This is a genomic window from Streptococcus sp. 263_SSPC (assembly GCF_001071995.1).
Taxonomy (GTDB): Bacteria; Bacillota; Bacilli; order Lactobacillales; family Aerococcaceae; genus Granulicatella.
In genome coordinates this window covers 1-57,671 of record NZ_JVNU01000049.1, presented here as the reverse complement: position 1 = coordinate 57,671, position 57,671 = coordinate 1, and the positions used below count along the sequence as shown (strand labels likewise).

The 57,671-nt window shown below is 39.2% G+C and carries 54 protein-coding genes, 1 tRNA gene, 1 rRNA gene and 1 other annotated feature (1 of these 57 running past the window's edge); of the genes, 18 read left to right on the top strand and 38 right to left on the bottom strand.

The window, feature by feature from the left end; translation table 11 throughout:
* Positions 1-795, bottom strand: the 5' portion of a protein-coding gene (locus ADH02_RS07260) for a sensor histidine kinase (RefSeq protein WP_048783749.1). Its footprint begins 414 nt before the window's first position; only the first 795 of its 1,209 coding nucleotides appear in the window; it begins with the start codon at positions 793-795; the stop codon falls past the left edge of the window.
* The gene (locus ADH02_RS07255) at positions 782-1,474 is read right to left on the bottom strand and encodes a response regulator transcription factor (RefSeq protein ID WP_048710937.1); all 693 of its coding nucleotides are present in this window, start codon (positions 1,472-1,474) and stop codon (positions 782-784) included. The genes ADH02_RS07260 and ADH02_RS07255 overlap by 14 nt, the downstream gene beginning before the upstream one ends.
* A 189-nt stretch (positions 1,475-1,663) precedes the next feature.
* On the opposite strand from ADH02_RS07255, the gene ADH02_RS07250 reads away from it, so the two are divergent.
* The 5 genes from ADH02_RS07250 to purR all read left to right on the top strand — a co-directional run bounded on the left by ADH02_RS07250 (position 1,664) and on the right by purR (position 6,540).
* Positions 1,664-2,488, top strand: a complete 825-nt coding sequence (locus tag ADH02_RS07250; protein WP_048783748.1) for a lipoate--protein ligase family protein — start codon at positions 1,664-1,666, stop codon at positions 2,486-2,488.
* Between the two features lie 128 nt (positions 2,489-2,616).
* Positions 2,617-3,969 carry an HD domain-containing protein gene (locus ADH02_RS07245; protein ID WP_048783746.1) on the top strand — a complete coding sequence of 451 codons (1,353 nt, stop codon included), beginning with the start codon at positions 2,617-2,619 and terminating at the stop codon, positions 3,967-3,969.
* Between the two features lie 343 nt (positions 3,970-4,312).
* Positions 4,313-5,134: a sugar-phosphatase gene (gene yidA / locus ADH02_RS07240; protein WP_048783744.1), complete on the top strand. Its 822-nt coding sequence runs from the start codon at positions 4,313-4,315 to the stop codon at positions 5,132-5,134.
* A 2-nt stretch (positions 5,135-5,136) separates the two neighbouring features.
* On the top strand, positions 5,137-5,481 hold the full coding sequence (locus tag ADH02_RS07235; protein WP_048783743.1) for an ASCH domain-containing protein: 345 nt from the start codon (positions 5,137-5,139) through the stop codon (positions 5,479-5,481).
* A gap of 231 nt (positions 5,482-5,712) precedes the next feature.
* Positions 5,713-6,540, top strand: coding sequence for a pur operon repressor (gene purR / locus ADH02_RS07230; protein WP_048783741.1), 828 nt, complete (start codon positions 5,713-5,715; stop codon positions 6,538-6,540).
* 81 nt (positions 6,541-6,621) lie between these two features.
* On the opposite strand, the gene ADH02_RS07225 is transcribed toward purR, so the two are convergent.
* The 3 genes from ADH02_RS07225 to ADH02_RS07215 all read right to left on the bottom strand — a co-directional run bounded on the left by ADH02_RS07225 (position 6,622) and on the right by ADH02_RS07215 (position 9,132).
* Entirely contained in the window at positions 6,622-7,560 is a 939-nt protein-coding gene (locus ADH02_RS07225) for an AEC family transporter (protein WP_239681751.1), read from the bottom strand.
* Between the two features lie 109 nt (positions 7,561-7,669).
* On the bottom strand, positions 7,670-8,479 hold the full coding sequence (locus ADH02_RS07220) for a metal ABC transporter permease (protein ID WP_048783737.1): 810 nt from the start codon (positions 8,477-8,479) through the stop codon (positions 7,670-7,672).
* Positions 8,428-9,132 carry a metal ABC transporter ATP-binding protein gene (locus tag ADH02_RS07215; protein WP_048783735.1) on the bottom strand — a complete coding sequence of 235 codons (705 nt, stop codon included), beginning with the start codon at positions 9,130-9,132 and terminating at the stop codon, positions 8,428-8,430. The genes ADH02_RS07220 and ADH02_RS07215 overlap by 52 nt, the downstream gene beginning before the upstream one ends.
* Before the next feature lie 162 nt (positions 9,133-9,294).
* Here ADH02_RS07215 and ADH02_RS07210 point away from each other — a divergent pair, with 162 nt between their 5' ends.
* Positions 9,295-9,651, top strand: coding sequence for a DUF1304 domain-containing protein (locus ADH02_RS07210; RefSeq protein WP_048783733.1), 357 nt, complete (start codon positions 9,295-9,297; stop codon positions 9,649-9,651).
* A 141-nt stretch (positions 9,652-9,792) separates the two neighbouring features.
* On the opposite strand, the gene ADH02_RS07205 is transcribed toward ADH02_RS07210, so the two are convergent.
* Positions 9,793-11,118, bottom strand: coding sequence for an SHIRT domain-containing protein (locus ADH02_RS07205; RefSeq protein ID WP_048783732.1), 1,326 nt, complete (start codon positions 11,116-11,118; stop codon positions 9,793-9,795).
* A gap of 158 nt (positions 11,119-11,276) precedes the next feature.
* Here ADH02_RS07205 and ADH02_RS07200 point away from each other — a divergent pair, with 158 nt between their 5' ends.
* Positions 11,277-12,299 carry an SPFH domain-containing protein gene (locus tag ADH02_RS07200; protein WP_048783731.1) on the top strand — a complete coding sequence of 341 codons (1,023 nt, stop codon included), beginning with the start codon at positions 11,277-11,279 and terminating at the stop codon, positions 12,297-12,299.
* A 2-nt stretch (positions 12,300-12,301) separates the two neighbouring features.
* Positions 12,302-12,505 carry a hypothetical protein gene (locus tag ADH02_RS07195; protein ID WP_005608052.1) on the top strand — a complete coding sequence of 68 codons (204 nt, stop codon included), beginning with the start codon at positions 12,302-12,304 and terminating at the stop codon, positions 12,503-12,505.
* Between the two features lie 297 nt (positions 12,506-12,802).
* Here the strand turns inward: ADH02_RS07195 and ADH02_RS07190 are convergent, their stop codons facing one another.
* Genes ADH02_RS07190 through ADH02_RS07180 form a run of 3 tightly spaced genes read right to left on the bottom strand, consistent with a single transcriptional unit; the run spans position 12,803 to position 15,903 of the window.
* Positions 12,803-13,927: a PIN/TRAM domain-containing protein gene (locus tag ADH02_RS07190; RefSeq protein WP_048783730.1), complete on the bottom strand. Its 1,125-nt coding sequence runs from the start codon at positions 13,925-13,927 to the stop codon at positions 12,803-12,805.
* 14 nt (positions 13,928-13,941) lie between these two features.
* Positions 13,942-15,327: a DNA repair protein RadA gene (radA, locus tag ADH02_RS07185; RefSeq protein ID WP_048783729.1), complete on the bottom strand. Its 1,386-nt coding sequence runs from the start codon at positions 15,325-15,327 to the stop codon at positions 13,942-13,944.
* Positions 15,328-15,339: 12 nt separating this feature from the next.
* Positions 15,340-15,903 carry a dUTP diphosphatase gene (locus ADH02_RS07180; RefSeq protein ID WP_048783809.1) on the bottom strand — a complete coding sequence of 188 codons (564 nt, stop codon included), beginning with the start codon at positions 15,901-15,903 and terminating at the stop codon, positions 15,340-15,342.
* Positions 15,904-16,144: 241 nt separating this feature from the next.
* On the opposite strand from ADH02_RS07180, the gene ADH02_RS07175 reads away from it, so the two are divergent.
* Complete coding sequence (locus ADH02_RS07175; RefSeq protein ID WP_048783727.1) at positions 16,145-17,248, top strand: ABC transporter ATP-binding protein; 1,104 nt, start codon at positions 16,145-16,147, stop codon at positions 17,246-17,248.
* A 70-nt stretch (positions 17,249-17,318) separates the two neighbouring features.
* Here the strand turns inward: ADH02_RS07175 and ADH02_RS07170 are convergent, their stop codons facing one another.
* The 3 genes from ADH02_RS07170 to ADH02_RS07160 all read right to left on the bottom strand — a co-directional run bounded on the left by ADH02_RS07170 (position 17,319) and on the right by ADH02_RS07160 (position 18,365).
* Positions 17,319-17,657, bottom strand: coding sequence for a hypothetical protein (locus ADH02_RS07170; RefSeq protein ID WP_048783726.1), 339 nt, complete (start codon positions 17,655-17,657; stop codon positions 17,319-17,321).
* A 39-nt stretch (positions 17,658-17,696) separates the two neighbouring features.
* Positions 17,697-17,784, bottom strand: a tRNA-Ser gene (locus ADH02_RS07165).
* 374 nt (positions 17,785-18,158) lie between these two features.
* On the bottom strand, positions 18,159-18,365 hold the full coding sequence (locus ADH02_RS07160; protein ID WP_048783725.1) for a hypothetical protein: 207 nt from the start codon (positions 18,363-18,365) through the stop codon (positions 18,159-18,161).
* A 395-nt stretch (positions 18,366-18,760) separates the two neighbouring features.
* On the opposite strand from ADH02_RS07160, the gene ADH02_RS07155 reads away from it, so the two are divergent.
* On the top strand, positions 18,761-19,039 hold the full coding sequence (locus ADH02_RS07155) for a hypothetical protein (protein ID WP_048783724.1): 279 nt from the start codon (positions 18,761-18,763) through the stop codon (positions 19,037-19,039).
* A gap of 400 nt (positions 19,040-19,439) precedes the next feature.
* On the opposite strand, the gene rlmH is transcribed toward ADH02_RS07155, so the two are convergent.
* The 14 genes from rlmH to rpsF form a co-directional block, all read right to left on the bottom strand.
* A complete protein-coding gene (rlmH, locus tag ADH02_RS07150) occupies positions 19,440-19,919 on the bottom strand; it encodes a 23S rRNA (pseudouridine(1915)-N(3))-methyltransferase RlmH (protein ID WP_048783722.1) in 480 nt (159 codons plus the stop codon).
* A gap of 522 nt (positions 19,920-20,441) precedes the next feature.
* A complete protein-coding gene (locus ADH02_RS07145) occupies positions 20,442-21,653 on the bottom strand; it encodes a S1C family serine protease (protein WP_048783719.1) in 1,212 nt (403 codons plus the stop codon).
* A gap of 107 nt (positions 21,654-21,760) precedes the next feature.
* Positions 21,761-22,564 (bottom strand): MBL fold metallo-hydrolase, encoded by an 804-nt coding sequence (locus ADH02_RS07140; RefSeq protein WP_048783718.1) that lies wholly within the window; start codon positions 22,562-22,564, stop codon positions 21,761-21,763.
* 13 nt (positions 22,565-22,577) lie between these two features.
* Entirely contained in the window at positions 22,578-23,447 is an 870-nt protein-coding gene (locus ADH02_RS07135) for a two-component system regulatory protein YycI (protein ID WP_048783716.1), read from the bottom strand.
* Entirely contained in the window at positions 23,437-24,795 is a 1,359-nt protein-coding gene (locus ADH02_RS07130) for a YycH family regulatory protein (RefSeq protein WP_048783714.1), read from the bottom strand. Before ADH02_RS07130 ends, ADH02_RS07135 begins: the two co-directional genes overlap by 11 nt.
* A complete protein-coding gene (gene walK / locus ADH02_RS07125; protein WP_048783712.1) occupies positions 24,785-26,641 on the bottom strand; it encodes a cell wall metabolism sensor histidine kinase WalK in 1,857 nt (618 codons plus the stop codon). The genes ADH02_RS07130 and walK overlap by 11 nt, the downstream gene beginning before the upstream one ends.
* Before the next feature lie 82 nt (positions 26,642-26,723).
* Positions 26,724-27,440, bottom strand: coding sequence for a response regulator YycF (gene yycF, locus ADH02_RS07120; protein ID WP_048783710.1), 717 nt, complete (start codon positions 27,438-27,440; stop codon positions 26,724-26,726).
* Between the two features lie 29 nt (positions 27,441-27,469).
* Positions 27,470-28,759 carry an adenylosuccinate synthase gene (locus ADH02_RS07115; RefSeq protein WP_048783705.1) on the bottom strand — a complete coding sequence of 430 codons (1,290 nt, stop codon included), beginning with the start codon at positions 28,757-28,759 and terminating at the stop codon, positions 27,470-27,472.
* 43 nt (positions 28,760-28,802) lie between these two features.
* Positions 28,803-30,188 (bottom strand): replicative DNA helicase, encoded by a 1,386-nt coding sequence (dnaB, locus tag ADH02_RS07110; protein WP_048783703.1) that lies wholly within the window; start codon positions 30,186-30,188, stop codon positions 28,803-28,805.
* 197 nt (positions 30,189-30,385) lie between these two features.
* Complete coding sequence (gene rplI / locus ADH02_RS07105; RefSeq protein WP_048783702.1) at positions 30,386-30,838, bottom strand: 50S ribosomal protein L9; 453 nt, start codon at positions 30,836-30,838, stop codon at positions 30,386-30,388.
* 15 nt (positions 30,839-30,853) lie between these two features.
* Complete coding sequence (locus tag ADH02_RS07100) at positions 30,854-32,881, bottom strand: DHH family phosphoesterase (RefSeq protein WP_048783700.1); 2,028 nt, start codon at positions 32,879-32,881, stop codon at positions 30,854-30,856.
* Between the two features lie 345 nt (positions 32,882-33,226).
* Positions 33,227-33,469 (bottom strand): 30S ribosomal protein S18, encoded by a 243-nt coding sequence (gene rpsR, locus ADH02_RS07095; protein ID WP_048783699.1) that lies wholly within the window; start codon positions 33,467-33,469, stop codon positions 33,227-33,229.
* Positions 33,470-33,491: 22 nt separating this feature from the next.
* A complete protein-coding gene (ssb, locus tag ADH02_RS07090; protein ID WP_048713754.1) occupies positions 33,492-33,989 on the bottom strand; it encodes a single-stranded DNA-binding protein in 498 nt (165 codons plus the stop codon).
* 46 nt (positions 33,990-34,035) lie between these two features.
* On the bottom strand, positions 34,036-34,335 hold the full coding sequence (gene rpsF, locus ADH02_RS07085; RefSeq protein WP_048783697.1) for a 30S ribosomal protein S6: 300 nt from the start codon (positions 34,333-34,335) through the stop codon (positions 34,036-34,038).
* Positions 34,336-34,577: 242 nt separating this feature from the next.
* Between rpsF and ADH02_RS07080 the strand changes: the two genes are divergently transcribed.
* Positions 34,578-34,868, top strand: coding sequence for a helix-turn-helix domain-containing protein (locus tag ADH02_RS07080; RefSeq protein ID WP_048783695.1), 291 nt, complete (start codon positions 34,578-34,580; stop codon positions 34,866-34,868).
* Positions 34,869-34,934: 66 nt separating this feature from the next.
* Here the strand turns inward: ADH02_RS07080 and ADH02_RS07075 are convergent, their stop codons facing one another.
* From ADH02_RS07075 to dnaA, 12 genes are all read right to left on the bottom strand, one after another.
* Positions 34,935-36,074, bottom strand: coding sequence for a 5-methyltetrahydropteroyltriglutamate--homocysteine S-methyltransferase (locus tag ADH02_RS07075; RefSeq protein ID WP_048783693.1), 1,140 nt, complete (start codon positions 36,072-36,074; stop codon positions 34,935-34,937).
* Positions 36,075-36,092: 18 nt separating this feature from the next.
* Positions 36,093-36,845, bottom strand: coding sequence for a cyclase family protein (locus ADH02_RS07070; protein WP_048783691.1), 753 nt, complete (start codon positions 36,843-36,845; stop codon positions 36,093-36,095).
* Between the two features lie 87 nt (positions 36,846-36,932).
* Positions 36,933-38,063, bottom strand: a complete 1,131-nt coding sequence (locus ADH02_RS07065) for a 5-methyltetrahydropteroyltriglutamate--homocysteine S-methyltransferase (RefSeq protein ID WP_048783688.1) — start codon at positions 38,061-38,063, stop codon at positions 36,933-36,935.
* Between the two features lie 46 nt (positions 38,064-38,109).
* Entirely contained in the window at positions 38,110-39,246 is a 1,137-nt protein-coding gene (locus tag ADH02_RS07060) for a 5-methyltetrahydropteroyltriglutamate--homocysteine S-methyltransferase (protein ID WP_048783686.1), read from the bottom strand.
* A 44-nt stretch (positions 39,247-39,290) separates the two neighbouring features.
* Positions 39,291-39,529, bottom strand: a binding site (T-box leader).
* Between the two features lie 161 nt (positions 39,530-39,690).
* Positions 39,691-41,334, bottom strand: coding sequence for a hypothetical protein (locus ADH02_RS07055; RefSeq protein WP_048783684.1), 1,644 nt, complete (start codon positions 41,332-41,334; stop codon positions 39,691-39,693).
* Entirely contained in the window at positions 41,324-42,067 is a 744-nt protein-coding gene (locus ADH02_RS07050) for an ABC transporter ATP-binding protein (RefSeq protein WP_048783681.1), read from the bottom strand. The genes ADH02_RS07055 and ADH02_RS07050 overlap by 11 nt, the downstream gene beginning before the upstream one ends.
* Before the next feature lie 391 nt (positions 42,068-42,458).
* Positions 42,459-45,044 carry a DNA gyrase subunit A gene (gene gyrA / locus ADH02_RS07045; RefSeq protein ID WP_048783680.1) on the bottom strand — a complete coding sequence of 862 codons (2,586 nt, stop codon included), beginning with the start codon at positions 45,042-45,044 and terminating at the stop codon, positions 42,459-42,461.
* A gap of 45 nt (positions 45,045-45,089) precedes the next feature.
* A complete protein-coding gene (gene gyrB / locus ADH02_RS07040) occupies positions 45,090-47,027 on the bottom strand; it encodes a DNA topoisomerase (ATP-hydrolyzing) subunit B (RefSeq protein WP_048783678.1) in 1,938 nt (645 codons plus the stop codon).
* A gap of 3 nt (positions 47,028-47,030) precedes the next feature.
* Positions 47,031-48,158: a DNA replication/repair protein RecF gene (recF, locus tag ADH02_RS07035; RefSeq protein WP_048783676.1), complete on the bottom strand. Its 1,128-nt coding sequence runs from the start codon at positions 48,156-48,158 to the stop codon at positions 47,031-47,033.
* Positions 48,155-48,409 carry a S4 domain-containing protein YaaA gene (gene yaaA / locus ADH02_RS07030; RefSeq protein ID WP_048783674.1) on the bottom strand — a complete coding sequence of 85 codons (255 nt, stop codon included), beginning with the start codon at positions 48,407-48,409 and terminating at the stop codon, positions 48,155-48,157. The genes recF and yaaA overlap by 4 nt, the downstream gene beginning before the upstream one ends.
* Before the next feature lie 367 nt (positions 48,410-48,776).
* The gene (gene dnaN / locus ADH02_RS07025; RefSeq protein ID WP_048783672.1) at positions 48,777-49,934 is read right to left on the bottom strand and encodes a DNA polymerase III subunit beta; all 1,158 of its coding nucleotides are present in this window, start codon (positions 49,932-49,934) and stop codon (positions 48,777-48,779) included.
* Between the two features lie 174 nt (positions 49,935-50,108).
* Positions 50,109-51,467, bottom strand: a complete 1,359-nt coding sequence (gene dnaA / locus ADH02_RS07020) for a chromosomal replication initiator protein DnaA (RefSeq protein ID WP_048783670.1) — start codon at positions 51,465-51,467, stop codon at positions 50,109-50,111.
* Positions 51,468-51,999: 532 nt separating this feature from the next.
* On the opposite strand from dnaA, the gene rpmH reads away from it, so the two are divergent.
* The 7 genes from rpmH to ADH02_RS06985 all read left to right on the top strand — a co-directional run.
* Positions 52,000-52,134, top strand: coding sequence for a 50S ribosomal protein L34 (gene rpmH / locus ADH02_RS07015; protein ID WP_005608206.1), 135 nt, complete (start codon positions 52,000-52,002; stop codon positions 52,132-52,134).
* 66 nt (positions 52,135-52,200) lie between these two features.
* Complete coding sequence (gene rnpA / locus ADH02_RS07010; protein ID WP_048711119.1) at positions 52,201-52,545, top strand: ribonuclease P protein component; 345 nt, start codon at positions 52,201-52,203, stop codon at positions 52,543-52,545.
* Positions 52,546-52,605: 60 nt separating this feature from the next.
* Complete coding sequence (gene yidC / locus ADH02_RS07005) at positions 52,606-53,418, top strand: membrane protein insertase YidC (protein ID WP_048783667.1); 813 nt, start codon at positions 52,606-52,608, stop codon at positions 53,416-53,418.
* Between the two features lie 76 nt (positions 53,419-53,494).
* Positions 53,495-54,295: an RNA-binding cell elongation regulator Jag/EloR gene (gene jag / locus ADH02_RS07000; RefSeq protein ID WP_065427031.1), complete on the top strand. Its 801-nt coding sequence runs from the start codon at positions 53,495-53,497 to the stop codon at positions 54,293-54,295.
* Between the two features lie 312 nt (positions 54,296-54,607).
* Positions 54,608-55,468 carry a helix-turn-helix domain-containing protein gene (locus ADH02_RS06995; protein WP_048783665.1) on the top strand — a complete coding sequence of 287 codons (861 nt, stop codon included), beginning with the start codon at positions 54,608-54,610 and terminating at the stop codon, positions 55,466-55,468.
* A gap of 2 nt (positions 55,469-55,470) precedes the next feature.
* Positions 55,471-55,680, top strand: a complete 210-nt coding sequence (locus ADH02_RS06990; protein WP_048783664.1) for a hypothetical protein — start codon at positions 55,471-55,473, stop codon at positions 55,678-55,680.
* A gap of 453 nt (positions 55,681-56,133) precedes the next feature.
* Positions 56,134-57,671: ribosomal RNA gene (locus ADH02_RS06985) — 16S ribosomal RNA — on the top strand; the annotation flags it as partial.

The window sequence follows — 57,671 nt, the reverse complement described above, 5'->3', positions numbered from 1 at the left end:
CGCCATCTTGCGTTTTTGTGCTTCGAGTTCGAAGTCCGCTGCCACTTGCTCTAAGAAATTCACGATTGGAATATCATTAAGTCTAAGCGGTGCTCCATTTGGACGCGTCGTCGTATATTCGAATAAGTCGTCCACGAGTAATTTCATCTGTTCCGCCTTCGAATACGCGATTTCCGCATAGCGTTTCGCATCAGCGCTCTCGACATTTGGCTGATTTACAATCAATCCGAGATACCCGATAATCGACGTCAATGGTGTACGAATATCATGCGATACATTGGTAATCAATTCGTCCTTCGACTTCTCAATCGCACGTTCGTCCTCTAACGCGTTTACGGTCGAATCTACCAAGCGGTTAATCGAGTTCACAACTTGTCCCATGTCTCCTGAGAGTCTGAACGGAATTCGTCGGTCATACTGTCCGTCCGCAATCAAATGCAATTCTTCCAAAATATGGTTTAACTGCATTTGTTGGTATCTTCGCATCAAGCGCCAGTAAGTAAATGCCACTGCAAAAACGACCGATGTAATCGTAAAGATGTTTTTATAGAACGCAATTTGTTCGCGCTCGATATGCCATACTTCACGAGCAGAGAACTCAACTGAGATGAATCCTGGCTCGTTAATCAATTGGCTGACCATCACGAGAATTCCTAAGTACAAGAGGAACACGATACACAGCGTCACAATTCCTTCTAGTACGAGTTCGCTGATTTCCTTTGGCGTAAGTGTTAAGAGTGTCGGTTCGTTTTTGACTTTTCGAAGGTGAAGAACTTTTTTATTATTTGTCTTCAATCTTGTAGCCTACTCCCCATACTGTTTCAATGACTTTTTCTCCGCCAGTCGCTTCGGCAATCTTGTCGCGAAGGTGGCTTACGTGTACCATAACTGTTTTCGTTGAAACGATACTTTCTTGTTGCCATACCGTTTCAAAGATTTCATCTGCACTAAATACGCGGTTTGGATGGCTTGCAAGTAAGTATAGAATTCCGAATTCTAATACTGTTAATTGAATTTCAGTACCATCCGTTGTTGTCACTTGGTGAGACTCTTTCTTAATCGTTAAAGGTCCGATGGTAATTTCTTCGTTAGCTGGGCCTTCTTGAGTAATCGTTGAGCGGCGTAATAATGATTTCACACGCGCAATGACTTCAAGTGGGTTAAATGGTTTTGTAACGTAGTCGTCGGCACCATTTGTTAAGCCTTGGATTTTATCAATATCTGTTGATTTCGCACTTAATAATAGAATTGGCAATTGTGCATTTTCTTTGCGCACTTCATGCACCACTGAGATTCCGTCTAAGCGAGGCATCATAATGTCCAAAATAATCATATCGATATCTGGATACATTTTTAATTTTTCAAGGGCTTGTTTCCCGTCATAGGCTTTTACAATTTCATAATTTTCGTTCTTTAAGTAAATCGTCAATAATTCAACGATTTCGCGATCATCATCTACTACTAAAATTTTCATGAGCATTCCCTCTTTTCATTCTTTTTCTACCTTATCGTATTAAAAATATAAGTTTTTTGCTAGTAATTTTTACGATTCTTGATGTTTACTTAATAAATTCCTAAGAAATAGCTTAAAAACGGCCTCTAACACGACCGTCACGCGAACTTTTGTTATAATGAAACACGAAGAACTCTAAAGGAGAATCGTATGACTCAATCACCTATTCAGCAGCAAACCATCCAATTGGTTGCCTCGCAAATTCCAAAAACTGAAAAACTAGAAGAGATGCTAACGCCATTTGCGCTCGATGAGACGCTGATTCGTCATCTGACAAAGGAAGAAGATGGCCCGTTCGTTCACTTCTGGACGCTTGAAGATATCGTGATTCTTGGGATGACCGATACAAAAGTGCCTTATCTGGAACAAGGACTTGAAAGACTGCGTACTCATGGTTTTACGCCAGTTGTGCGCCAAGCAGGTGGACTGGCCGTTGTGAGTAACGAAGGCATCTTAAACATCAGCCTTCTCTTTAAAAATAAACAAATGCCTACGATTAACGAAGCCTACGAATGGATGCAACAACTCATCCAAGAGACTTTCCCAGAAGCAGCGGTCCTTGGTGGGATTCAAGCTTTTGAAGTGGCAGACTCCTACTGCCCAGGAGACTATGACTTAAGCATTCAAAAGCGTAAAATTGCCGGGATTGCACAACGCCGATTGAAAGATGTTGTCTGTGTTTCGATTTACCTCAGTGTCTACGGTGACCAAAACCGTCGTGGCCGTGTTGTTCGTGATTTCTATGACCACGCACTTCAAGGCGAAGAAACGAAATGGCATTTCCCAGAAGTCAACGCTGATAGCATGTGGAATATTAGCGACGCGCTTGGAATCGACCTCACGATTGAAGACGTTCAAGTCCGCGTCTTGCAGGCATTAACGAAGCTTGGATGCACGCTGGAAGAGAACGAAACAGACTTTCTTCACACTCCAGATTTCCAAAAAGCACTCGAGCGTTTTGTGAAACGACAATAATTCGTCAAAAAACGCGGTATAAAAGCATTCTAAACGGTTACCCCTCTTGCTTTTCTACCGAAAATAGCATAAACTGAAAGTGCTTATGAGTATAATTCACAATCTAATCGAAAGAAGGCGTCAAACGCATGACTGAAGCATTTAAACGTGAAAAAGTATTTCGTGACCCAGTACACGATTATATCCACGTGCAACATCCAATTATTCTTGAATTAATTAATAGTCGTGAAATGCAACGACTCCGCAGAATCAAACAAACCGGAGCTTCGATGTATACTTTCCATACAGCGGAACACTCACGATTCTCTCACTCTTTAGGAGTATATGAAATCGCCCGTCGTATTTGCGACAACTTTGCGCGTAATTACGCAACAGAAGAAGAAGGAGATGGCCTATGGGACGACAGCAATCGCCTTGTTGTGCTCTGCGCGGCCCTCTTGCATGATATTGGGCACGGACCATACTCTCACACTTTCGAGAAAATCTTTGATACGAACCACGAACAAATCACCATCGACATTATCTTGTCTGAAGAAACAGAAGTAAACCAGATTTTACGTAAAGTCTCTTCTACTTTCCCGCAAGAAGTGGCCAGCGTGATTCAAAAAACACATCCAAACCCTCAAGTGGTGCAATTGATTTCAAGCCAAATCGATGCAGACCGTATGGACTACTTGCTTCGTGACGCTTATTTCACAGGGGTAAACTACGGAACATTCGACCTTACGCGTATTCTTCGTGTGATTCGTCCATATAAAGGCGGCATTGCATTTACCTATTCAGGAATGCACGCGGTGGAAGATTACATCGTGAGTCGTTATCAAATGTACATGCAAGTGTATTTCCACCCAGTTTCTCGTGGGATGGAAGTCGTGTTAAATCACTTATTGAAACGCGCTGCGGCTTGCTACAACTCAGAATCGAATCCATTAAGACACTCTGCAACGTTCTTGAAACCTTTCTTCGAAGGAACTTGGACATTGGAAGACTACTTACGTCTCGATGATGGCGTGTTAAACACATACTTCTCTCACTGGTTACTAGAAGAAGATGCCATCTTAAGCGACTTATCCGATCGTTTCATTAACCGTCGTCCGTTTAAATCAGTGCCATTTAACCGTACAAACGATGGCGCTCAAATCGAACGTATGAAACAAATCGTAGAAGAAGTTGGATTCGACCCAGAGTACTACACTGCAATTAACAACAGTTTCGACTTACCATATGATTTCTATCGCCCAGATTCGATTAAACCAAGAACGCAAATCGAGCTTGTCGAACGCAATGGCAATATGGTCGAGTTGTCTCAAGTAAGTTCGATTGTAGATGCCATTTCCGGAAAAGTACGTGGTGACGAACGCCTCTACTTCCCTCGCGAAATGGTCAGCGGCGAAATGCAAAACGGCCTCTTCATGGACGACTATGCAGAGTTTCAAAATATCGCTGCACAATTAGACGTGTTTTCTAATCAGATGAAATAACAGGATACGAGGGCGAACGCTCAGGACTGAATCACTGGACCGAAACGACGGAAGGAACGTGTAACGTTCTGCGTACGTTTCGGGAAGTGGACGTCAGTCCTGTGAGCCCGAGTTCAACTACACAGGATGTGAGCATCATCTACCAATTACTTTTTATAAATAAAAAAACACAATATACCTTATAAGGTATATTGTGTTTTCCATATTTTACGGAGCTCTCCGAAAGATTTCCGTAATGGTTAATTAAGCATTGTATTTTTGCTCAGATTCTTATTTAAAAGACGTCCAATTATCCAGCTCAAAACACTACTTAACGCTATTCAACAATTTTCAAGGAGGAACTATGGCTATCAAATTAATCGCCATCGATATCGACGGCACACTTATCAATTCAAAACGCGAAATCACACCACGAGTAAAGGCTGCTTTAAACGCTGCAAGCGCACAAGGAGTCTATGTGGTTCTTTGTACAGGACGCCCATATCCTGGTGTAGAAGGATTGCTTCAAGAACTTGACTTAGTAAACGACCATGACTATGTCGTGACTTACAATGGAACTTTGGTACAACAAACGGGTTCGAAAAAAGCACTCGTGCGTTTCTCAATGACACATGATGATTTAGAGCGCGTGAACAACTACGCTACAAAATACAATGTGCACTATCACGCCATCGACGAAGAAGCGATTTACGTTCCAACAGAAACAGTCGGCAAATACTCGATTCATGAAAGTGAACTTGTAGGAATGCCAATCGTGCACCAATTATACAAAGACATTCCAACGGACAAAGAATTCGTCAAAATCATGTTTGTGGATGAACCTGAAGTGCTAGAAGAATTAATTCCAAATCTTTCTGACGACTTCAAGAGCCGTTACAACATCTTCCGTAGCGCAGGTTTCTACCTCGAAGTGATTCACCCTGAAGCGAGCAAAGGAAAAGCCGTGCATCATCTAGCCGATAAACTTGGCCTTACACGCGATGAAGTGATGTGTCTTGGCGACCACGAGAACGACCGTGACATGATTGAATACGCTGGTCTTGGCGTTGCGATGGGAAATGCGATTGATTCGATTAAAGAAATCGCCAACTTCGTGACCACAACGAACGATGAAGATGGCGTTGCTGTGGCAGTTGAAAAATTCGTACTAAACAAGGAGAACTAGTCATGCGTCATGAGATGACTCTTTTCCCAAAACCGTACGCTTCCATTGCTTCTGGTCAAAAAACGATTGAACTTCGTCTCTACGATGAAAAACGCCAATCGATTCACATTGGAGATCACATTCGATTTACCAATACCGAAGATGCTTCGCAAACAACACTGTGCGAAGTGATTCAGTTGCATGTCTTTAAAGACTTTAGAGAACTGTATGAAAAACTTCCGCTACTACAATGTGGGTATACTCCACATGACGTGGAGAACGCACATCCCGATGATATGTTGACTTACTATTCGAAGGAAAAACAAGCACAATATGGCGTTGTCGGTATCGAACTCAAACGTATATAACAAAACGAGCCTAATGAGGCTCGTTTTTCTTTATTATTTTTAGGAATAGTGACGTAGATTTCCTGAAAGAAGACTAATTTTTAGCTTTTCTTAATAAAATTAGGAACATTCTTTTGATTTTCAAGGTTTTATTTGCTGTTTTCCCGAATATTACAGGTTTAAAAAATTGTAATTTCCGTACTTTTGTGTATACTATAATAGTGTCTTAAACAAAAAAAGGAGGACGAGGCAATGAAATTAAAAAGAAGTGAACGTTTAATCGATATGACACAACGTCTATTAGATAACCCACATACGTTAATCTCATTAACAACATTTACAGCGTTGTATCAGTCCGCAAAATCTTCTATTAGTGAGGATATTGCTATCATCAAGAAGACTTTTGAAAAGCAAGGTGTAGGGATTATTCGCACAGTGCCAGGTGCTGCAGGGGGCGTGATTTTTGTTCCGAAAATCAAACGCGAACAAGCATTAGCTGCTGCGGAAAAACTAAGAGAGCAAATGAACGATGCAAGCCGTCTATTGCCAGGGGGATATATTTATCTTTCTGATTTACTTGCAAAACCAGATGTATTACATGATTTAGGGAAAATGATTGCGTCTGCTTACGAAGATAAGAAAATTGATGCTGTTATGACTGTTGCAACAAAAGGGGTGCCTATCGCACAAACAGTTGCTAACTACTTAAACGTACCATTCGTTATCGTACGTCGTGATTCAAAAATTACGGAAGGTTCTACTGTAAGTATTAACTACGTTTCAGGTTCTTCTTCTCGCGTTGAGAAAATGGAATTATCAAAACGTACATTAGCTAGTGGATCAAATGTATTAATCGTCGACGACTTCTTAAAAGCTGGCGGTACCATTAACGGTATGCGTAGCCTTATCCAAGAGTTTGATTCAACAACAGCGGGTGCGGTTGTATTCTGTGAATCAGGGGTTTCAAACCACAACGTAACAGACTACTCTTCAATCATCAAGATTACAGAGATTGATACTGAAGCACAAACAATCAAAGCAGAACTTGGTAACTTCTTTGATAAGCATGAATTTTTATAAGATAAAATGAAATAAAGCGAAGAGCCAAATTGGTTCTTCGCTTTTTTGTGTATGCTGCAATTACCATATATGGTAATTGCGTTAAATTAGAAATAGAAATAACGACCACAATGGCAATACTGCTAAGTAAGCAATAGTTGTCATCGTCACCACATTCGTCGCAAAATCGACATCTCCTTTAGCTTCTGATGCTAAAATTGGCATAATCACAAGCGTTGGAATGGTCGATTGAATGATAAAGGTTTCTTTTAATAAGGGATTATCCGCTCCTCCAACAAGTAACACCAATACCATTAACATTGGGAAAATAATAAAGCGCCCTGCTAATGCGAGGAATGTATCGCGGTCGATTCGCAACGTTCCAAGACCACTTTGTTGAAGGTTAATCCCGATATACATAAGCGACAATGGCGTTACTAAACTTCCTACTATACTAATGGAATTTTGTGCAAATGATGGAACTGGAATTCCAAGTGCCACAACTGCTAACGCCACCAAGAACGCAATAAGCGGGGGCGAACAAAGGCTCTTCCACTCGATTCCTTTGTTTTTGGTTCCATCAGGACGGTCAATCGCTACGACATAAGTTCCCACAGTAAAAATCGACAATGTATTAATGACGTAGTAAACCAGGAAGTACGGCATCGCTTCTTCTCCAAAAAGAGAAAGATTGAGCGGCAGCCCCATAAAAACTGTGTTCGCATTCACGAATGTATTGAGCATGACTCCGCGTCTTCCAACTGGAACTTTGAATACGATAACTGCACCCCATGCCACGATGTAGCCTAAAATCACCGCAATCAATGGATAAAGGCTCGCTCCAAAGAAACTCACGAGTTGTTCTTTTGTAATAAATTTTAATACTGAAACAAAGATGGACGCTGGCAAAGCAATCTTCAAAATCAAATCCGCAATGCTCTTGCTGAATCCTTCCTTAAACCATCCCTTGGCCTGCAAGAGATAGCCGAGCGCGATGACCGCAAGTATCGTCACCATACTCGATAACGCCTGTATAATCACATGCTTGTCCTCCAAATAATCTTATGAAAGTTACTATACGCCCTCTCATCATTTTCGTCAAACTGATTCCACAAAAAAAGCCTACCAAATAAATGGTAAGCTTTGTTCATTATGCTTTTTTACGGAAGGCACTCACGATAAATGAGATAAATAAGATTACAAGGAACACACATGTAATCGCAGCTCCCGGAGGTGCTTCGTAAATATAGGAAGCTGAAAGTCCTGCAAAGAATCCAATCAGACTGATGATAATTCCGCCGATAATCACGCCATTAAACTTACTGCTCACTCGAAGCGCAATCGATGCTGGCAATACAATAACGGCTGACACTAGAAGTGACCCTGCGATTGGCATCATCACTGCAATCACAACCCCTGTGATAATCGTAAAGAGATTTGTCATCAAGCGAACGGGTAATCCCGCTGTCATCGCTGTATCTTCATCAAATGATAATACATATAGTGGTTTACGGAAAATCACGTATAACCCCACTACAACAACTGCTAGTAGAATCATAATCCACATTTGCTCATTTGTAATCGTCACGATTGACCCGAATAAGAACTGGTCCACACTTAGCGTTGAACGTCCTTTTTGCATATTCATCAGGATGAGGGCAATCGCCATTCCTCCCGACATGAGAATCGCAACGGTAATTTCAGAATATCCTCTAAAGTATTTTCCAATCGCTTCGATGAAAACTGCTGCGATAATTACCACAATCAGCGTTGTGAGTGTTGGATTCATCCCCAAAAGAAATCCTAGCGCTACCCCAACAAGGGATACGTGCGACAAGGTGTCGGCCATCAGTGACTGTCTTCTAAGAATTAAGAACAATCCAAGAATTGGCGTGATAAAAGCCATCGCTATTCCTGAGATGAATGCTCTTTGCATGAAACCATAGAAAAACATCTCCATGGAGAATCCTCCTTTCGTTGCAGATGGATATGTTTATCCACGTATTGCTCAAGCGCTTCTTCCTCATGAGTTACCATTAAAATGGCTTTCCCGTGATGAGCGCATGCATGGTGTAATAAATGATAGAATCTCTCGCGCGACGCTTTATCCATACCGGCAGTCGGTTCATCGAGGACGAATAAATCTGGGTCTGTCGCAAAAATTCTTGCTAAACAGATGCGTTGTTTTTGCCCTCCTGATAAATCTCCGATACGTTTATTACGTTGATCCCACATCCCTACGGATTTGAGAGAGCGTTCGATATGTTCATGATCTTCTGCATTTAATTTTTTGAACCAGCGACCTTGTTGGTAACGACCTGACGCCACAAGTTCATACACGTTTGATGGGAACCCTACATTAAAAGAAGAAATCTGTTGCGGAGCGTATCCAATCGATAACTTCTCGCCATTGCTATTTTTCTTTGCAATCGTGGCTTTCCCACTCTTTGGTGTTAAGAGTCCTAATATATTTTTTACTAAAGTAGACTTCGCTGCTCCGTTTTCCCCAGTCAAAATCACAAACTGACCTGGTTCCACTGTAAAGCTAATATCTTCAAGTACTGTCTCTTGTTCATATGAGAAAGAAAGATGTTCTACTGAAATATAACTCATGCCTTTCTCCTTTCTAAATCGTAGTGATTCTTTTTTATACAATGGATAGAATAGCATATTGAGTGCACTCCGTCAATGTTTCGCCCTTTCAAGACATATCATTCGCTTCTATTAAAGTAGCAGAGTATACTCTTTTCTGTTCAATAAAAAGGAGGAAGACAAATGTCTATCATTATTACTATTTTAACGGCCCTCGTTGCACTGGAATTCGTGTATATTTTCTACTTGGAAACACTCCAAACGACTTCAGAAGCCACAAGCCGCGTCTTCAATATGAGTGTTGAAACATTGAAGAATGCCAATATTACGACGCTCTTTAAAAATCAAGGTGTCTACAACTTGATGATTGCCGTAGGATTAGTCTTTGGATTAATCGTTGGTTCTAAAGAATTGGTCGGATTCTTACTTTTCAATATCATCGTCGTAGCAGTATACGGCGGACTTACTAGCCAAATTAGCATTATCTGGAAACAAGGTGGACTAGCAATTGTAACGTTCATCTTATTACTTGTTTTATAGTAACTTGAAAAGGATTCGAGATAATCTTAATGTGGTGTATAGCGAAGTTACTGATAGCATCACTAAAAAGTAAAACCCCTTCTAAGATTATTACTTAGAAGGGGTTTTTATTTCTATTGTAATTCGCACTAAGAGAATCCATTAGCCCTCTTTACGACGACCTTGAGCAAATAATCCGAACCCACTCAACGCTATACAAACTCCCACTATAACTGTTGTTAGGACTCCTGTTGTCCCTGTATTTGGTAGTTCTGCTTCTGTTACTTTCTCCGAAGTCTGCACTTCTGTTGATTCTGGTTGTTCTACATTTGCTTCCTTTTGAGTCGTTGGAACTTCTGTTGTTTCTAATTTTTCATCAGTTGATTCCGTTTGATTGCTTTGTTCTTCTGTTGATTCTTCTGGCGCTGGTTCTTCGTCAGCAACAAACGTCCATGTACCAGTGAATTTTAAATTCCATCCATTAAGATCCCACTCACTAAGAAGTTTTTCTGTTACATCATATGAAACGAATGTCCACGTTCCTTTTTTGGTAGAATCGTAAAAAGTAGTTTGCTTTGGTTGCTCAGCAACAATCTTCGTTTCACTATACTCTTTTAGATTTCTATAATAATAGTAGTAAGTTCCTTTGTGAAACGGTTTTAAGTGATCTAATACTCCTTCAATCTCTTTGCCTTTGGTTCCACTAACAAATTCATATTCCACGTTACGAGGTATTGGTTGCCAATAAAGATTAAGAAATTCTTGAACTTTTGGGAAGTCATAGCGGAATTTCGAATTCTTATTGTAATCTAACTCTACCCGCAACCCGTCTCCTGCCGGGTCAGGTTTCGGATGGTATTCCCATTGCGCATCGTCATCTTTCACAATGATTGGTTCGTACTTACCAGTAGCTTCATTCCAGTTCATTAGTTTCTGAATAATTTTTAAGTTTTCAGGAATGTCAACATGATTTTCAAAATCCGCATAAGAAATACGCGTTGTTTTAAGTTTGGCTGCTTCATTTATCATTGATTCTGGCAAAGGAACAAATACTGGTCCACCAACTACATATGAATAATCAATATAATCAAACCACTTCCATTTACCTGTAAATACTACATCCCCGTTTTTGATTGTTCTAGCGTCTGAATCGAATCCTTGGAAAACCCAATACCCTTCTCCTTCAACAACTTGGCGTGGTATTCCCTCACCAACTACTTTTTTAAATTCAGTTGTTGGTTGAACTAAACTACCTACAGGATACTCTTCGTCTCCAGGTAATACATCCAATACTCTTTGAGGTAATTCTTTTCCAGGCGTACTACTTATAAATTTATATTTTACTTTATAAGTTACTGCAGGCGCCTCTTCAGCAAATACAACTTGTGTAATTGATGGCGTTGATGGTGCAAATATACTCGCGATAGCCATCGAAGCTGTAAGTCCCACAAGTTTACGAATTAAATTTCTCTTTTTATTTGAATTCATTGTTCTTCCTCCCGCTTTTGTTAAATGATACCATAAATAATTACTCTTTACAACATTTTGTGAATCTAATAACTTATTTTCTATCAGCCTTATTATATTGCTTTTCGGATTTCAGAGTGATATCATTTAGATATCAAATAGACAAAGGAGTCTTTTTTATGAACGAAAAAATTTTAAAAACAAAGTCTAACGGTTTTGCTGCGTTGTTTAGTATTTTACTTCTCCTAATCCTTTCAGTTGTGGGCTTTATTTCCTCAATTGCATTGATTAGAAACGACGGGCTTCAAGTATTTTGTATTCTCCTCAGCATTCTAGTATTTATCAGCAGTCTTGTCCTTTTTGGAGGACTAAAAGTTGTCAAACCTCAAGAAGCGATTGTTTTGACGCTCTTTGGGGAGTACACAGGAAGTATTAAGGAACCTGGCTTCTATTTTGTAAATCCATTTAGCGTGGCTGTAAACCCTGCTGCGAAAACAAAATTAGGCCAAAGCGGCGACGTCGATCGTCAAAACACTCCGGTCACAATTACCACTACAGGCGGCGTTGAAGCGAACTTACACGCCTTAAAAAATCAAATTTCTCTAAAAATTATGACGTTAAATAACACTCGTCAAAAGATTAACGATTGCCTAGGGAACCCTGTAGAAATCGGAATTGCTGTTACTTGGAGAGTGGTCGATACAGCTAAAGCCGTCTTCAACGTAGATAACTACAAAGAATACTTATCTCTTCAATGTGATAGCGCGCTTCGTAATATCGTGCGCATCTATCCATATGATGTAGCTCCAAACGTTGACACAACGGGTGATGGCGTTGCCGATGAAGGTAGCTTACGTGGTTCAAGTGAAGTCGTTGCAAAACGTATTCGCGATGAGATTCAAGCACGTGTTGAAAATGCAGGTCTTGAAATCATCGAAGCACGTATCACTTACCTTGCTTACGCCCCAGAAATCGCTGCAGTAATGCTTCAACGTCAACAAGCTTCTGCAATTATTGACGCTAGAAAGATGATTGTAGACGGTGCTGTTGGAATGGTTGAAATGGCGTTAGAACGCTTAAACGAAGGAGAACTCGTAGAACTTGATGAAGAACGTAAAGCTGCGATGGTCTCTAACTTACTAGTTGTTCTTTGCGGCAATCATGATGCTCAACCAATCGTTAACACAGGAAGCCTATACTAACGATGGCTGATTTAAAGAAAAAACAAATCCCATTACGACTGTCTTCTAAATTATATGCTGCTATCGCATCATGGGCAGAAGATGATTTTAGATCAGTCAATGGACAAATCGAATACTTATTAACGGAATGCGTGAAGCAACGCAAGAAAGATGGTAAATACGTCTCTGAAACTATTGACGAACCATTTGAAATCGATATTGAATAACAAAAAGGATGGACGAAATTCGTCCATCCTCTTTATTTTCTCTTCAAATTGTCAGCAGTCGTTGATTTCATGCAGTCCAAAAGAAAATTAAGTATAAGCACTATGATTACGCAGAATCATGCGGATTTTATAATAACAGTAACGTGATTCGCAAAAAAGACGAATTAAAGGGAGTTCGGAATTTATTCCGTACTCCCTTTTTGAGTTTTTTAGGCGAGAGACACTAGGCTCGAGCCGGTGCAACGTTACCGTTATTATAAACAAATCCGCAAGGATTCGAAGTAATCATTTTGCACTTTATTGTTTAATTTTCTTTTGGCTATGCAGTGGTTTGGCGAAAATCATACGACCTGCTGCAGTTTGAAGCGCGCTCGTTACGACCACTTCAATCTCTTGATTCATATAATATTGTCCATCTTCCACGACAATCATCGTACCATCATCCAAGTACGCAACCCCTTGTTGGCGCTCCGTTCCCGATTTAACCACCGTCGTCTTCAAGGTTTCCCCTGGAATCACAACTGGCTTGATGGCTTGCGCTAACGCATTAATATTAAAGACCGGCACATTTTGGAACTCGCTCACTTTATTTAAGTTAAAGTCATTCGTGATAATAATACCGTCAATCGCCTTAGCCAAGCGAATCAACTTGCGGTCTACTTCGTTAATATCGTCATAGTCCCCATCGTAAATTTCTACTTTAATATTCTCTTCTTTTTGAAGAGCGTTTAAAATATCTAATCCACGGCGACCTCTCACGCGTTTTAAGCTATCTGCGCTATCGGCGATATATTGTAATTCATTCAGTACGAATACTGGAATTACCAGCACCCCTTCGATAAAGCCTGTTTTAGCGATATCGTAAATACGTCCATCGATAATCACGCTTGTATCGAGCAGTTTATATTTCCTGAAGTTATCTCCTGCTTTACGTTCAAGCACTGGAGAATCCTCCGTTTTCTTTCTTGTCGCCGTAAATGCTTTTAGAATATCTTCCCGACGCGTCGTTCCGACATAAAATCCAAGATACCCAAAGATAATGCTAAGGGCAATTGGTACAGATTGCGTAATTGCTGGAATTTGTAAGTTTGTAAATGGCAATCCAACGAGCCATGCGACTAAGAGCCCAATGAGTGCACCAATCATTCCAAAGAGTAAATAGCTCACAGAAAGTTGGCTAACGAGTTTTTCAAGTCTACGAATGCCCTTTAAAATCGGATCCGTTACGAAAAATGAAATAAAGAATAAAATAATGGCACCTAACAAAATATTCGTAACTTGCGATGTTAACCATTCATTCGTAATGTTGAACGCTTGCCATAGACTTGGAAAGTACGTTGCACCTAAAGACCCTCCGAGCAATACGAAAATCAGTTGTAATAACTTTCTTCCGTATGCTCGAAATTTTTTAGGTTGTTCCATAAAATTTCTCCTTTCTAATTTTCTTTTCCGAAGGCTTTATAAATAGCTTCTTTGACAGAAGATACGCCAACGACTTCGATATTTTTTGGAAGTTCCCATCCATCTAAATTATTTTTTGGAATAAAGACACGCTTGAATCCGAGCTTTTCGGCTTCGCGAACACGGTCATAGACACGGTTCACTTTGCGAATTTCTCCGGTTAAGCCGATTTCGCCGATAAAGCAATCACCCATTTGCGTTTCTTTTTCCTTGTAACTTGAAACGATACTCATCGCAATCGCTAAGTCGACTGCCGGTTCGTTCAGTTTCAAACCACCTGTTGATTTAAAGTAAGCATCTTGGTTTTGTAATAGAAGACCTGCACGTTTCTCAAGTACCGCCATCAAGAGCGCGACACGATTATAGTCTAGCCCACTTGTGGTACGACGGGCATTTCCAAAGGCCGTTGGTGATAGTAAACATTGCACCTCGGTTAAAATTGGTCTAGTTCCTTCAAGAGACACGACGATTGCCGAACCAGTTGCGCCTGCCAGACGTTCTTCTAAGAAGACTTCGGAAGGATTTGTTACCTCGTTGAGCCCTTCTTGATGCATTTCGAAGACCCCAATTTCGTTGGTAGACCCGAAACGATTTTTCACGGAACGAAGCACACGGAAACTATGATGTTTATCCCCTTCAAAATACAGAACGGTATCCACCATATGTTCCAACATACGAGGCCCTGCCAAGGCACCCTCTTTTGTCACGTGACCAACGATAAAGATGGCAATTTGATTGAGTTTCGCAAGTCGCATCAACGTTGCTGTCGCTTCACGCACATGAGACACACTTCCGGCTACCCCGTTAGCCTGAGGATGTGTCATCGTTTGAATCGAGTCGATAATGACGTAGTCCGGCTTCAACGCTTCAACTTGCGCAACGATATCTTCTAAGTTTGTTTCAGCATAAATATAAAATCCGTCTGCTTGCATCCCGAGACGTTCCGCACGCATTTTAATTTGCGACGCACTTTCTTCTCCGGATACATAGAGAACTGTGCCTTGTGTTTGTTGGAGTTCACTAGACACTTGTAATAATAAGGTAGATTTCCCAATCCCAGGGTCCCCACCGATTAATACTAAGGATCCTGGCACCACGCCACCCCCGAGCACGCGGTCAAGCTCACTAATCGATGTCTTCACACGGTTCACTCTCTCATACGCCACTTGATCCAGACGCATTGGTTTGGTCTTATGCACTTCTTCTGAATGTTGCACTAAGGAAGGACGTTTCGCGTTACTGGTTGTTTCCTTGAATTCCTCCATCGTAGACCAATTGCCGCAGTTTGGGCATTTTCCTAAATATTTCGGTGAATTATATCCACACTCTCTACATACAAAACTTGTCGTTGCTTTTGCCATTTTGGCTCCTTTCTAACGAACGCCAGAAGAACCAAAACCACCTGTACGTTCATTCATATCGTTTTCTTCATCCGCATCCGCTTTTAAGAACGGTAGGAAAATTCCTTGGCCGATACGATCTCCTTTTTTAATTTCTTTATCGAATAATCCGAAGTTTAATAATTGGAAGTAAATATGCCCTTCATTGTCAGGGTTGTTATAGTAGTCACTATCCACAACGCCTACCCCGTTTGGTAAGACAAGGAAGTGTTTCAATGGGTTACTTGAGCGGTTTGCTAGTTGTAAGTACTCATCTTCTTGCATATAAGACTTGATTCCTGTTGGCACAAGCACTGGTTTTAGCACTTTTTGCTCTTTTGCAAGTTCCGCTTCCACTGTTTCTTTATCGGTTGTATAAATCCATTGTTTTAATTGAGTGGCTGCAAATTTAAAAATCATTTTCCAAATGCTTGGTAAAACGATATCTTCGGCAGCTTCGAAGTCATATCCTGCTGAATGTTTTGTTGAACGTTTTGGAACAGTGATTCCTTTTCCTTCATAAGCAGATACAATTTCAAATCCACGTTTTCTTTCCATTTCATCACCTTTTTCATGTAAGTTTCTAACCCCTATCATAACATTGTTTGCCACGTGTTGCATCCATCTCAATACTTTTTTACTTCTTTATTATAAGTTACGTCCAAATCTTAAAAATAAGAGATGCTTTTTGGGCAAAGTGCACAATTTTTACAAGCGTTTTTGTGCAACCTTCCCCTATCTCTTTTCCTCAAAAAAACGTAAACTGTTACTGTAAAACAAATTATAGGGGGAAATCCTAATGGTAGAAATGCAATTAAACCATATTTACAAAAAATATGACAACGCGGAAAACTATTCCGTAACAGACTTTAACTTACACATCAAAGATCGCGAATTCATCGTATTCGTAGGACCTTCTGGATGCGGTAAATCAACAACTCTTCGTATGATCGCTGGTCTTGAAGATATTTCTGAAGGGGAATTAAAAATCGGCGACGTTGTAATGAACGACGTAGCTCCAAAAGATCGTGATATCGCGATGGTATTCCAAAACTATGCCCTATATCCTCACATGAGCGTATATGACAACATGGCATTCGGTTTGAAATTACGTAAATACGACAAAGCTGAAATTGACAAACGTGTTAAAAACGCTGCTGAAATCTTAGGTTTAGCTCAATACTTAGAACGTAAACCAGCTGCTTTATCTGGTGGTCAACGTCAACGTGTGGCTTTAGGACGTGCGATCGTTCGTGATGCGAAAGTATTCTTAATGGACGAACCTCTTTCTAACTTAGATGCTAAATTACGTGTTGCGATGCGTGCTGAAATTGCGAAATTACACCGTCGTTTAGAAACAACAACAATTTACGTAACTCACGACCAAACAGAAGCGATGACAATGGCTGACCGTATCGTTATCATGAAAGATGGTATCGTACAACAAATCGGTTCACCACAAGAAGTGTACAACACTCCTAACAACGTATTCGTAGCTGGATTCATCGGATCACCAGCAATGAACTTCTTCAATGTAACATTGCAAGATGGCGTGATTTCAAATGGTAAAGGTTTATCATTACAATTACCTGAAGCGAAGAGAAAACTTCTTGAAGACAAAGGTTACAACGGAAAAGAATTAATCTTCGGTATCCGTCCAGAAGATATCGAAAGTGCTCAAATCGCTATCGATACTTACCCATCATCTTCAGTGAAAGCAGAAGTTGTCGTATCAGAATTACTTGGTGCAGAAACAATGCTCTACACTCGTGTGGACGATACTGAATTCGTATCTAAAGTGGATGCTCGTGACTTCCACAACCCAGGCGAAACAGTTGAATTAGCATTCGACTTAAACAAATCTCACTTCTTCGACAAAGAAACTGAGGAAGTTATTCGCTAAGAATACACTATAGAAACTACAAAAGCTGACAGCTCAAATGAGCCGTCAGCTTTTTCATTTATACATTTATTTATTCGTCTACTTCTTGAAACTCACATTCAAAGCGATATTCAAAGAACTTCTCGATGACTGCTTTCAGTTCATCCGTACTGAGATTTTGAATAATCGCATCGAAATCAATCGCTTCTAATTCATCTTCAGTCAACTTTTGATAAGGCGGAAGATCTGAATATTGTCTTAATTCGTCATAAACAATAAAATCCCCATCGATAAAAGACTCAATAAGTCCACGTCTTTGAAGAAGGTAAAACAACTCTGGATAACTATCAGCTGTAAAACTGTACACCGTCTTATCAGAATAAATACCGCAACAGTGTGTTTGGTTCAGATTTAATTTCACTTTTGTCATATTGTTTCCGCCTCCACTATTTTGTTCTCCGTAAAAGTAAGGAGAAGAGGAGATTTGAACTCCCGCGCCGCTTTCACGACCTATCGCATTTCGAGTGCGACCCCTTCAGCCTCTTGGGTACTTCTCCATGATTCTAGTATAGTACGGAGATTTTCTTCAATCAATCCTTTTTTAACGATATCGTTAAAAAGCCCGTTCTATTTCATATATACAAACCATTAGTAAAGATAGAATTATTCGTCTAAATATTTTATATCCTGGGCGCTGAGCTAATGCAACTTGTCTACTAAAGTTGAAACTCATCTATGTTAATGCTAATATGAGCTTACAGAGGGATTTACTCCCATATGATGGATTTAGAAATAAATCCTGATTCAAAGTATAGAGTTTAACACTCATAAAGGTAGTCATAATGATGACTACCTTATTTATTTAATAAACATTTATTTCTATAAAATAAAAAGGATAGTCAAAAAGCAGGGAGCAGAGTCCCTGCTTTTACTATTTATCTTTAAAGTCATCTTTTATAAGTCTTTCTGCACATTGATTTAATTTGCTTGCTGTTTCAAACGAAACGTTTTTCAATTCTCTAGTTCCGTTGATTAGCCTTGCAATGAGCGGTTGTGAAACACCACTTTCTTTTGCAATCCGATATCCTGAGTAATTCTCAAATAACCATTTTATTTTGTATTCATCCGCTTTTAACATAGTGTTCTCCTAATCTTCTGTATTTAATACTTCCCATTTAATTGTCATTCTTGTTTCCTCCTGAATACCATACGATCAAAGCAACTACGATAATAATAATTATATGTTTCATCTTGATTTCCTTTTTCTACTTAATATATAATCGAGGGGAGGGAAGTTATCCTTCCCCTCTTGAAAAACGTCATATCCTTCTTTTGCGGTTTGGGTTTTGTCGTTTTTCTTTTTTTGTGGCTTTGTACCACTCTCTAGCTTCTTTTGATATTGCAACAGCAATTCTGACAATCGCTACTCGAGTTGTGATTTTTCCCTGTTCTAACCTCTTATTTCACTCATTTTCATATTGTTGTAACCCTCTTTCAGTTCTGTAATCGGAATTGGGGGAAGGGGGTGATTTTATGAAAATAAAATTTGATTTTAAAGAACTAGATAAGAAATTAGAAAGTCTAAGTGGAAATGTTCCACTGGATGAATTATTAAATTCTAATTTCATAAGGAAGTATACTCAATTCCAAACTGCTCAAGAGTTTGCAGATACTAGTTCTTTTGACTTTTCAAACATTGAGTCTATCAACTCTAATGATTTGGATAAATTTGTTTCCGCACATACCAAGTTCTCGTCTTGGCAAGAAATGCTTAATCACGCTGGCGCGGAATGGATTCAAAATCAATTTTAATTTTTGATTTGGAAATCTTATCTAGAGCTTCTTGAAGGTTGTCTTTTTCTTTAGCAACTTCAAGAAGCTCTTATAATTCGTCTAATCCTTAAACAATAGTTTTAACTTCTACATCCATTCGTATCATCTTCTAAAAGAAGATAAGTTACTAATAACAAAAAGATTATACTCTTGATAAATTAATCATAATAGAAAGTCAAAAGGATAGTCAATTTATATCTATACAAAATAAAAAACCACCGACACGTAGCCGGTGGAAAAAAGGATTAGAAATATTTATTTGGGAGGATAAATATTCTCTTTGGGAATAACTAAAGTATAGAGGCACATTATGAAAATACTATGAAAATACAATTTTCATTTTGCACTTTCTTTTCACTTTTTCTATGAGAATCTTTACTTATTTATGATATGCATGTCCGGCATTAATACGGAATGCACGGTAAATTTGCTCAGTTAGAACGAGTCTCATCAATTGATGCGGCAACGTAATACGGCCAAATGAGATCTTGCGGTCGGCACGTTTTTTCACGGCCGGACTCAACCCAAGAGAGCCGCCGATGACAAAGACCATTGAACTCTTCCCATGAAGCGCGAAGGTATCCATCTCTTTTGCGAGTTGTTCTGAACTCACTAAGTCACCTTCAATCGCCATCGCTACAACGACATCTCCATCTTTAATTTTAGAAAGGATACGCTCGCCCTCTTTTTCGAGCACTTGTTCCATCTCTTTATCGCTTAAATTCTCAGGAGCTTTCTCATCCGGTACTTCCACAACCTGGAACTTGCAGTAGCTGCCTAAACGTTTCGCGTATTCATCGATCCCTTGTTTTAAATATTTTTCTTTCAGTTTTCCTACACTCACAATTGTGATATTCATTTGATCCCCTCATTTCACAAATTATCTTACCTTTTTTTGGAAAAAATTGCTTGTTTTATCCCTTTATCCACAGTTATCCACAAAGTTATCCACATGTACACATGTTCGCCCCTAAATTTTGGGCTTTTTTTATGAAAAACACTAGATATTGATTCAATTTTTTTATTTGTTATCTAATTGTTATATTTCTAAAAGGTGGAAATATGCGAGTTATCCACAGTTATCCACACACTTTTTGTGTATACCAAAACACTATTATATCAACGTTTTTAGCAATTGGTCACCAAAGTTATCCACAATAAAATTTTATCATGTGAATAACTTTTTTCAATAAAATCCGATAATTAAGCCATTTTTAGCCTATCCATTTTCAACACCGATTTTCCACTTCACAGACTTGACAAGGGGGTAAACCCACAGTTTTCCACAGACTTATCCACATTTTTGTGGATAACCTTGTGGAAATACACAAAAAAAAGTCGAATAGCACTACTTCGCTATCCGACTCCTTGTTCGTTATTGTTATAAACTTGGACTGTTCGTTTCTGTTAGAGAAATCGTTGTTGTTTGTTTTTGTCCATTTCTATAGTATGTTACTTCAAGCTTATCGCCAACTTTATGGCTGTAAAGAACTTTACGTAAGTTTTGAATACCTTCAATCTTTTGTCCATCCATTTCAACGATGACATCGTAGGCTTGTAGTCCCGCAGCTTTTGCACTACCTTTCGCCATGACTTCTGCAATAACGACTCCGTTCTTCACATCTCGTGGTAAATTCAATTGCTCGATTACTCGTTCATTCACACTTGATAAGTTTACCATTGAAATTCCAAGAGCTGGACGTGTAATTTTCCCGTCCGTTTCGAGTTGTTTAATAATCGAAACAACTTCGTTACTTGGAATTGCAAATCCCATCCCTTCAACAGACGACTTAGAAATCTTCATTGAGTTGATTCCGATGACTTGGCCAGCGCTATTAATTAACGCACCACCTGAGTTCCCTGGGTTAATCGCTGCATCTGTTTGAATAGCCGTTACGACCCAGTCTTCTTGTCCATCACCATCAACGTCTGTGGCAACAGCACGGTTAGTTGCTGACACGATTCCTTGCGTTACACTTGTTGCGAATTCACTTCCAAGAGGAGAACCAATCGCAATCGCGGTTTGCCCAACTTCAACCTCATCAGAATTTGCAAATTCAGCGACAGTTGAAACATTTGTATTAGCAATACGAATCACCGCTAAGTCTGTCCATTGGTCACTACCAACAAGCTCAGCTTTCTCACGTGTCCCGTCTGCTAAAAGAACTTCTAACTCTTGTGATTTCGCAATAACGTGATAGTTCGTCACGATATAGGCATATCCACCCTCATTTTTATAAATGACCCCACTACCTTCAGACGCAGTAGCTAATTCTCCTCCGGTTTGTTGTGTGCCGTATAAGTTATTTCTTGAAGTTGATTGTTTGTTAATCACTGAAACAACCGCGTTCTTTACTTCAGCAACCACTTTAGTGATTTCTGTTCCACCTTTTGTGGCTGTGGATGTTTTTGTTGTTTCCACTTGTGTTTGTGAGGGCTGTGTAGCAGGTGTTTTTGCTTGGTTTGCTGGATTTGTTACGGCCATAATTCCAACTCCTCCGGCAACAGCGACTGCTCCTCCCAATAATCCGCCGATAAAGCCATTTTTAAAAGCTTTCGATGATTTTTTTCTTTGTAATTGTTCTTGTGACATCTGCTCACTCCTCTCGTTTGTAAATATACAATAATTTTTTCATGTGAAATTTATATGAAATAAAGCTTATAGAGTACTTAAAAAACTCTTTCAAACTTGCTAAGTTTTTAAACAGTAAATAACTTTGTAGGTTCATACGGATCCGTATGATAGAGCTCGAACGCCTGATGAACGCCTTTGCCATGCGTTTGGAAGATGCTTTCGGCTGTTTGATAGGCAATTTCCTTCATATTATTATCTTGACTTAAGTGTCCTAGATAAATTCGTTTCGTGCGGTCACCCATCATTTCACACATCGCAAGCGCGCCATCATCATTCGATAAGTGACCCTTGTCGCTTAAGATACGTTGTTTCAAATGCCAAGCATATGGTCCCATTCGAAGCATCTCTAAATCATGATTACTTTCGATGAGGTACGCATCAGCATTTTTCAACAAGCCTCTTAACTTATCGCTCACATAACCCGTGTCTGTCAGCATCACGAACTGCTTGCCTTCACGTTGGAAACTATAAAATTGAGGAGCTGCCGCATCATGCGATACCGCAAAACTCATAACATCTAAGTCTCCAAACGTAAGCGTGTCTCCAGTATTGAAGATTTCCTGTTGTTCGAGAGCGACTTTCCCAATCTTTCCAGCCATGGCTTGCCATGTTTTTTCATTGGCATAGATTGGAATCCCGTACTTACGAGCGATAACCCCAATCCCTTTAATGTGGTCAGAATGTTCGTGGGTAACGAGAATGGCATCCACATCTGAAATGGAGCGATCAATCTTCTCCATTTGCGCAGTAATGGCTTTACCAGTGAGTCCACAGTCCACTAATATTTTTTGTTTTGGCGTTTCGATGTAAGTAGCATTTCCCGAGCTACCACTCGCGAGTAAACTCACTTTCAAACCTTGTTCTTGCATGTTTTATCCCTTCTTATTGTTGTTGTACACTTTGCGTTGTTGTTGTATTACTTGTTGTTGTACGCTGTGTTTGCGTATTTGTTGTTTCTAGCGTTTCATTGGCTAGAACCGTTCCATGGATGGCATCCACACGACGGGCGATTAACTGTCCATCCGATTGACGTATTTCAATATACCACGCCGGTGAGTAAATTGAAAAATCTTTCAGCACTAGCGATTGATAATAAGATAATTTCACCGATTGAACAGTTGCCTTCGATGAAATTCGTCCTGCTAAGTAGAGAATCTCAACCGCTTTTTGAGCCGTAATCAATTCACGTTCTTTCCCAAGTACTTGCACGCTTCCAGCATAAGTCTGTTCGTAGCTCACGACTTGGTCATTAGCATTAATCGTGAAAATAATCTGGCTCGAACCATCCATAATCGTTAGCTTGTCGGCTTTTTGCGTATAGACTACTTTACGGGTTGTCGGATTATAGGACGACCACGTGTATTGATTTCCGAAAGCTACTTGATTATTTTCGACTATTTTGGTTAAATCCGCAAAACTATCCGCAGATACAGATCCGCTTAAGTCTAATTGAATTGGCGTCACAAATTGGCCATTAATTATATTTTTATCTAACGTTACAACTTGATTTGGTAAACTAGACAATTTGCCATCTGTAGATTGCGGTGTCACTTGAATAATTGGGACAGATTCTACTGTCGCATTCAGCGTTGGTAATGTAATTCCATCTTGCTTCATTTGGTCGATGACGTTAATACTTGTATTCAACGGATTTTTCACATCAGATCGTTTTTGCCATACTAATCCGAATAGGAATAAATCGAGGATAAAGAAGCAGACGATGAGGACGACTGCACTTCTCTTAAAATCCATCTGCGTCACCTCCCGTTGTTTGCGGTCCATTGACTGATTCTGTCTGATGCTTCTCTGCTTTTAGTTCAGCAAGCGTCTTCCAGGTTCCATTCTTTTTAATGTACCACGTTGGCGTAAATTCAACGATTTGCACACTTTCGCTACTAATCGTCCATGAATAGCCGATTCGAATATCTTCAATCTCATTCATGACGAAGCCTTCGTTCAACATTTCAGTGACGATCGTCTTCCCACCAACAACCGTTACCTTCTTACTTTTCGTTGGTAAAGGTGTTTGTGCGATTAGCGATGAGGTTCTCATTTTTTCGATGCCATTCGTGTTGGCTTTAATTTGCGTAAATCCTTCTTTTCCGCTCGATAAGATAGGATACGAATCGACATAACGGACAAAATCGACAATATTATTGTTTAAATCCACTGAGAATAGACTCACACCTAATTGCCAACCACCAAGACGTTTCATCTGATTGAAAGTTTGCGTTAAGTTATTCGTATACATTAGCGTTTCTTCTCCTGAACGGTTTTCGAAGAAGGTTACCACATTCGTTGTACGGTCCAATTTCAATTGCGACAAGTTATCATTGTACACAACCGTCTTTCCGTCTCCACGTGTACGAATTTCTGATTGGTTACTAAACAATTGAGTAATGTAGAAACTCATCGGAATTTGTTCGATTAAGTAGGCCGATTGTTCCACCTTCAAGTTATCTTGTTCGACAAAGAATTGTTTTGTCTTTCCACGATACGATTCGACTTCATAGAAGTCACTATCCGCATATAATGCTTCAAGTTCTGTTTTTAGACTCTCATCAATTTTTGCACTGAAGAGTTGCTTATTCTCATCGTTAACGAAGTATGCTGTATGAGGATCGTCGGTACGAATCACAATTCGTGAGAAACGCTCATTACTTAGGTCCTCATTATTTGCATCGAAGTAGCGACTCACAATGCCAAACGAATGTAATCCATCAAATAGAATTTCAATGCCCGCTTCTCGAAGAACGAGATTTTCATAAGTAGTCTCATCCATCGTTTCCAGACGCGTTAAATTCGTAAATCGTTTATTTAAATGACTGTTCACTTCTTTCATAATTGAAGCGCTACTTGTCATTTCGTATTTGTTTTTATTCGTTAATACTAAACGAGTGGGTCTAAAGACATCCTCCATCGAATAGGTTGCACGAACTTTTACACCTGTATCTTGTTGTGTGGCTACATTGTTGTTATTTTTCTTTTGATTCGTAAAGAAATCAACCGGACGTACTACGATGAGATACGTAAACACAAAGCTAATGGCCATTAATACAAAGAGCGCCGTTAGCATTGCTCGATAACGTTTAAAATTCATCCCATTCACCGTCCTCTTCAAATGGAACATATGGTAGAGAAACAAAGAAGGTTGATCCTTTGTTTTCAATACTGTTCACCCAAATTTTTCCACCGTGTAATTGAACGACTTCTTTCGCGATAGCCAGTCCAAGACCACTACCACCCATTGCTCTGGAACGAGCCTTATCCACACGGTAGAAACGGTCGAATAAGTGTGGAATATCCTTACGTGGAATCCCCAACCCTTCGTCGCTTACACTCACGATTAAATCGGTATGAGTTTCCATCAGACGAATGATAATACGACCCCCGTCTGGAGAATATTTAATCGCATTATTGATAATATTATCCAGCACTTGGGTAATTTTATCTTGGTCAATTTCTACCCATAAATCTCGTTGTGTGATATCCGTTAAAATACGATAATTCTTTTCACGATATTGGTCACTCGAAAGCACCATATCGAAACGGTTGGCAATATGTTTTACCAACTCATTCATATTCACGAATTCCTTATCGAGCTCGAGACGGTTTTGGTCCATACGCGATAAGTTGAGTAAGTCCGTGATCATACGCATCATACGGTCCGTTTCAGTTTCGATAACATGTAAGAATTCTGGCGCAATTTCTTTATTTTCCCATGCCCCATCCACTAACGCTTCTGTATAACTCTTAATACTTGTTAGTGGGGTACGTAATTCGTGGGAAACGTTCGATACGAAATTACGACGTTCGCGGTCGATTTTCTCTTGTTCAGTAACGTCTGTTAATACGCAGACAAGACCGCTAATAAATCCAGATTCACGCTGGATGACTGAGAACTCACATTGCACGATGGTATCTTCGCCATCTTCTTCAAACGTAATCATACGTTCTTCTTGAGACTCAAGTAAATCCCTAAACGTAACAGTACGGTCGAGTCTTAATACATCTAATAGTGGTGTCCCGACAATTCGTTCGCTACGTAAGTTTAGAATATCTAACGCAGCCGCATTGATAATCACAATACGTCCACGACGGTCGGTCGCAATTACCCCGTCACTCATATGACGTAGGACACTATCCAACCTTTGCCGCTCCGCTTCGGTTCCTTCTTGTGCTTCTTTAATCTTCACAGAGAGGTCGTTAATGGCTTGCCCTAATTGACCAAGCTCGTCATCCCCGTAAATCATCACTTCACCCGTATAGTTTCCTTCAGCGATCTGCTCAGTTTGTTGCTTCATCTCTGCGATTGGACGCGTAATCCCTTGTGAAATCATCACGGTAATCACAATCGCCAAAATAATGACAAAGATAGAAGAACTAATAAAGATAACCCCGATATCTTTGACTTGCGTATAACGCGATTCAATATTCGATGTTACCGAAATAATCCCAACCGGATTTCCTGAAGCAGTACTCACTGGGTCAATCGGTGAAACGTATTTCCAATAACGCGTTTCGCCTTCCGTGAAGTTATAGCTTTGCACGGTATTCGACACAACGACTTGTTGAACGTCCGCTTCTGTTGAACGCGTTCCTACAACAGATTGTTGCGTTTGGTTGGTTGTTCCCAAAATATATCCTTGCATGTCCATGATGCGAATTTCGACAATACTATTCCCTGTTGGATAATCTTGTAGTAATTGCGAAATTTCAGACATCTTCGCTTCATCGGTCGCATCTTTTGCCAAAATCGGCTGCACGTTATTCTTCAAGAACCCTACTTGCAGTTGGATTTGTTCTTGGAAGTTGGAAATCATTTGCGACTCTAGTTGCGTTAAGAAGTTCGCGACAATGAGTTGCAGCGAGATGACTAAGAGCAAGATGAACAGCATCGGAATCTTAAATTGAATGGAACGAAAGAATCGTTTCATTTTCTTCATGAGTCATTTTCCCCTCTACTTTTTAGAAAAATACGCTTTTCTTGCCGGTAGATCAGGTGGCAAGGAAAAGCGCATTTCAATCTTAAGCTTCTTTTTCTTGATCTGGGGTCTTAATGTAGTAACCTACCCCACGACGAGTCATAATCCATGTTGGGTGACTCGGTGTATCTTCGATTTTTTCACGTAAGCGACGTACCGTAACGTCCACTGTACGCACATCTCCGAAGTAATCATATCCCCATACCGTTTGCAATAGGTGCTCACGTGTGATGACTTGTCCGATATGTTTTGCTAAGTAATGAAGTAATTCAAACTCACGGTGCGTTAATTCGATTTCTTCGCCACGTTTTGAAACCACATAAGCATCTTCATGGATAATGAGTGAGCCTAATACGATTTCGTTAGCTGTTTTTTCTTCTTCGGCTTCTGCTGGAGCTAATTGTTGACGACGTAAGTTTGCTTTCACACGCGCGATTAACTCACGGTTTGAGAAAGGTTTTGTCACATAGTCATCGGCTCCAAGTTCTAACCCTAAAACTTTATCGATTTCAGAGTCTTTTGCTGTCACCATGATAATTGGGACATTGCTTGTTTTACGGATTTCACGGCACACTTCTAAGCCATCAATTTTCGGTAACATTAAGTCTAAAATAACTAAATCTGGATTTTTTTCATTGAAAGCCACCAGACCCTCTTCACCGTCAAAGGCTGTTATTACTTCAAAGCCCTCTTTTGTAAGACTAAACTTGACGATGTCTGAGATTGGCTTCTCATCATCTACAACTAGGATTTTTTTCATATAAATCCTCCTTTACTCTATTACTTTTTTTATGCCCAAACACTTTCTAAAATGTTGGTTTGTTCTCTATCTGGTCCTACGCTGAATGTAGAAATACGTACGCCGACTAATTCTGAAATACGGCGAACATAGTTACGTGTATTTTCAGGAAGCTCTTCAAGTGAACGGCATCCTGTAATGTCTTCGTTCCAACCTGGTAATTCTTCATACACAGGTTCGCATTGTGCTAGTTCTACTAGGCTTGCTGGGTAGTGAGAAATTTCTTCTCCATTTGGTTTACGGTAAGCCACACAGATTTTCACTGTTTCTAAACCAGTTAATACGTCAATACTGTTTAAGCTTAAGTTTGTAATACCTGATACACGTTTAGAGTGGCGCATTACAACGCTATCGAACCAACCAACACGTCTTGGACGTCCAGTTGTTGTACCGTATTCACGTCCGACTTCACGAATACGTGAGCCGATTTCATCGAATAATTCTGTTGGGAAAGGTCCATCCCCTACACGAGAAGTGTACGCTTTACATACCCCAACGACTTTATCAATTTTTGAAGGTCCAACACCGCTACCGATAGTAACCCCACCAGCAACTGGGTTAGAAGAAGTTACGAATGGATATGTTCCTTGGTCGATATCCAACATAACACCTTGGGCACCTTCGAATAATACGCGTTTGCCATTGTCTAGTGCGTCATTTAAAATCACAGAAGTGTCGCAAACGTATTTCTTCATTTGTTGACCATATTCGTAGTACTCTTCGAAAATGTCATCAAACTCGATTGGTTCTGCATCGTACATCTTAGTAAAGAGACGATTCTTTTCAGCTAAGTTGATTCTTAGACGTTCCGCAAATACTTCACGGTCTAGTAAATCTGCCACACGAATCCCAACACGCGCTGCTTTATCCATGTAGCAAGGTCCAATCCCTTTATTCGTTGTTCCAATTTTGTTGTCGCCTTTAGCTTCTTCTTGTAATTGGTCTAAACGAATGTGGTATGGCAAGATGACATGCGCACGGTCTGAAATACGTAAGTTATCAGTAGTCACATTTCTTTCGTGTAAATACGCAAGTTCTGTGATTAGAGATTTTGGATTCAATACAACCCCATTCCCGATCACGCTGATTTTTTCTGGTGAAAAAATCCCTGATGGAATTAAGTGAAGTTTATAAGTCACTCCATTGAATTGAATCGTATGTCCTGCATTGTCTCCCCCTTGATAGCGGGCAATGACTTCTGCGTTTTCACTAAGGAAGTCTGTAATTTTTCCTTTACCTTCGTCTCCCCATTGTGTTCCTACTACTACTACTGATGACATTTGACGCACCTCTTCTTTGTATTATTCATTTAAATGTCTGTGATTAGGCCATTGGAGCGTTTTGCTCGACTCCATCCGGCACAAGATTTGTAAATTTATTAAATTCTTTCATGAAGTTCAATTCAACCGTTCCACGAGGACCGCTACGGTTTTTCTCGATAATGACTTCAATGGTACTATTTGGTTCCACTTCTGGCACATGTCCATTCTCATCTGGCTCTTGACGATAGTAATCATCACGATATAAGAATGCTACGATATCGGCATCCTGCTCGATAGATCCAGATTCACGAATATCTGACATGATTGGTCGTTTATCTTGACGTTGTTCCACACCACGCGATAATTGCGAAAGTGCGATAACGGGAACTTTTAATTCCTTCGCTAATTTCTTTAAGTTACGAGAGATTTCAGAAACCTCTTGTTGACGACTCTCTTTTCCGTTTCCTTCAATCAACTGCAAGTAGTCGATGACGATTAATCCAAGATTATTACGCTCTTGTTTTAAGCGACGACATTTTGCACGGATCTCAGCAACACGAATCCCTGGAGTATCATCAATAAAAATTGGTGCTTCAGATAATGCTCCGGTCGCAACGAAATATTGTGTATATTCTTCAGGCGTTAACTTACCTGTCTTCAAATGCCCTGCGTTAATGCTGGCATGAGAGCAGATAATACGCTCTACTAGGGACTCAGCACCCATTTCAAGACTGAAGATGGCTACCGTTTCGTTCAGGTTCACGGCAACGTTCTTTGCAATATTCAATACAAAGGCCGTTTTACCAACAGATGGACGAGCCGCTAAGATGATTAACTCATCCGCATGTAGCCCTGACGTCATTCTGTCTAAACCGATATATCCTGTCGCTATCCCTGTAACTTCACCATTGTTTTTTGCACGCTCTTCTAAGCTTTCATAAGCGGTACGAAGAACTGAGCTAATTGGAATGAAGCCAGCCTTATTACGTCCTTCCGATACTGAAAGAATATCCTTCTCAGCATTATCCAAGACGTTAGCAATCGGTTCATCCTCTTGGTAAGCATTTTTTACAATATTTGTCGAAGTTTTAATTAATTTACGGCGCGTAGATTTTTCTAAAACGATTTGTGTATAGTACTCTACGTTGGCTGCTGTTGGCACTTTATCAAGAAGTTCGATTAACGTTACTTCTCCACCAATATTCTCCATTTGATTCTTTTGTCTTAAAATCTCTGAAACGGTGATTGCGTCAATATCGATATTTTTTTGATTTAATTCAATCATTGCCGCAAAAATTAATTGATGAGAAACACGATAAAAATCTTCCGGTGTCAAAAATTCCATAACCGAAATAATCGAGTCACTTGCAAGAAGAATAGACCCAAGAACGGCTTCTTCTGCCTCAATATTTTGTGGTGGAACTAAATTTGGATATAGTTCTTCCATTCAAACACCCTTTCTACTAAAAATAACCATAAAAATACAGTTTCATTGTATCATAAAACGCTGTAATAAAACAGAAGATTGAGTCTTTTCTAGCATGGAAACTGGAATGTTTGTTTGCGACTTTGTGAATTGTATCACATGTTTATGTTCAAAAGAAATAGGATTCTCCACAACGGGAAAATCCTTAGTAATTCTTATTATTGAGCAACGATATTCACAGTCATAATCGCTGATACATCATGGTGTAATTTAACAGGAACTCGAGTGTATCCTAACGCACGAATTGGTGCTGCTAATTCGAATTTACGACGATCTAATTCAACATTGAATTTCTTGTTGAATTCTTCAGCGATTTGTTTCGCTGGTATAGCTCCGAATAGACGGCCATCTTCCCCTGCTTTTGCTTTAATCGTTACGACTGTATCTTCACGTTCTAAGAACTCTTTAATTTCTTCGGCTTTTGCTAATAATTCAGCATTATGTTTTTCTTCCGCTTTCTTTTGACCTGATAAAGTCGCTAAGTTTGCGGCATTTGCTTCTTTGGCTAAACCATTTTTGATTAGGAAGTTTTGTGCGTATCCATCTGCAACGTTTTTAACGTCACCTTTTTTTCCTTTACCTTTTACATCTTTCAAGAAAATTACTTTCATGTTTCTTCCTCCTAATTATAAGTTAATTTCACTACCAATTTCTTCAATCACTTGAATTAATTGGCGGATTGCTTCTTCAATCGTGATATCGGATAACTGAGTTGCAGCATTTGATAAATGTCCGCCGCCACCCATTTTTTCCATCACGCGTTGTACGTTTTTATTTCCTAAACTACGGGCACTAATTCCAACACGACCGTCATTACGTTTTGTAACAACAAATGAAGCATCGATATTTTCCATCGACAACATCATATCGGCCGTTTGTGCAGCCACGACAGTCGGATATACGGTATTTTCTTCACCGTGAACAATTCCGACATTATTAGGAAGCATTTCGAGCGAGTTCAGTAGATGTGAACGCATTAAGTACGTATCTACATTTTCTTTTAATAAGCGTTGGATCAGAATTGTATCCGCACCAACAGATTTCAGGTAGCTAGCCGTATCAAAGGTACGAGACCCTGTACGAAGCGTGAAATTACGCGTATCTACAATAATACCAGCAAGTAAGGTTGTTGCTTCGATTGGCTGAAGTTTCTCAGCATCTTCAGATTGATATTCTAGCAACTCTGTAATCAATTCACCGACAGATGAAGCATACGGTTCAATATAAACCAAGTCAGGATTTTCAGGGAATTCCTCTCCACGACGGTGATGGTCGATAATGACTAATTTATTGGCCTTTTTAACAATCGATGGGGCAGCGCATAGAGAAGGCTTGCTTACATCGACAATAATCACTAATGTATTTTCAGTCATTAAGGCTTCTGCCATTTCTGGATTTACGATAGAAGAGTAGAGGCGTTCATTATCTTTGATCACTTCCATCAATTTCTTGATATCATGCGAATATTGCTCTGGATTTGTGACAGTCCATGAGGTTTTACCGTGCATTTTAGCAATTCTTCGAATACCTAAACATCCACCAATACAGTCCATATCTGGATATTGATGTCCCATCACCATTACTTGATCCGCTTCTGCAATAAGGTTTTCTAATGCTTGAGAAACCATGCGAGAACGCACTCTTGTACGTTTCTCTAACGGGTTGCTCTTACCACCGTAGAAGCGTGTTTCTTCGTTTTTAGAACGGACAACGACTTGGTCACCGCCTCGTCCTAAGGCTAAATCAAGGTTATCTTGCGCAAATTTAGCAATTGCACCATAATCCATCTCTTCTTGAGTATCATCCGCATATGAGAACCCCATACTTACGGTTAGTGGGGTATTTTGTTGAGCAGTTGTCTCACGAACACGGTCAATAATCTCAAATTTTGTTTTTTCAAGACTTGAAAGGATCTTTTTATCTAAAAAAGCGACAAATCGATCTGAACTAACACGTTTTAAATAGATATTATTATGATTTGCCCAGCTTATAAGCTGATTCGTTACGAAGTTATTCAAGTTAGACTTCTTACGGTCGCTTAACGATTGAGAAACTTCTGCAAAGTTATCAACGAATATTTGTCCAAATACCGGTCTTTCATCTAAATAAGTCTCTTTAATTAACGCATATTCCGTAATATCCATCATATAGAGCATTCCAATATCGTTATGGTAGACTATTTGGAAGTATTTATCTTTCCAATGCACCACATTATCCTTCTCATCATCAAGATTTCTAACGATATTCGCTAAATCTGGATCGATAACTTCAAGTTTGAACCCTAATAATTCTTTGCGTTTAAAATACTTTTGTAAATAAGGGTTAATCCATTGAATTTCACCATTATCATCTAGTAAAAGCATACCAATCGGCATCTTAATGGAGGCATCTTGCGAACCTTTATTGATTTTGTACGATAGATTCGTTACATAATGATTTGTTTCTTGAATAATGTAATTTGCGAACGAATAGAGGAGTGTTCCTAATAAAATAACAAATAAAGTAAGGATAAGTCCCATCCATATATTCATTACGTATGCCACAATCAGCATACAGAGAATGATGGCTATAAATGAGAATCCGTATTTTTTCATTGTTTCACTTTTAAGAAATGTCGGTAAAGCCTTAATACGTTCTTTTAGGCTTTTCTTCATTCTTGCACCTTCTTTCTATATACCTTATTTTACCACAGTTTTGGTCCCTCGTCAGTTCTCTAAAATTGTTTCACGTGAAACAATTTAACGTCAGGGTAGAGTACAAATGTTTCACGTGAAACATTTTAAAGGTTTATTTTTCACTCGAATGTTTCACGTGAAACATTCAATTTTATGTATCCAAATATATAACAGATAAAATGACACTCCGTAATCTAAATAATGAATAGTCAGTAATCTGTTATTTGTGTTTTCTCTAAAAAGGTAATAGGTACTATATAAAAAGAGTAATTGAATAAAACAAAAAAGGATTGAGAAATTCTCAATCCTTTTATTCATTTATTATTAGTCAACTGTTGTGAATGGTAATAATCCCATGATACGAGCACGTTTGATTGCAACAGTTAAAGTACGTTGGTGTTTAGCACAAGTACCTGTTACACGACGTGGTAAGATTTTACCTTTTTCAGAAATGTAACGTTTTAATAAATCTACATCTTTGTAATCAATGTAGTCGATGTGGTTTGCACAGAAGTAGCAAACTTTTTTACGACGGCGTTGACCGCCACCTCTACGTTGTTGAGCCATTATGGTATCCTCCTTTTAAACTTTAGAATGGTAAATCATCATCTGAAATGTTGATTGTCTCTCCATTGCTTAAGAATGGGTCAGACATTCCACCACCGAATGATGAAGTAGGAGTATTAAACTGATTAAAGTTATTTGATTGATTTTGTTGGAATCCGCCTTGTGAGCTTTGATCGTTAGCAGGGCGTTGTTCAGTAACGTTACGTGATTCTAACAATGAGAAGTTCTCAGCTAGCACTTCAGTTACATAAACTTTTTGGCCTTGTTGGTTATCATAGCTACGAGTTTGAATACGTCCTTCAATTCCTACTAGTGAGCCTTTACGAGTGAAATTCGCAAAGTTTTCTGCAGCTTTACGCCACATTACGCAATTGATAAAGTCTGTTTCACGTTCACCGTTTTGGTTTTGGTAACGACGATCAATTGCAACAGTGAAGCTCGCATAAGCAGTTCCGTTTGAAGTATAACGTAAATCAACGGCACGTGTTAAGCGTCCAACTAATACAACATTATTAATCATTTAATTCTTACTCCTTTCAAGATTTATGTTTACTTATAATAAACAATTATGCTTCTAATTTAACGATCATGTGACGTAAGATGTCATTGTTGATTTTCGCTAAACGGTCGAATTCATCGATTGCAGTAGCATCTTCAGCAGTGATGTTCACTAAGTGATAGATACCTTCTTGGAAATCTTTAATTTCGTATGCAAAACGACGTTTCGCCCAGTCTTTTGATTCAACAACAACTGCACCGTTGTCTGTTAAAACAGCATCAAATCTTGCAACCAATTCAGCTTTAGCAGCTTCATCGATGTTTGGACGGATAATATATAAAATCTCGTATTTTGATGTTTGACTCATTGACTGTCACCTCCTTATGGACTTTTGGCCTACTGAATTTTCAGCAAGCAAGGAGAGTATCATTTCTAATACTCACGTTCAATCATTATAGCAAACAAAGCTATAGAATGCAACAGAAATCCGCGCTGCAGAGGTGCTCAGGAAAATTTGTGAGTAGGAAAAAAAGTGTCGATATATCATATCTGATATGTAGTATATATGTTACAATTGGCTTATAAAGGAATTAGGGGGAGAAAGAGAAAATGGTGGATTATTTAAAGCGGCTTTTTGACCGTCTTGACGGGAAATATGAGACTTTTAGGGATGATTTTGAAGCAGAATATTTTCTTCAGAAAAATGCTTTAGCGATGATCAGACTTCGGAGGGACTCTGGACTGACGCAAACAGAATTCGCTAGAAACGCCGGTATGACGCAAGGAAATCTCTCTCGGCTCGAAAAAGCAAATTATAATCCGACGCTCGCACATCTTCAAAAAATTGCGAGTAAAAATGGGTATGATTTAGAGATTCGTTTTAAGAAAAAGAAGCGATAAATGCGATGAAATCAACAAAAATAGCTCCTACAGACAAAAACTGTAGGAGCTATTATTTTTTTAATTTTATCCCCAAACTTCATGAACGATTTCGTCGATGAGTTTTAATTTATCCCATTGCGCTTCAATCGTTAAGATATTACCTTCTTCTGTAGAAGAGAATCCACATTGAGGGCTGAGGCATAGTTGTTCAAGAGAAACGTACTGACTTGCTTCTTTAATACGAGCAATGACTTCATCTTTATCTTCTAGGTCCCCTGATTTAGACGTAATCAAACCAAGAACGACTTTTTGGTCTTTAATATAGCGAAGAGGAGTAAAGTCTCCAGCGCGGTCACTATCATATTCCAAGAAGAATCCATCCACACGGCAATGACCGAATAGCGTCTTCGCAACTGGTTCATAACCACCGCTTGAGAACCATGTTGAGCGGAAGTTTCCACGGCAAATATGCATGTTCACCACTAAATCTTCTGGTTTCCATTCAATCACACGGTTAATCACATCCACATAGTCTCGAGCGATTTTTTCAAGGTCAAATCCACGCGCTTCGTACGCTTCACGTTTGTCTAACGCACAGAACTCACCCCAGCTAGTGTCATCTAATTGAATATTGCGGCATCCTAAGTCGTAGAAGCATTGCAACGCCTTACGGTATGCTTCGACCACATCATCATAGAAGAGGGCCTCATTGTCTTTATAGCGCTCAATTGGCACATAGTTTTTCTCACGAACTTGCGTAATCAAATGCAACATACTTGGTGAAGGAATTGTTAGTTTTACCGGTGTATCACCAGCGTGCTCTTTTAAGAATTTGAAGTGTTTTACGAATGGATGGTTTTCTGAAAAATCTACTTTACCAACGATACGTAATGTTTTTGGCTTCACATCCTTATCTTTGAATTGAACAGAGAAGTGGTCTACTTCGACAAGTTCAACCCCATCTAAGTTTTCTAAGAAATCTAAGTGCCAGAATGCACGACGGAATTCACCATCAGTGACAGATTTGAGGCCGAGTTCTTTTTCTTTCTCGATTAAAGCAACGATTTCTTCGTTTTCAACGCGTTCGAGTTCTTCGGCAGTGATTTCTCCGGCATTAAATTTCGCACGGGCTTCTTTAAGACGTTCTGGACGTAAGAAACTTCCTACGTGATCGAGTCTAAATGGTGCTTTTTGACAACAGCTACAGTTTTCGTGATTTGACATATGTTTTCCTCTTTTCGTTTATTCAGCTTCTGGTAAATACGCAATAGCGCGAACAGGTGACCCTGGAGTATGGTTCCAGTTAGGGTATGAGATTGAAATCACAGCACCTACTGCTGGAACTTGGTCAAGGTTCGCTAATACTTCCACTTGGAAGATATCTTGGCTTAATAAGTAATATTCGTTTGTTAAACCATGTGCAGCAGCGTGAACGCCTGAGTCTGTATCTAATGTTTCGTGACCTACAGCTTTCACATGACGTTCGTGAATTAAGAATTCAAGCGCATCTTTTGCCCAACCTGGTGTATGTTGCACGTCGTTTTCGTCTAAATTACGAACCGCGTCTTGGTCTGGCCAGCGATGTGACCAGTCGCTACGGAATGCGACAAAGGCACCAGGCTGGATTTGTCCGTATTCTTCTTCGAATGCTAAAACGTCTGCTTTTGTTAATTCGAAGTTAGGATTTTTGGCTACTTCTTTTGAACGGTCGATGACGTAGAGTGGTAATAATAAATCTTTTAACTCGATTTCATCAAGGAAACGTCCGCCTTCATAGAAGTGGCAAGGTGGGTCGATATGTGTACCGTATTGTGTCACCACTGATAATTGTTGTACGTGGAATCCATCTTTTAATGTAAATAAATCTTTTTGTTCCAATGCTGGTAGAGCAGGGAAGTGAGGGCTATTCGCATCGATTTGATGGCTTAAGTTCACCCATTTTGCTTGTTTTAATGTTTTGAATGCTTGTTCTAATTGTTGTTGAAATGCTGTCATAATGACACTTCCTTTCTGAATAGGGGAAGGCTGTGGTTCAATAGTCATTCTCCCCACAGCCTTTTGATTTATTTTTTAGTGTGAGGCTTATTCTCCCCAAACCTCACGGGCGATTTCTGAAATCAATGCAATTTTCTTCCATTGATTTTCTTCTTTAATCACGTTTCCTTCTTCTGTTGAAGCAAATCCACATTGAGTACTTAAGTATAAGTTTTCAAGTGGCACATATTGGCTTGCTTCTTTAATACGAGCGATGACTTCATCTTTGTCTTCTAGGTCTGCAAATTTTGAAGTTAATAGACCAAGAACAACTTTCTTCTCGTTACCAACTTTTGCAAGAGGCTTGAAGTCGCCAGCACGGTCTGTATCGTATTCTAAGTAGTACGCATTTACGTGTTCGCCTGCTAATAATTCATCTTCTACTTTTTCGTATCCTCCTTGAGAAATCCAAGTAGAGTGGAAGTTTCCGCGGCAAACGTGTGTATTCACTGCTAAGTCTTTTGGTAATGCATCAATCACTGAGTTGTTCAATTGTAATGCACGACCTGCAAAGTCACGACGAACTTCTTCTAATGGACGGCTGTCGTTGAAACGTTTTGAAAAACCATCATCTGCTAAAGCGCCCCATGTACAGTCGTCAAATTGAATTGTGCGAAGTCCTTCGTTGTATAAGTCTGTAATGACATCCACATATGCGTTTTTAATCGCTTCGAAAAGCTCTTTTTCAGTTGGATAAACTGTTTTCCACGCTGCAATGTGTTCAGGTGTACGAATTAATTCGAAATAGAATTGTGATGGAGAAGGGATTGTGAATTTCACAATCACATCTTCGTCTTTCACCAAGTCACGTAAGAATTTGAAATGTTCTACGAATGGATGGCTATGACCATCGATTGGAGCTGTTAATGTTGCAGTATCGGCTTTTGTTTCGATACCATTAAATTTATAACCATGTTCACCAACTGTATGTTCCACACCATTGAATCCCCAGAAGAAGTCAAGGTGCCAATAAGCGCGGCGGAATTCTCCGTCTGTAACGCCTTTTAATCCAGCAGCGATTTGTTTTTTAACAAGTTCGCGGATTTCTTTATCTTCTACAGCTGTTAATTCTTCGCGTGTGATTTCGCCGTTTGCAAATTTTGCGCGTGCTTCTACTAAGTCTTTCGGACGTAAGAAACTTCCTACGTGGTCTACTCTAAATGGTGCATGTGTTGTCATAAATTTATTTCTCCAATCTATCTTCGAATTTCTTCTTGCGGGATGATTATTCTCCCCATACCTCACGAGCGATTTCGCTAATTAAGGCAATTTTCTTCCATTGATCTTCTTCTGTTAAAATATTTCCTTCTTCTGTTGATGCAAATCCACATTGTGTACTTAAGTATAAGTCTTCTAGTGGAACATATTGACTTGCTTCTTTAATACGAGCAATCACTTCATCTTTGTCTTCTAATTTTCCTGATTTAGAAGTTAAAAGTCCAAGAACGACTTTCTTACCATTGTTTACTTTTGCTAGTGGCTTGAAGTCTCCTGCGCGGTCTGTATCGTATTCTAAGTAGTACGCATGTACGTTTTCACCTTCGAATAACGCGTCGCTTACTGAATCGTAACCACCTGAACTTGCCCATGTTGAGTGGAAGTTACCACGGCATACGTGAGTGTTCACTGTTAAATCTTCTGGTAAATCTTCTAGAATTCCGTTGTTTAATTCTAAGAATTCACGTTTGTGTTCTCTTCTTAACTCTTCAGGTGTTAAATGACTTTCTTTTGAAATGATGTTTAAGAAGTTATCATCTACGATTACACCCCATGTACAGTCATCGATTTGTAAGAGACGGCAACCTGCATCATATAATTCTTTAATCACTTGTCTGTAAGCAGCAATGATATCTTTAAAGAGTTCTTCTTTTGAAGGGTATACTGAGAAAGTTTGCTCAATATGCTCTGCGTCACGAATCAATTCGAAGTAGAATTGCGCTGGAGCAGGGATTGTTTGTTTTACGATGAAATCTTCGTCTTCGAATTGTTTTAAGAATTTGAAGTGTTCTACGAATGGGTGATTTTCACCAGTGATTTTTCCAACGACATCTGCTGAGTCAGGTTTTGTAATTTCATCGTGGAATTGGTATCCAATTTTTGCTTGAGTGTGTTCTACTCCGTTCAATCCCCAGAAGAAATCTAAATGCCAGTATTGGCGACGGAATTCGCCGTCAGTGAATCCTTTTAATCCAGCTTTCTTTTGTTGTTCGACTAACTTTTCGATGGCTTTATCTTCGACGGCTGTTAATTCCTCGCGTGTAATTTCACCTTTTGCAAATTTTTCTTTTGCTTCTACTAATTCTTTTGGACGTAAGAAACTTCCTACGTGATCTACTCTAAATGGTGCTTGTAATTTTGACATTTGTCATTCCTCCTATAAATAAAAAATCCTCACAGTATCGCTACTGCAAGGACGAAATTTTCGTGTTACCACCTTGTTTTGTAGAATCCTCACGAATCCTACCTTACCGAGTACGCACACTGGGTGTTATACTCTACAGCTATAATGGGCTACCCATTTACGTCTAATGATTCGACGTAAAATCACTCCGAGGCCATCTTCAAAAACTCAATTTCATCTCTTCCCACCAACCGAGACTCTCTTAGCAAATCTTATTTTCTACTCACCTGTTCTTTGTGATGTCTGATTAACATGTTCTTAGGATAACAGAGAACAAACCGCATAGCAATAGGTTTTCTTATACCGTTTTTCTATCGATTGTTATAACTATTGGTTATATACTGTAAAAGACCTATGGAACAGGTTATAAAAAAGACTTAGAGACAAGCTCTAAGTCTTACATCATTATTCAGAATCGACTAATTCATGTAATTTTTTCTTATAGTAGAATGTTGCAAAAATCGATAAACCGAGAATCACGATAACGTACGCAATCGTAATGAACCAAACGAAGGTACGATTCCATTCCGGTAAATGTATTAATAAATAAATGGCTCCGAAGATAAATCCGAAGAGAACCACGACAAAAATCACTGACTTAAATCCGCTACGCATACGGTTTAAGAGTTCGATGACATTCGTCCACGTTGGGGTAAACAGCTTCAAGTCTCTCGCGTATCCCCAACGGCTAAGCCCTAGACTGATAATTCCCCATGAGAGAATGATGCCCAAGGTCATATAAATCGGTAAGCGAAGCACCGTACAAATAACCGTCATAAGAATGACTGGAATGATAGATTGAATCGCAAAGAGAATCCAGAATTTACGTTCTAAAAACTGGTGCATATCGAATGGAAGAACTTTTAGATAATAATAGTTTTCTCTCTCGAGTGAAATTCCGACCGCTGATAAGTTGTTTCCTCCAGTATTAAAGAATGCAATGAAGGTAATAAGCATCGCAAATGGTAAGAAGGTGTTTAGGTTTAGGAGGTTCATAAAACTAAATCCTGTCGGACCACCCGGAAAATTTAAAACTGCTGGAATTAAGAGGAGATATGGTAATATTCCCGCACTAATAATCGTTTGCGTTAATACCGAACCTTCCATTAATTGACGAAGCGTATAGCGAATCACGAATTTCGTTGAAAGCTTGCTGCCATCTAACTCCATTTGTTTCACACGTTCGATTTTTACTTTCGAAGACGATGTTTGCGAAACGGCTTGGTAGAAGTTTGGCAAGACAATGAACTTCACGAGTAGTAAAATCGCCACAAATACTAAAATCACGAATCCAATCATCGGATAAACACTCATATCGAATGGATCTAAAATCGCATTATAGAAGGCGAGTACTGGTTGAATGAAAGCTGGCATTTTTCCTGTTAATACAGTATTCACCATCGATTTTGACGCCATGAATTGATAACCAATAATGGCCCCAAGAGAAATCACGAAAACTAAAATATTCGCAATTACGGATTGATATTTTCTAAACAGTGGAATCTTCGCGAGGAAGAAGCAGAGTAGAAACATCAATAAGTAAACAATCGCACTAAGAATAAGCGCCCCTAATAAGGCAATCGGAATCGTGAGAAGGATGAAGCCTCCTGAAAAATACACGTGGATTCCAAATAACATCACGATTGGAAGTAATCCTTGCAATGTAGCCACTACAATCGAAAGGCTCTTCCCAAGTACAACCTCTAATTCCGTAAAGGCATAAGGTAAATACGATTCGAAGTCTTTACTTTCATAAAAGACATTGTAAATAGCTGGCAATGCTTGCGAAATTAAAATCATCAAGAATAAGAAAACCGTCGTTCCAAATTGAAGTGGAGGGTATGAACGTCCTAACATCGCTCCTGGAATTCCAAATAAAGCTCCAAACATCACCACAAATAGCAATTGTTGCGTCAATGTTTTCATAGCCACATTCACGGGTTTCGATGGATTTTTCGCTTGTTTCTTTCGATAATTTTGTAATTGTGCCGGTTGCGTCGCAAAAATTAAATTGGTCTTCACCAGCGTAAGAATTCGATTAAACCGCATGTGAATCCACTCCTTCTTGTCTACCGGCTAGTGATAAGTAGATTTCTTCAAGCGTGCTATCTGGTTGTTGGCCTTTCAACTCTTGAATCGTACCGTAGAAGAGTAGTTTTCCTTTTTTCAAAATTGCAATCTTATCGCAGAGTTGTTCTGCCACTTCTAAAACGTGTGTCGAGAAGAGAACGGTATTGCCTTTATCAGCATGTTCACGCATTAATTTCTTCAAGTCATAAGAAGCTTGTGGGTCAAGACCTGTCATTGGTTCATCGAGTACCCAAATTTCAGGGTCTGATAAAAGCGCGCCGATGACGAATACTTTTTGACGCATCCCGTGTGAGAACGAATCAATGACTTCATAGCGATGTCCTTCAAAATCAAATAATTCTAGTAAATAAGCAAGGCGACTTTCTACTTCGTCTAATGTCATACCATAAGAAGAAGCGACTAATTCCCAGAATTCATTAGCTGTTAAGCGTAAGAATAGGTCTGGACTATCAGCTACATAGCCAATTTTTTCTTTAATAGCTAGTCGATTGGATGACAATTCTTGTCCGTCCACAATAATTTCTCCGCTAGTTGGATGGATAACGCTCACGAGCGATTTGATGGTAGTTGATTTACCAGCCCCGTTATGTCCGATTAATCCAATAATTTTTCCACTTTCAATCGTTAAGTTGAGTCCATCTAAAGCGACGGTTTGATCATATACTTTTGATACATTACGAAATTCAATCATATTTATTCCTCCTTATGGATTATTTCACCCTTATTATACAGCTAATAATACTAAAAAATAGTACTTTTTTGCGTAAAAATAGGATTTTTTTGCTAAAAACTCTATCTAACATTTTAGGTGTATTTCTTTTTTTAAAGCGTAATAATTAGAAACTGAATAGTAAAAGCACTCATTAAGATTACGAAGAATCTTACGGATTCTATAATAGTGATAATAGGGGATAGCATTAAATACGAAAAAGCTGGAGTTAGGAATTTATTCCTTACTCCAGCTTTGAGGCTTTAAAGGCGAGAGACTTCGGCTCGAACCGGTGCCCTATTATCACTATTATGAAGATATCCGTAAGGATTCGTAGTAATCGATTTTATAGAGTGATTCAGTCTCTTACTGATTATTCATTTTCTTCGTCGACTAATTGTTGCGCAAAGTCTTTCATATTGCCTTTGATAGCTTCATCTGAAAGAGATGCAGTTGGTGTTTCTGTTGCTGCTGATTCAGTCGTAGATTCAGTCGTTTCAGAAGCTTCTTCTGTTTCGTCTTCGCGGTCTACAATCGCTAATGAACTTACAATCGCATCTTGATCGAGACGCATCATACGAACTCCAAGTGCGCCACGGCCTGTTTGAGACACGTCTTCGGCATGGAATCTAATGATAACCCCTTTATTCGTCATGATAAGTAAGTCTTCGTCTCCAGTTACAGTACGTAGGCAGACAAGTGGTCCATTTTTCTCAGTAATACGAAGTGTACGAACCCCTTTCACGCCACGGCCTTTCAATGCGTATTCGCTCGCAGCTGTACGTTTTCCGTAACCTTTTTCGCTGACTACTAATACTTCACGGTCTGGCGTTAAAATATCCATTCCGATGACATAGTCGCCTTCACGTAGAGAAACCCCACGAACACCTGAAGCGGTACGACCCATCGCACGAACTTTATCTTCATGGAAGCTTACAGCGTTACCGTGATAAGTTCCGAGGATGATGCCATCATTTCCGCTTGTGACTACTACACGGATCAATTCATCATCTTCGCGTAATTGGATGGCACGAAGACCATTTGTACGGATATTCTTGAATTCTGATAGACGAACACGTTTTACCGTTCCACGTAATGTTGTGAAGAACAAGTAACGTTCTGATTCATCTGATTCTGGAACACTGATAATCGCTTGAATTTTCTCAGCTGAATCAATGTTTAATAAGTTGATAACTGGTAATCCTTTTGCTGTACGGCTATATTCAGGAATTTCATACCCTTTTGCTTGGTACACTTTCCCTGTATTCGTAAAGAAGAGGAGTGAATCGTGTGTTGAACATGAAATCATGTTTTCCACGTAGTCATCATCATGGACGCTCATTCCTTGAACCCCACGTCCTCCACGGCGTTGTGCCTTGAATTCAGTGTTAGCAAGACGTTTGATATATCCATTCTTCGTTAATGTAATCACGACATCTTCTTGTTCGATTAAATCTTCATCTTCAAGGCTTAATGCTTCTCCGACTAGTAATTCTGTACGACGAGGATTGTCGAAACGTTGTTGAATTTCAAGAAGCTCTTGTTCGATGATTTCGTAACGAAGTTCTTCGCTCGCTAATACTTTTTCTAAATATTGAATTGTAGCTTGTAATTCGTTGTATTCTGCATCGATTTTCTCGCGTTCTAATCCTGTTAAACGAACCATACGCATATCAAGAATCGCTTGTGCTTGTTTATCGCTTAAGCCGTATTCATTCATGAAGCGTTCTTTAGCGATATCTCCACTTGCTGAACTTCTTAAGATGGCCACAATCGCATCGATATGGTCTAAGGCGATTTGTAACCCTTCTAAAATATGAGCGCGGTCTTCCGCTTTCTTCTTATCGAATAAGCTACGACGACGAACGACTTCTTCTTGGTGATCTAAGTAGTGGCGTAAAATTTCTTTTAAGCTCAATACTTTTGGCTCTTGATTTACAATCGCAAGCATGTTGAATCCGAAGTTTGATTGTAATGGTGTTAATTTGTATAAATTATTTAATACAACGGATGCTGAAACATCACGACGTACTTCGATGACGACACGCATACCGACACGGTCAGATTCATCGTTTAAGTAAGTAATTCCTTCGATTTTCTTCTCGTGGTGTAATTGTGCGATACGTTCTACTAAACGCGCTTTATTTACCATATATGGTAATTCAGTAATGATGATGCGTTCTTTTCCGTTTTTCAATTCTTCGATTTGTACGCGTCCACGAACCGTAATCGATCCGCGTCCTGTTTCGTACGCACGACGAATTCCAGATTTACCTAAGACAAGTCCTCCAGTTGGGAAGTCAGGTCCAGGGAGAGCTTCCATCAATTCAGTAGTTGTGACATCAGGGTTCTTCATTAATAAGTGAAGAGCAGAAATGACTTCCGCCAAGTTATGTGGTGGAATGTTTGTTGCCATCCCTACGGCAATCCCTGTTGCACCGTTGACTAATAAGTTTGGAATACGTGCTGGTAAAACTTCCGGTTCACGTTCTGTTGAATCGTAGTTATCACGGAAATTAATCGTATCTTTGTTAATATCGCGAAGCATTTCAAGAGCAATTTTACTCATACGAGCCTCTGTATAACGCATCGCAGCGGCGCCGTCTCCATCGACAGAACCGAAGTTACCGTGTCCATCAATTAATGGGTAACGGTATGAGAAATCTTGTGCCATACGAACCATGGCATCGTAAATTGCAGAGTCACCGTGTGGGTGATATTTACCCATTACGTCCCCGACAATACGCGCAGATTTTTTATGCGGTTTGTCCGGTGTCACTCCAAGTTCACTCATTCCATATAAAATACGACGGTGTACTGGTTTTAATCCATCGCGTACATCTGGTAGGGCACGCGATACAATAACACTCATCGAATACTCTAGAAATGATTTACGCATGGTATGCACTAAATCAGTTGATTCAAAAGTTTCTTCAAAGTGTTTCACTTCTTCAGACATAATTCGTCTCCTTTTCTATTCTTCTCTTCAAATTCATTTACTAAATTAGATATCTAAATCTTCCATATTGACATATTTCGCATTGCTTTCGATGAATTCACGACGTGGTTCTACACGGTCACCCATCAAGATATCTAAAATTTGATCCGCTTCTGCAGCATCTTCCACTGATACTTGTAACATTGAACGGTTTTCAGGATTCATGGTTGTTTCCCATAATTGTTCCGCATCCATTTCCCCAAGACCTTTGTATCGTGATAATTGTGGTTTTGGATGTGCTGGTAATTCTTTTAGTTTTTCTTCAAGCTCTTTATCATTTTGAATGTAGTATTCGTTTTTACCTTGTTTCAACTTGTAAAGAGGTGGTTGCGCGATATAAATATATCCAGCTTCCACTGCAGGGCGCATATAACGATAGAAAAGAGTAATGAGCAATGTACGAATGTGACTTCCATCGACATCGGCATCGGTCATGATGACTAATTTTTGGTAACGAGCTTTCGATAAATCAAAATCTCCACCAAAACCAGTTCCCATCGCTGTAAACAGCGAACGAATTTCTTCGTTGGCTAAAATTTTATCGAGTGTTGCTTTTTCAACGTTCAAGATTTTCCCGCGGATTGGTAAAATCGCTTGGAAATGACGTGAACGTCCTTGTTTTGCTGAACCACCCGCAGAATCCCCTTCGACGATGAATAATTCAGAAATCGTTGGGTCATTGCTTGAGCAGTCTGCTAATTTACCTGGTAAGTTTGAAATTTCTAAACCAGATTTCTTACGAGTCACTTCACGCGCACGTTTTGCAGCAAGACGTGCTTTCGAAGCTAAAATCCCTTTTTCAACAATCTTACGAGCGACTTGAGGATTTTCCATTAAGAATTTATCGAAGTGTGTTGAGAACAGACGGTCTGTAATCGTACGAGCTTCAGAGTTTCCTAATTTCGTTTTTGTTTGTCCTTCGAACTGTGGATCAGGGTGTTTGATGGAAATAACGGCTGTTAACCCTTCACGGACATCTTCACCGCTTAGTTTTTCTTCGTTTTCTTTCATCAATTTTTGACGACGCGCGTAATCGTTAATCACACGTGTTAAGGCCGTCTTCATCCCTGATTCGTGAGTACCACCTTCATAAGTGTGGATATTATTTGTAAAGCTGAGAAGGTTTGTATGGTATCCAGAAGTGTATTGCATAGCCACTTCTACTTGAATGCCATCTTGTTCTCCTTCTACATAAATTGGCTCTTCGAATAACACTTGTTTTGATTTATTTAAGTGTTCAATATAGCTCTTAATCCCGCCTTCGTAGCAGAAAGATTTTCTAACTGGCTCTTCTTCGCGGAAATCTGTGATTGTTAATTTTAATCCTTTATTCAAGAACGCTAATTCACGCACACGGTTGGCTAATTTATCAAATTCAAAGACAGTTGTTTCTTGGAAAATTTCAGGGTCTGGTACAAAGTATACGCTTGTACCATGTTTATCTGTTTTACCAATGATTTTTAAGTCATCTAAAACAGCACCACGTTTATAAGATTGCTCATAAATGTTGCCATCTTTAAATACTTGAACGGTTAAGTCTGTTGAAAGAGCATTAACAACAGAAGCCCCAACCCCGTGAAGACCCCCAGAAACTTTATAGCCTCCGCCGCCGAATTTACCACCGGCGTGAAGCACTGTAAATACAGTTTCTACGGCAGGACGACCTGTTTTTTCTTGAATATCAACCGGAATCCCACGTCCATCATCGGTTACGCGAATGTGGTTTTCTTTCGTGATTTCGATTTCGATATGTGTCGCAAACCCAGCCAACGCTTCGTCGATTGAGTTATCCACGATTTCCCAAACAAGGTGGTGCAACCCGGCACTACTTGTTGAACCAATATACATCCCAGGACGTTTACGAACAGCTTCGAGTCCTTCTAATACTTGAATCTGACTGGCATCATATTGCGCAGCTAATTCAGCTTTGTTTTCTTCTGTCATATGCTAATTCTCACTCTCCGTTTTTAAAATAGTTCCTTTTTCAATCGGTATTACGACTGGTTCATTAATAAATTGTTGCTTAATCCCATCCAGGCTCGTTGTCGTAATAAAGGTTTGCACCTTATTTTCGATGGCCTTAATCAGATGAGTTTGTCTATCATCATCGAGTTCGGAAAGAACGTCATCTAATAGTAGAAGAGGATACTCGCCTGTCGATAATTTCATCAATTCGATTTCCGCAAGCTTCAAACTCAGAACGGTCGAACGTTGCTGTCCTTGCGAACCGTACGTTTGAACCGGAACCTCATTCAAATAAAAAATCAAATCGTCACGGTGCGGTCCAATCAGCGTTGTGGCTTGATCCGCCTCACGAGTTTGATTTTTCTTGAATTGATTCATATAAATTTCTTTCATTTGCTCAGGTGTTAAACCATCCTCCAGGGGAATCGTTGCTTGATACGACACCGAGAATTTCTCACGACCAAGCGATAACTGGTCATGAATCGGAATGGCTAAAGCCTCCAATTGCTTCATAAAATCGAGACGATGAAAGACGATTTTACTAGCTAACTCGCTTAACATCTCGCTTAAAACATCTAAGTATTCGTCCGGCTGCTTTTTCTTAATGGCTAGCTGCTTAAAATACGTATTGCGCTGTTTTAAGACGCGATTATATTCCACTAAATCATAGAGGTAGAGGGAACTCATTTGTCCAAGTTCCATATCCACGAATTTACGTCTGTTTTGCGGAGACCCTTTAACAAGCGTGAGGTTCTCTGGGGCAAATAGAATGACATTCAAATTTCCAAGGTAGGAACTGAGTCGTTTTTGCTCCAAATAATTCACTTTCGCGATTTTTCCTTTTTTAGAAAATTGCAATTCTAAATTCGTCTTTGTCGTTGTTTTTTCAACGGTCCCTTTAATCGTCGCAAACTCTTTATTCCATCCAATCAGTTCTTTGTCGTTTGTCGTACGGTGGCTCTTTGTCATCGCCAAGGCGTAAATCGACTCCATCAGGTTGGTTTTCCCTTGTGCATTTTCACCAATAAAAACATGCACACCGTCTGTAAACTCTAGTTGGACAGATTCATAATTACGAAAGTTTTGTAATTGTAAATTAGTCAGCTTCATGCGTCATGTATGTTCAAATCATTTTCATCCGATTTCATTTCTTTCACAATAAAAATACCTTCATCAGGTATTTCGACACGTGTATTCGGATATAATTTTCTACCACGTCGATTTTCTAACTCTCCATCTACAAAAACTGTATATTCTTGCAGGTACCATTTTGCTTGTCCGCCCGTTGTAATGACGTCAATATGTTTTAAAAATTGCCCTAATGTAATGTACTCATCAGAGATCGATACGATAGTTGTCATGAACTTCCTCTTTTCTAATGGATATTGGTGAGAACTCCATTAAACTCATGCATGCTCACATATTTTTAAGTAGAATAACTCTACAATATTATACAATTTTTACACGCTTTTCGCAAAGAAATTGCAAAATTTAGGGGGTTATTTCAATTTTGGGTCAAAAATAACAAAAAAGCCTAAAAAAACGAAAAACAAAATTTAATAGGATTTTTTCAAAAATTGAAAGTTTTGGGCCAAAAATCACCCCAAAATCGTGCTGCCCAAAATTCACTTATAAGTGAATTTCGGGAAATTGAGCAGATGAGGGTTAAAAATAAAAAAACTCGAGCCTTCAAAACGAAAGCTCGAGTGAAAGTTTGATAACTTACGATTACCCGTTGAATGTACGAACAGGTGTCACTAATTGAATGAAGCTATGTGGAATACCAGAGTGGTCTTCTTTTAGTTTCAATGTGAACGGACGGTTTGCTTCTAAGAAGTTGATCACAGCTTCTGAAGAACCGAATAATTTCAACGCTTCTTTTAAGTAGTCAGGGTTGAATGAAATTTCAAGTGGAGCTCCTTCGAAGTTTTCCACAGCGATTTCTTCTTCAACCGTACCCACTTCAGGAGATTTACCTGTTAATAGAATACGTTCCGGTGAAAGTGTTAATGTCGCGATATTGTTTTTATCCGTATGTGACATTAATGAAGCACGTTCTACAGCTGCTACAAGTTCGCTCGCAACCACTGTAATAGAAGTGTTCGCTCCGTCGTTAATTAAACGGTCTGTATCTGGGTACATTCCTTCTAATAAACGAGAGTAGAATGATAATGTTTCTGTTTGGAACAAGATTTGATTATCTGTAATCGCGAAATCGATTGTTTCTAATCCGTCGATAATACGAGATAATTCTAATAATGTTTTACCAGGTAAAGTCATCTCGAATGTCAATGCATCACTTCCAGCTGGCATTTGTAGCGGAATGATACGTTGGCTTAGACGGTGAGAGTCCGTTGCGACTGCTTTTAATTGGTTGTCTTTAATTACCATATGAATCCCTGTTAAGATTGGACGAGATTCTGCAGTTGAAACGGCAACGGCTGTTTGTACAATTACTTGTCTAAATAATGGAACAGGAATTGTAATGACATGATTTTTTTCGATTTCTGGTAATTGTGGATAATCTACTGCTGATAATCCATTTAATGTAAATGATGCATTACCTGCTGTAATTGTTGCTTGTAATTGATCGTTTGTTTCAAGTGTGAATACATTTAAAGGTAATTTTTTAACGATTTCTCCAAAGAAACGAGCAGGAAGAACGATGCTACCTGGTTCTTGGACTGTTAATTGTAATTCTTCGTCTTCGATTGGTAAGAATACTTCGATAGAAACTTCGGAATCACTACCTGTTAATGTTAATCCTTCTTCACTTGCAACTAATTTAATCCCTGTCAAAATCGGAATTGTTGTTTTTGATGGAATTGCACGTTGCACATCTACAAGATTTTTTAAGAACCCTTGTCTGTTTACTGAAAATTTCATAACTGCCTCCTTTTGGGTGTGCTTTTATATTTAATTTATTTATTAATAAAATAGTAATAGTAGTAGGGCCTGTGTATATTGTGGAAAAGTCCATTTTCCTTATAACAGAGACCATTTTCAATTGTGGATAACCATTGTGGAAAACTCCACCGTTTTATGGCACTTATCCACAGCTTAATAACCGAGCGAATGCTTGATTTCATTAATCACGCGAATCGTTTCTGGATCATCTTTAGCTTCTTGGCTAATTTTTTCATAGGCGTGAATAACCGTTGAGTGGTCACGACCAAAATCAGCACCAATCTTTTGAAGAGAAACACGTGTTAATTCACGAGAAAGATACATCGCGATTTGACGCGGTTGAACCATCGTCTTCGTTCTTTTCTTTCCTTTAATATCTTCTACTGTAATATTATAGTATTTCGCAACGGCGCTTTGGATATCATGAACTGTAAGAAGCTTCTCATCGCCTCCAGGAAGGAACGATTGCAACGCTTCTGCAGCTAAGTCTGTCGAAATATCTTGTCCGACCATCACTGAGTATGCTTGAAGACGCATAAGAGCTCCTTCTAATTCACGGACGTTTGATTGAATATGACCTGCGACATAACTCAATACTTCAATTGGAATATTGAAACCAAGAGAAGTGGCTTTATTTTGCAGGATCGCAATACGCGTTTCTAAGTCTGGTGGCGTAATATCTACGGATAAACCAGATACGAAACGAGATACGAGACGTTCTTGTAATTCTTTAATTTCCGTTGGTTGACGGTCACTCGTTAATACGATTTGTTTTTGGTTATTGAAAAGCGCATTAAATGTATGGAAGAACTCTTCTTGAGTCGCTTCTTTTTTCGCTAAGAATTGAATATCATCGACCAATAAGATATCCACATTACGGTAACGATTGCGGAATTCTTGCGGTGTTTTTGATCCAATCGAAGCGATCATTTCATTCATAAACTCTTCACTCGTCACGTATTTGACACGTGCGTTTGGATGGCTCTTCTTATATTTATTCCCAATCGCTTGCATTAAATGAGTTTTTCCAAGTCCTACACCTCCATAGAAGAAAAGAGGGTTGTAGGTATTACCAGGATTATCCGCAACGTAATGCGCGGCAGCCGTGGCCATTTGATTTCCTTTCCCAATAATGAAAGTTTCAAATGTATATTTAGGATTCAAATGCGAGTCTTCCTCGATGGCAACCATTGTAGGAGTTTCAGGAATATTTGGTTGAATTTCTTCGATTCCTTGGTGGAATGGAGTATTTACTGGACCTTCATCTTCTGAATCGATAAAACGTGGTTCAAAAGATTGTCTAAAGTAATCATATCCAATTTCCATAATGTCTCTGATGAGGTTATCTTGCCAATATCTCGCAAATGTCTTAGAAGGCACTTTAATATAGAGAATATTTTGTTCAATTCGAATCGGTTCAGCTGGTTTAATCCAGTGATTAAAGGTAAATTCGGAATTTGTTTTTTCAAAGTGTTCTAATAATAGTTTCCAAAATTCTTGGATGGAATTCATAAATGCACCTCCTTATATCGTTTTCAAGATTCTAATCCATTTAACAGTGTACCATCTTTCCAAAAAGTTTTCCACAATAGGATTGATAAAATCACAAAAAAAGATTATTTTTGATAACTTTATCCACAAAACGGTGGATAAATCGAAGAATAAAGTGGATATTCACAGAGATATGCACATAAAATTAGCAGTTATAAACAATGAAGAAAGTTGATATAAAAGGAATTTAATAGAGTTATCCACCATTGTGCATAATTTTTGTAAACAGATTGTTATTTTGTGGATAAATTGTTTATAAGTCTGTGGAAATCGTCTTTTATGCAAAAAAACTATCCACCATCGATGTGAATAATTAAAAAAATAGAACAAAATAGACAGTTATTTGTAGAAATTTTTAGTCTGATTATGTTATGATACTTCAGTAATTTAGTGATTAGATAGTTTATATTGACAAGTAAACATTTTATATTTATAATGTACTAGACTGTCTAGGGAGACTAGATATTTCATTTACAGTAGGAGGTGCACACGAATGAAAAGAACATATCAACCAAGCAAACGCAAACGTCAAAAAGTTCACGGATTCCGTAAACGTATGAGCACAAAAAATGGCCGTAGAGTATTAGCAAGCAGACGCCGTAAAGGTAGAAAAGTTTTAGCAGCTTAGATCACTGAACGTCTCAGTGGTCTTTTTTTTTAAAAACCATTTGAGTGACTGGAGAGATTCAAGTAGATGAAGAAATCGTTTCGAGTAAAGAAAGACCGCGAATTTCAAAAAGTATTCCACAAGGGAAAATCGACAGCGAACCGTCAATTCGTTATTTATCAATATAATAAGGAAGACCAATCCCATTTTCGTGTGGGAATCTCTGTCAGCAAAAAACTTGGAAATGCGGTTACGCGTAATCGTCTAAAAAGAAGAATCCGTCATATTTTAATGGAACTGGACGACCAATTGGCGCAAGATGTAGATTTTATCGTCATTGCTCGTCAACCCATCGTACAAATGTCTTATCAAGAAATGAAAAGCAGTATGATGCATGTTTTAAAATTAGCTACATTATTACCTAAAAATTAAGATTCCTATATATAGTAGGAATCGTTGAAAATTAAATATTCTAAAAGGTGGGACTTTTCAGTGAAGAAAAAAAGCCAATTGATTTTATCATTAGCAGTTTTAACTTTATTTTTAGCGGCCTGTGGAACTTCTCCAATTACGGAGTCTAGTACAGGATTCTGGGATCGAATTGTTCTATATAATTTATCTCAATTTATCATCTGGTTATCAAACCTATTAGGTGGAAGTTACGGTTTAGGGATTATCGTCTTTACGATTATTACTCGTTTAATTATGGTTCCTTTAATGCACTTCCAATACCAAAGCACGCGTAAACAAGCGATTCTTCAACCAGAAATTAAAGCTTTACGTGAGAAGTATTCAGCACGCGACCGTGCAACACAAGAAATGCTTCAAGCTGAAATGAACGCTTTATATGAGCGTGAAGGTATCAACCAATATGCTGGATGTTTACCATTATTAATTCAATTGCCAGTCATGATGGCATTGTATCAAGCAATCAGCCGTACAGACGTATTGAAAACAGGTCATTTCTTATGGTTCCAATTAGACCAACCAGACCCATATTTCATCTTACCAGTCTTAGCAGCATTAACTACGTACATCACAACATGGTTATCAATGAAAATGCAAGATACTGGTGGCGCTGGTAAAGTTATGATGTATGTCATGCCAGCAATGATCCTATTTATGTCTCTTGGGTTATCAAGTGCGTTATCACTCTACTGGGTAGTCGGAAACGTATTTATGGTAGGCCAAACATTACTATTAAATAATCCATTTAAATTCCAAGAAGAGCAAAAAGCGATTGCCGCTGAGAAAAAACGCCGTGCAAGAGCGCTCGAAAAAGCGAAAAGAAGACACGGAAAATAATTCTTATAGAGCTCTTGTTGAAATGTCTCAATCATGAGATAATAACAATGATTTTTATAGAGTAGGAGAGTTTACGATGACAAATACAATTAAAGTAAGTGACGTTTCAGTAGAAAAAGCAATCCAAAAAGGATTACGTCAGTTAGGATTACCGCAAGACCAAGTGTTTGTGGAAGTCATTTCTGAAGGTAAAAAAGGATTGTTTGGCTTCGGTCAAAAAAATGCTGAAGTGGAATTAACACCAGTTGCTACAATGGTTAGCGAAGAAGCAGTAGAAGAAGTTGTGGAACCTGCTGTTGAAGCAGTGGAAGAAACAACTGTCGAAACAGTAGAAACTGTGGAAGTTCCTGAAGAAGACTTCGAAGATGATGATTTCGAAGACGAAGAAGTAGGAGAAGCAGACTACGAAGAAACTGTAGATCAATTAGAAGAAGCTGCTCGTGTGACAAAAGAATACTTAGAAGGCATCGCTAAAACATACGGCGCTGAAGCAACAGTAACAGTTGAAGCACGTCGTGACCGCATGACTTTCGTATTCGACACAGACAAACAAGGTCTTTTAATCGGAAAACACGGTAAAATCTTGAATGCTTTACAAGTACTTGCGCAAGTATCTGTACACCGCTTCATCAAAGGACGTATTTCAGTTCAAGTCGATGTTGGTGACTACCGTGCACGTCGTAGTGAAACACTACAACAAATTGCGGAAAGAACTGCTCGTAAAGTATTAAAAACAAAACAACCTGTTTACTTAGAACCACTTCCAGCGTATGAAAGAAAACAAATTCACGCTGCGTTAAGTAAAAACAAACGCATTTCAACTCACTCAGAAGGTAAAGAACCACATCGTTACCTAGTTGTCGAAATCGCAGAATAGAAAAATGAAAGCTTATGACCGTTTCGGTCATAAGCTTTTTTTGTGCTTTCAAAATCGACTTTTAAAGAATAACGCTTAGAATGATTATTATATCAAGCATTTTTATGAAATTATTTGTAATGAAAATAACTTTCAAAATTATAAAAAACACTTATATAAAATAATATATAATCGTCATTTTCATTCAGAAAAAAAGAAAAAATCCCACAAAACTCTACCAAAATGAAGTTTTTCCTTTGGATATATTGATAAATAAAGGTATAATAAATTTGATATAGGGAACATATATTAAATAAAAGAAAGGAGATATTTATGGATATTCAAATTTTTGTGAATCGAAGAAAAGAACTAGGTTTATCTCAAATTGAATTGAGTGAGGGTATTTGTACACAAGCTACATTGAGTCGATTCGAAAATCACGGTCAAATTCCTTCAATGAAAATATTGACCTTGCTTTGCAAAAAGTTGCAAATGGACGTAGGGGAGTTATTTCCATCTGTAGCGATTAAAGACTCAGTGTTAAATAAGAAACTTGATAAAATAGAATTCAATATCGTGAGTATGGAATATGAAGAAGCAGAAGAGCTGATTAAGAGTATTAATGTTGCACATCTGACAACTCAACAAGAGTGGCGATATTTATACTTAAAAGGTTTCACACAAACCTTAATGAACAAAGATGATGCAGATAGTTTCTTCTATTTTAATCAATTATTAGCGGATCATTCAGACGTAGATAATAAGTATATCTTTTTAGCATATACCGGAATTGGACTTATTTATATGAATCAAGCCGATTATGATAAGGCAGAATACTTCTTTGAAAAAGCTATTCACCAAATTGATTCCTATACCATCGAATCTGTAGAAGATGTTTGTCGTGTCCTAACAGTCCTATATTACGCAGCAACATTTTATGCGACGATTAAGGAATATGATACAAGTGATGTGTTATTACGCCGAGGGGTAACGATTTGTGGGGAAAATCATGTTACTTACTACTTAGCGCGAATCAAATATTTACTAGCTGAAAATGCTTATGAAAATAAATTTGAGCAAGAAGAAGTTAAAGAATTAATAAGAGACGCTGCCGCATTTGCCAGACTGAATAAAAATACTGTATTATTAGAAAAGATAAAAGTATTTGAAGACCGTTTGGCGAAAGGAGAATAGATATGTCTATTCGTCTCAAAAAGGAAGATTTCCTTAAAAAAGAAAAACTCGAAGTTCCTGAAACATTGAAAGAGGAACTAGTCAATGATGAGTATGATTTAGATAGTTTTGGAGATGCGTTTATTATGATGCCAAAAATGGAAGAAGATAAACGTCAACAAAACCTTGAAAAGAACATCAAAAAAGAGTGGCTCGAGGATTTCGAGAACTAGTTTCTACTATAATATAGTAAACAAATTCAAAAAGAAGACTTTGGTGAGTTTGCCGAGGTCTTCTTTTATGTTTGAAAAAGCATTTCTGCAAACATTTTATTTGAAGTTTTTTCATAAAAAATTCTTACTAAAAATAGCGTCATTTTAGTTGAAATTGCCTATCAGTTATGATAAATTAATATCACTGTGAAGCGAACGTTCGCTTTTAAAACATTTTCAAAAAAGTTTTGAAAACAGCAGACGTAATCGTTTGACGAAAGACCTATATTATGCTAATATATAGGAGTTGTTGCAAAACAACGATTGACCTTTGAAAACTGAACAAAGAAGACGAACCAAATGTGTAGGGACTTCATTATTTTTAATGAAGAAACAACAATTTCTTATCTCTTAAAGAGATACAATAAGTCAGTAATTAAAATGAGCTTTTCAAAGCTCATGAAAATTCAAATTTTTCATGAGAGTTTGATCCTGGCTCAGGACGAACGCTGGCGGCGTGCCTAATACATGCAAGTCGAACGAGAGCGACCGGTGCTTGCACTGGTCAATCTAGTGGCGAACGGGTGAGTAACACGTGGGTAACCTGCCCATCAGAGGGGGATAACATTCGGAAACGGATGCTAAAACCGCATAGGTCTTCGAACCGCATGGTTTGAAGAGGAAAAGAGGCGCAAGCTTCTGCTGATGGATGGACCCGCGGTGCATTAGCTAGTTGGTGAGGTAACGGCTCACCAAGGCCGTGATGCATAGCCGACCTGAGAGGGTGATCGGCCACATTGGGACTGAGACACGGCCCAAACTCCTACGGGAGGCAGCAGTAGGGAATCTTCCGCAATGGACGCAAGTCTGACGGAGCAACGCCGCGTGAGTGAAGAAGGTTTTCGGATCGTAAAACTCTGTTGTTAGAGAAGAACAAGTGCTAGAGTAACTGTTAGCGCCTTGACGGTATCTAACCAGAAAGCCACGGCTAACTACGTGCCAGCAGCCGCGGTAATACGTAGGTGGCAAGCGTTGTCCGGATTTATTGGGCGTAAAGCGAGCGCAGGCGGTTCCTTAAGTCTGATGTGAAAGCCCCCGGCTCAACCGGGGAGGGTCATTGGAAACTGGGGAACTTGAGTGCAGAAGAGGAGAGTGGAATTCCATGTGTAGCGGTGAAATGCGTAGATATATGGAGGAACACCAGTGGCGAAGGCGACTCTCTGGTCTGTAACTGACGCTGAGGCTCGAAAGCGTGGGTAGCAAACAGGATTAGATACCCTGGTAGTCCACGCCGTAAACGATGAGTGCTAAGTGTTGGAGGGTTTCCGCCCTTCAGTGCTGCAGTTAACGCATTAAGCACTCCGCCTGGGGAGTACGACCGCAAGGTTGAAACTCAAAGGAATTGACGGGGACCCGCACAAGCGGTGGAGCATGTGGTTTAATTCGAAGCAACGCGAAGAACCTTACCAAGTCTTGACATCCTTTGACCACTCTAGAGATAGAGCTTTCCCTTCGGGGACAAAGTGACAGGTGGTGCATGGTTGTCGTCAGCTCGTGTCGTGAGATGTTGGGTTAAGTCCCGCAACGAGCGCAACCCTTATTACTAGTTGCCAGCATTGAGTTGGGCACTCTAGTGAGACTGCCGGTGACAAACCGGAGGAAGGTGGGGATGACGTCAAATCATCATGCCCCTTATGACTTGGGCTACACACGTGCTACAATGGATGGTACAACGAGCAGCGAACTCGCGAGGGTAAGCGAATCTCTTAAAGCCATTCTCAGTTCGGATTGTAGGCTGCAACTCGCCTACATGAAGCCGGAATCGCTAGTAATCGCGGATCAGCACGCCGCGGTGAATACGTTCCCGGGTCTTGTACACACCGCCCGTCACACCACGAGAGTTTGTAACACCCAAAGTCGGTGAGGTAACCTTTTGGAGCCAGCCGCCTAAGGTGGGATAGATGATTGGGGTGAAGTCGTAACAAGGTAGCCGTATCGGAAGGTGCGGCTGG

Bases quoted from the DNA above. Each gene is read 5' to 3' on its own strand.
- ADH02_RS07255 (WP_048710937.1), bottom strand. From the start codon at position 1,474: ATGAAAATTTTAGTAGTAGATGATGATCGCGAAATCGTTGAATTATTG.
- ADH02_RS07250 (WP_048783748.1), top strand. From the start codon at position 1,664: ATGACTCAATCACCTATTCAGCAGCAAACCATCCAATTGGTTGCCTCG.
- ADH02_RS07245 (WP_048783746.1), top strand. From the start codon at position 2,617: ATGACTGAAGCATTTAAACGTGAAAAAGTATTTCGTGACCCAGTACAC.
- yidA (WP_048783744.1), top strand. From the start codon at position 4,313: ATGGCTATCAAATTAATCGCCATCGATATCGACGGCACACTTATCAAT.
- ADH02_RS07235 (WP_048783743.1), top strand. From the start codon at position 5,137: ATGCGTCATGAGATGACTCTTTTCCCAAAACCGTACGCTTCCATTGCT.
- purR (WP_048783741.1), top strand. From the start codon at position 5,713: ATGAAATTAAAAAGAAGTGAACGTTTAATCGATATGACACAACGTCTA.
- ADH02_RS07220 (WP_048783737.1), bottom strand. From the start codon at position 8,479: ATGGAGATGTTTTTCTATGGTTTCATGCAAAGAGCATTCATCTCAGGA.
- ADH02_RS07215 (WP_048783735.1), bottom strand. From the start codon at position 9,132: ATGAGTTATATTTCAGTAGAACATCTTTCTTTCTCATATGAACAAGAG.
- ADH02_RS07210 (WP_048783733.1), top strand. From the start codon at position 9,295: ATGTCTATCATTATTACTATTTTAACGGCCCTCGTTGCACTGGAATTC.
- ADH02_RS07205 (WP_048783732.1), bottom strand. From the start codon at position 11,118: ATGAATTCAAATAAAAAGAGAAATTTAATTCGTAAACTTGTGGGACTT.
- ADH02_RS07200 (WP_048783731.1), top strand. From the start codon at position 11,277: ATGAACGAAAAAATTTTAAAAACAAAGTCTAACGGTTTTGCTGCGTTG.
- ADH02_RS07195 (WP_005608052.1), top strand. From the start codon at position 12,302: ATGGCTGATTTAAAGAAAAAACAAATCCCATTACGACTGTCTTCTAAA.
- ADH02_RS07190 (WP_048783730.1), bottom strand. From the start codon at position 13,927: ATGGAACAACCTAAAAAATTTCGAGCATACGGAAGAAAGTTATTACAA.
- radA (WP_048783729.1), bottom strand. From the start codon at position 15,327: ATGGCAAAAGCAACGACAAGTTTTGTATGTAGAGAGTGTGGATATAAT.
- ADH02_RS07180 (WP_048783809.1), bottom strand. From the start codon at position 15,903: ATGGAAAGAAAACGTGGATTTGAAATTGTATCTGCTTATGAAGGAAAA.
- ADH02_RS07175 (WP_048783727.1), top strand. From the start codon at position 16,145: ATGGTAGAAATGCAATTAAACCATATTTACAAAAAATATGACAACGCG.
- ADH02_RS07170 (WP_048783726.1), bottom strand. From the start codon at position 17,657: ATGACAAAAGTGAAATTAAATCTGAACCAAACACACTGTTGCGGTATT.
- ADH02_RS07160 (WP_048783725.1), bottom strand. From the start codon at position 18,365: ATGTTAAAAGCGGATGAATACAAAATAAAATGGTTATTTGAGAATTAC.
- ADH02_RS07155 (WP_048783724.1), top strand. From the start codon at position 18,761: ATGAAAATAAAATTTGATTTTAAAGAACTAGATAAGAAATTAGAAAGT.
- rlmH (WP_048783722.1), bottom strand. From the start codon at position 19,919: ATGAATATCACAATTGTGAGTGTAGGAAAACTGAAAGAAAAATATTTA.
- ADH02_RS07145 (WP_048783719.1), bottom strand. From the start codon at position 21,653: ATGTCACAAGAACAATTACAAAGAAAAAAATCATCGAAAGCTTTTAAA.
- ADH02_RS07140 (WP_048783718.1), bottom strand. From the start codon at position 22,564: ATGCAAGAACAAGGTTTGAAAGTGAGTTTACTCGCGAGTGGTAGCTCG.
- ADH02_RS07135 (WP_048783716.1), bottom strand. From the start codon at position 23,447: ATGGATTTTAAGAGAAGTGCAGTCGTCCTCATCGTCTGCTTCTTTATC.
- ADH02_RS07130 (WP_048783714.1), bottom strand. From the start codon at position 24,795: ATGAATTTTAAACGTTATCGAGCAATGCTAACGGCGCTCTTTGTATTA.
- walK (WP_048783712.1), bottom strand. From the start codon at position 26,641: ATGAAGAAAATGAAACGATTCTTTCGTTCCATTCAATTTAAGATTCCG.
- yycF (WP_048783710.1), bottom strand. From the start codon at position 27,440: ATGAAAAAAATCCTAGTTGTAGATGATGAGAAGCCAATCTCAGACATC.
- ADH02_RS07115 (WP_048783705.1), bottom strand. From the start codon at position 28,759: ATGTCATCAGTAGTAGTAGTAGGAACACAATGGGGAGACGAAGGTAAA.
- dnaB (WP_048783703.1), bottom strand. From the start codon at position 30,188: ATGGAAGAACTATATCCAAATTTAGTTCCACCACAAAATATTGAGGCA.
- rplI (WP_048783702.1), bottom strand. From the start codon at position 30,838: ATGAAAGTAATTTTCTTGAAAGATGTAAAAGGTAAAGGAAAAAAAGGT.
- ADH02_RS07100 (WP_048783700.1), bottom strand. From the start codon at position 32,881: ATGAAGAAAAGCCTAAAAGAACGTATTAAGGCTTTACCGACATTTCTT.
- rpsR (WP_048783699.1), bottom strand. From the start codon at position 33,469: ATGGCTCAACAACGTAGAGGTGGCGGTCAACGCCGTCGTAAAAAAGTT.
- ssb (WP_048713754.1), bottom strand. From the start codon at position 33,989: ATGATTAATAATGTTGTATTAGTTGGACGCTTAACACGTGCCGTTGAT.
- rpsF (WP_048783697.1), bottom strand. From the start codon at position 34,335: ATGAGTCAAACATCAAAATACGAGATTTTATATATTATCCGTCCAAAC.
- ADH02_RS07080 (WP_048783695.1), top strand. From the start codon at position 34,578: ATGGTGGATTATTTAAAGCGGCTTTTTGACCGTCTTGACGGGAAATAT.
- ADH02_RS07075 (WP_048783693.1), bottom strand. From the start codon at position 36,074: ATGTCAAATCACGAAAACTGTAGCTGTTGTCAAAAAGCACCATTTAGA.
- ADH02_RS07070 (WP_048783691.1), bottom strand. From the start codon at position 36,845: ATGACAGCATTTCAACAACAATTAGAACAAGCATTCAAAACATTAAAA.
- ADH02_RS07065 (WP_048783688.1), bottom strand. From the start codon at position 38,063: ATGACAACACATGCACCATTTAGAGTAGACCACGTAGGAAGTTTCTTA.
- ADH02_RS07060 (WP_048783686.1), bottom strand. From the start codon at position 39,246: ATGTCAAAATTACAAGCACCATTTAGAGTAGATCACGTAGGAAGTTTC.
- ADH02_RS07055 (WP_048783684.1), bottom strand. From the start codon at position 41,334: ATGCGGTTTAATCGAATTCTTACGCTGGTGAAGACCAATTTAATTTTT.
- ADH02_RS07050 (WP_048783681.1), bottom strand. From the start codon at position 42,067: ATGATTGAATTTCGTAATGTATCAAAAGTATATGATCAAACCGTCGCT.
- gyrA (WP_048783680.1), bottom strand. From the start codon at position 45,044: ATGTCTGAAGAAGTGAAACACTTTGAAGAAACTTTTGAATCAACTGAT.
- gyrB (WP_048783678.1), bottom strand. From the start codon at position 47,027: ATGACAGAAGAAAACAAAGCTGAATTAGCTGCGCAATATGATGCCAGT.
- recF (WP_048783676.1), bottom strand. From the start codon at position 48,158: ATGAAGCTGACTAATTTACAATTACAAAACTTTCGTAATTATGAATCT.
- yaaA (WP_048783674.1), bottom strand. From the start codon at position 48,409: ATGACAACTATCGTATCGATCTCTGATGAGTACATTACATTAGGGCAA.
- dnaN (WP_048783672.1), bottom strand. From the start codon at position 49,934: ATGAAATTTTCAGTAAACAGACAAGGGTTCTTAAAAAATCTTGTAGAT.
- dnaA (WP_048783670.1), bottom strand. From the start codon at position 51,467: ATGAATTCCATCCAAGAATTTTGGAAACTATTATTAGAACACTTTGAA.
- rpmH (WP_005608206.1), top strand. From the start codon at position 52,000: ATGAAAAGAACATATCAACCAAGCAAACGCAAACGTCAAAAAGTTCAC.
- rnpA (WP_048711119.1), top strand. From the start codon at position 52,201: ATGAAGAAATCGTTTCGAGTAAAGAAAGACCGCGAATTTCAAAAAGTA.
- jag (WP_065427031.1), top strand. From the start codon at position 53,495: ATGACAAATACAATTAAAGTAAGTGACGTTTCAGTAGAAAAAGCAATC.
- ADH02_RS06995 (WP_048783665.1), top strand. From the start codon at position 54,608: ATGGATATTCAAATTTTTGTGAATCGAAGAAAAGAACTAGGTTTATCT.
- ADH02_RS06990 (WP_048783664.1), top strand. From the start codon at position 55,471: ATGTCTATTCGTCTCAAAAAGGAAGATTTCCTTAAAAAAGAAAAACTC.